Origin of the sequence: Serratia sp. Ser99 (assembly GCF_024519545.1) — a bacterium.
GTDB classification, from domain to species: Bacteria; Pseudomonadota; Gammaproteobacteria; order Enterobacterales; family Enterobacteriaceae; genus Serratia; species Serratia liquefaciens.
Genome location: NZ_JALJRT010000001.1, coordinates 224,580 through 281,773 on the forward strand (window position 1 = coordinate 224,580; position 57,194 = coordinate 281,773).

A 57,194-nucleotide genomic window follows, 5' to 3' on the forward strand; every position below is an offset into this window, starting at 1 on the left:
TGCGGTTGCGCCCTGATTTTGGTGCTGGCTGGTGGGCAGAGCAGTGTTCTTTTGCCCGCCGCTACCGCCGCCGACGCGGAAAAACAGTGGGGTAACGACGGTAATGTCGGCGTCCTGCATGTCCGCGGTGCATTGACGGAGAGTGCCTGCCGGTTAGATATGACGTCAGCGTGGCAGGATATTTCGCTGGGTGAGGTAGGAACCGGTCGATTCCAGCATATTGGCGCACGTGGTACGCCGGTGACGGTAACGTTCAAACTGTTGGACTGTCTGTCCAGTGGGTCTCGCAATGTAGATGAACGAACAGCGACGCGAAAATGGAGCGCCGAGCAACCCTCGGCGACGGTGTACTTTGTGGCACCGGCGGACGACGATAATCCCCAACTGGTGCAGGTCAGCGGCGCTGAAGGGGTAGGGCTGCGACTGCTGGACAGTACCGGTCGGGAAGTGGTTTTAGGGCAGCGCGGAACGCCCTTGCTGCTGACGCCGGGCCAGGACCAACTGGTCTATCAGATCATGCTGGAACGAACCCGTGCTGCCCTGAGTGCTGGGGCCTTTTGGTCGCAGATCAACTTTAAACTGAACTACGACTGATGCGAGATTTACGTGTTTTTAATGCCTGTCTGTTATTGATATCGAGTACTGGCTGGAGCCTAGGGGACTTTGACCACCTAAAGGGTGACGTGCCGGCAAAGAGGGGATGAACATGAAACGAGCGCGATTTTGTCGTCTAGGGAAAGGGGGATTATGGGGACTGTCGCTGATGTTCAGCCTACCGATACAGGCCGCTGACAATTTGAAGTTGCACGGCACTCTGGTAGCTGAACCTTGCGTGATATTACCTGCGGACGCCGACATTCAGTTGGATTTTGGAACGGTAATCGATAAATATCTGTATCTGAACGGACGTACCCGTGGTCAACAATTTGAGTTACGTCTCAGTGACTGTGACCTTAGCCTGGGTAATACGGTGAGGATGACGTTCAGCGGTACCGAGAACCCAAAACTGCCAGGCTTATTGGCCCTGGATTCGGGGAGTATGGCCTCTGGCGTGGGGATCGGTATTGAGACGGACGAAGGCGTCCCGGTGCTTTTATCCCACGAGACCAAGAAGTACCCGATACTGGCAGGTAATAATGTGATTACGCTTAAGGCTTATGTCAAAGCGGAGCAAGCCGCGATCGCGACGAAAAGTATTGGTCGCGGTTCTTTTAGCGCGTCGGCAACCTTTAATCTGGAATACGAATAGCATTCAGCTTATTTAAAACATCCTATTGCGGTAACGCACTGATGCCCCGCACGCTGACCCTGGCAAACAGGGTTGGCGTTTTTGCCGTTCTGTCACTCCCTGAATTGTTGACCTTCCGTTTAAGTGCATCGGCTTGACATCCGTTGGGCCAGGCTAGAATATGAATGAACGTTCGTTCATTTTATTCAGCGGCGACAGCCGCCTCCTTATGCCGGGGCTATTAATGGGTAATCGCGACAAAATCGTTGAAGCTGCGTTGCATAGCTTTACTCACAAAGGGTTCCACCAGACCAGTATGCGGGATATTGCGCTTGCGGCAGGGGTCAGCGTGGGAAACCTTTACAACCACTTTGCCGGTAAGGAAGCGCTGATCGACGAAATTGCGTTTTTGGAGCATCGGGTTTTTGCCGATTTTGCTACCCCGTTGATCGCTGAGCATGAACGGCCTAAGCAGGCGTTATCCGATTTTATCAGCGCCTATTATGATTTCGTCTCGTCCCCGGGCAATGTACAACTGTCGGCGGAAATAGTGGCTGAAGTCGCGCGAAATCCAGTACTGGCTGAGAAATTCAGCGTCAATCAGCAACAACTGGTGGCGGCGTTAAAGCAGACTGTGGTACTGGCCCAGCAAAGTGGCGACATCGAAGCGTCGTTAAACCCTCACGAACTTGCTCAATTAATCCTGGATGTTGTTGAAAGCCAAGCCTGGCGGCAGACGATTTTCCCGTCCCGGGAACCGACAAGGGTACCGCCAAACCAACTGCTGGAGCAGTTGATCTTTGGCCAGTAATAGCGGAGGTCGGGGATGTTTGAGGTAGAGCCATATCGTGAATCTTGTCGTTTGCAAACCGCTGCACTGATCTTTTCCGCCTTTAGCGACAAATTTCAACGCCCATGCGGCTTAAGCGAACGTCAGCAATGGCGGCTATTTTACCGGTTGTGGGTCTGGAAACAGAGCGATAGCCAGGAGCACAGTTTTGTCGTTAGGCATGCAGGCCAGGTGGTGGCCGCATTCGGGTTGAAATCTGTCAGCCAGTTGGGAAATGTGATTTTGCGGGAACGGGCGCTACCGGTAATGCGTTTGTGCCGCTGCTATGGCGTGCTGAATTTCTGGCGTATGTATCTGCAAATTGCGCTGCTGCAACATCAGCCTGCGTCCGATGAACTGTATCTTTCTTATCTGGCGGTGGATGAAAAACAGCGTGGCAGGGGCTTGGGGAAAAAATTACTGGAATGGATAACGCGCTACGCCGTGACCTACCGACCGAACCTATGGCTGCGTCTGCATGTAAGCCAGCAAAATGTCGGTGCTTTGCGGCTGTATCAGCAGTGCGGTTTCAGGCGCAAGGCCGTCAGGAAATATCTCTTGCTGTGGTTGCTGTTCCGCCAGCCCCATTGGTTGTTCTTGGAAAAACCTATCGGGGATAAGCGATGAAAAAAACAGCGGTTTGCTTGTTGGCCCTGATCCTGATGATGCTGGGGTGGATCATCTACGCCAACGATTATCAATTTGTCGCCAAACCTATTGCGTTGAATGCGGGCGGCAATCGGCTTACTGGCACGTTGGTATTGCCGAAAGAAACCGTGGATAAACCGGGCGTCGTTGTGCTTATTCATGGTGACGGCCCGGCCAATGCAGACCGGGATGAAGGTTACTACAGCCTCTGGGAAACCCTGGCTGAACAAGGATACGCCGTTTTGGCCTTCGACAAAGCGGGGGTTGGCGGCTCATCCGGCAACTGGCTGCATCAAACCATGAGCGACCGGGCTAAGGAAACGGTCGATATTATCGACTGGGCAAGAAAAGACGGACGTTTTAATTCGCAATGCATCGGGTTGTGGGGGGCCAGTCAGGCGGGATGGGTCATGCCGAGTGTTGCCGCTCAACGGCCGGATATCGCCTTCACGTTGGCAGTGGCGCCGGCGATTAACTGGCTTCGTCAAGGGGACTATAACACCCGGGCGGAAATGATGGCTGCGGGAAAAACGCAAGCGCAGATTAAGGCTCGTGAGCGGCAGGACCAGCGTTTGTTGTCACTGCTCCGTCAGCCTGACGGCTATACACAGTACCGTAAAGAGTATGGTGATTCAGCGACAATCAGCGTCGATCGCTGGCAGTTTATTCGCGCCAATATGATCAGCGACGCGACGGAGGGGTTACGCAGCTTCAAAACGCCGGTGCATCTGATCGTCGGTGGGCGCGATCTTAATGTCGACGTCGATGAAACCGAGCGTATTTACAGACACAATATTCCTGCGGATCTGTTGACGGTAACCCGTATTGAAGATGCCGATCATATGATGTTAAAACCGCTGTTTACACGCCACCCACTACTGATAAATGTGATTGGCCTGTTCGCTCCTCGTTCCGTGCAGGACGAAGCCTATCTGCAAGACGTTGCGGCCTTCCTTGGCGCTCAGCCTTGTAGCCATGGGCAATAATCGTTATTGGGCTGCGGGTGGTTCACCATTGTCCGGCGCATAAGAAAGTTGAATGGCCTGTTGCGGCATGGCGATACCGGCTTGATCAAAGTGTATTTTGACCAGACGGTCGAGGGCATACTGCACCACCCACTGCTTTAACGCTTGGGTGCGTACGGTCACTCGGGTGGTGAAGGAGCGATCGCCCAGCGCCACTACGCCGTTGAACACCGGTTCGCCCACCAAAAAGCTCTTCACCTGTTCGTCTTGTTTCAACGCGGCGACGGCCTGATGCAGCACCTCATGGACATGATCGATATCTTCGTCACGGCTAACGCTGTAGTTGGCGCGGTACACGCCAAATTCACGGGCGTAATTCGCCAGCGTCGTGATCGAAGAAAAGGGGACGATATGATACACGCCGTAATCGTCCCGCAGGCCAATCGACCGGATGGTCATGCGCTCAACCGTACCGGTAATGCCGCTGACGGTGACGTACTCGCCGGTATTCATGCCGTTCTCAAACTGAATGAAAACGCCGGTGATCACGTCCTTTACCAGCGTTTGCGCGCCAAAACTGATGGCCAGCCCCAACGCCCCGGCCCCGGCCAGCAGCGGGGCAATGTTAATCCCCACCTGTGACAGCACAATCATAATGGTAATGGTGCTGATAACGATGGCCAGCACGTTACGAAACAGCGTCAGCAGCGTGCGTTCGCGGGCGCTGGGACGGATGCCGTTGCTCAACTCCAGCGCCAGTCGATGTTCGATAACGCTGGCCATCAGCGTCCAGCTGATAACCGCAATCACCAGAATCAGCAGGATATGTACCAGTCCGCCGACGATTTTTTCCCCGTTTTCGCTGCTTGCCCACTGGTAAAGGTTGATCAGATGCCAGGCGTCAAACAGCAGCAGCGTGACCGTCAGTACCACCATCACCCGCAATATTTTCAACCCATTGGGAATATAGGAATTAATACGACGTTCCAGCATCGGATAGCGTCGGTTGACATCATCCGGCAGCGAAATACGGCGGAAAATCCAGCGGGTCAGTTGACCGGAGATCAACGCCCCGACGCCGATAACCACCAGGCTTTTTACCGTTGCGGTCATCATAAAGTTCAGGCTGTTGCCAATATCAAATTGCGACAGGACAAACAGCACCAGGAAATAAGCGATCGCCAGCAGGTGCCAGACATGGCCCAAACCGCGCAGAATGATGCTGAAGAACGCCATCGATCGTTCGGCCAACAGGTTAATCTGGAGTTGTATCGGCTTGCGGTTACGCAGGATCAACGCCAGTGCGTATAGCGTCAGTGCCAGCATGATGACCAGATTGGCTGCGGCGGCTGCGGGGTAACTGATCTGTGTCGCCACCACCGGCACCACCACCATCAGGCCGTAGCCGATCAGGCCACTAAGCCAGGCAAGGCGCGTATTCCAGTAATGGGCGACGGCATCGGAGAACGCAAAAGGACGCAGGTAATCGAAATTGGGTGCAAAAATCAGCCGCAGCACCGCCTTGAAGAATTCGATCACCGCGAAGGCGCTAAGAAACAGGGTTTGCAGCCGCAATATGGTGGCGTTGTCAGCGTGGACATGACGGGCAAACAGATTACCTGCAGTCAGTGCCAGCAACAACACCAGCAAATCGATAGCGAAGGCGCCGAGGATCGCCGTTGGCAGTTTGTACCACGAATCATGCTGAAGTTTGGCGTTGTGTCCCCAGTTGCCGATGCGTTTGTATAGCGGGCGGATTATCCGGCGGATCAGATGGAAGAGGGCAAAGGTCAGCGCAACCGTCAGCAGAAAATAGCCCAAAGCCCGAAAAAAAACGTCCGGATGGAAAGTGCGTTTGGGTCCAGAGTCGATCAGTTTTTGCCTCGAGTTTAACTTCTTGTCGAGGGTGCTAAGGCTGTCTTGCGCCAAACTGGTCAGGCTTTCGCTCAGCGAGTCTGACGGCTCGGGCGTTGCTGACTTGGGCTGCGCTGCGGCTGGTTGATCCGCCGCCTGTCTCAGATGGTTAATCAGTTCGGCACGGGCTTTGTCGTCTTGCAGAATATCTGCGAGCGCCGCGTAGGAGGCTTTTTGCTGTTCGGTTTGGCCACTGGGCGCGGGATCCTGTGTGGGCTGCGCCGTTGCCAGTGGAGAAACTGCATAAGTGATCAGCAGCAGCAACAGGGGAAACAGCTGTTCTCGCAGATGAGAACCGAATCGGGAGTATGCGGTTGCGGGCATGTATCCTCTCTTGGGGCTCTGTAAATCGGCGGATTAATTACAAATGTTAAGAAAAACAAAGAATATAGTAGAAAATGAAGAGGCGCAGGGAGTGATAACGCGTGCTATTGCCATATAGAAACGGCGGGCCCGGAACAGGCCCACCGCTGGGTAGGGTAAATCAGGATACGTGCTGCAAGAACTCCTGCAAGCGCGGGCTTGGCGGGTGGTTGATCAGGTCATGCGGGTTGCCGTCTTCTGCAATCCGGCCTTTATCAATAAAGATCAGTCGCGAAGCCACTTTTTCGGCAAAGCCGACTTCGTGGGTGACGATCACCATGGTCATGCCTTCTTCCGCCAGATCCTGCATAACCTTCAGCACTTCATGGCGCAGTTCCGGATCAAGTGCGGAGGTCGGTTCATCAAACAGCATCATTTTCGGTTTTACCGCCAGCGCTCGGGCGATGGCCACGCGCTGCTGTTGGCCGCCGGAAAGCTCGGAAGGGTAGTGATGTGCACGCTCCGCCAGGCCGACTTTGGCCAGCAGTTCGCGCGCCAGTTTCTCCGCGTCCGACTTTTTCAAACCGCGTACGCGGATCGGGCCGAAGGCAACGTTTTCCAGTGCGGTCAGGTGTGGGAACAGGTAAAACTGTTGGAATACCATGCCGGCTTCCTGACGGATCAGACGATCGTCAACCTTGGGGTCGTTGGCTTTCAGACCGTCGACGATCAGATCGCCACTGGTAATCTCTTCCAATTTGTTGATGCAGCGCAGCAGCGTGGATTTGCCGGAGCCGGAAGGCCCGATAATCACCACCACTTCACCCTGATTAATTTTCAGGTCGATATTGTGCAGCACCTGGGTTTGCCCAAAGTGTTTGGAGACGTTTTTAAATTCAATCACAGGATTTTCATCCTTCTTTCCAGACGACGCAGCACGAAGCTCAGCACCAGGGTAATAATCAGATAAATAACCGCCACGGCGCTCCAGATTTCCAGCGCGCGGAAGTTGCCGGCAATAATTTCCTGGCCCTGACGGGTCAGTTCCGCCACGCCGATCACGATAAACAGCGAGGTGTCTTTAATGCTGATGATCCACTGGTTACCCAGCGGCGGCAGCATGCGGCGCAGCGCCAGCGGCATAATGACATAGCGGATGGTCTCGCGGCGCGACAGACCCAACGCCAGACCTGCTTCACGGAAGCCGCTGTGGATCGACAATACGGCGCCGCGAGTGATTTCCGCAATGTAGGCGCCGGAGTTGATCATGATGGTGACCACCGCCGCGCTAAAGGGATCGATGCGCAAATCGCTGAACGCCATCGGCAGGGCGAAGTAGATAAACATCACCTGCACCACGATAGGTGTGCCGCGAATAACTTCGATGAATACCAGGGCGATGTGGTTGGCAATCCAACCGCCGTAGGTACGGGCAAAACCGGCAACGAGGCCGATGATGAGGCCGCCAATCAGACCGAGGACCGAAATCCACAGGGTCATTTTGGCGCCTTCTAACAGGATAGGGATGGCGGGCCAGATGGCGCTCCAGTCGAACTGCATGGTGTTTTCTCCCGGTGATCCCAAACGTGGGAATCAGATACAACAAAGCGCAGGGGCTAAGGCACCACCCCTGTGCTTAAGTGAATCAGTGACTGACTTCATCCGTTATTTAGGTTCGGTACCGAACCATTTTTTGTAGATTTCGTTGTAGGTGCCGTTGTCGCGCAGCGTTTTCAGCGCGCCATTCACCTTGACGCGCAGTTCGTCACTGCCTTTAGGGAAGGCGATGCCGTATTGCTGTGCTTCCAGCGAGTCGCCAACGGTTTTGAACTTGCCGGCGCCGGCGGTTTTAATGAAGTAAAGAATATTTGGCGTGTCGTGCAGCACCGCGTCAGCGCGTTTGGTGCCCAGTTCCATATAGGCGTTATCGATGTTCGGGAACTGACGCAGGTCTTTGGTTTTGATGTGCTGCTTGGCGTAATCCACGGAGCCGGTGCCACTCTTCACCGCCACCACTTTGCCGTTCAGATCGTCAATGCCCTTGATGCTGTTATCGTTGGCGTTAACCATCACCAGCAGGCCGCTTTTGTAGTAGCCGTCAGAGAATTCGATGGCTTTTTTACGTTCTTCGGTAATGGTGATGCCAGCCAGCGCCAGGTCGATATTTTTGGTTTGCAGTGCCGGGATGATGCCGCTGAAATCCATAGGCTTCAGGGTGTAATCCAGTTTCAGTTCTTTGGCGATAGCGGCCCACAGGTCGATATCGAAACCAACGTATTTATCGCCTTGTTTGAATTCAAAAGGAACGAAGGCGGTATCGGTGGCGACGACCAGTTTGTCTGCTGCGTGGGAGCTTACGGCAAAGGCCAGCGAAAGTGCGGCCAGGGAGACTTTAAAAATTGACTTCATGAGAGGAATTTCCTGTACAGGTTGCGGATTACCCATTTTTTATATTGCAGTTGGTGCCATGAAAAAATCGTGCCATGTTTACAACTACTATAAAAACAAAGAGTTGCGGTGTGATGTTGGCTCTGAAGGTCGAATTATTATTTTTATGCACCAAATTGAGGCCCCAAAATGGTGCTTTTGGCGACCTGTTGGTGCATGCGTCTATCATTAACCAAATAATGGGGTTGAAACAACCGATAGTTAACGGTTTCGCTTCAATATTGATAACTAACTCTAACTTTTATGCCGCAAGCTTGTTGCATTTGGTGCAGGAATGTTCTGTCAGAGAGGTCCGGGGGGGTATTTTGCGTCGATAAGCTCAACGCAGCTGGCTGTCTTTGCTGCCGCGACGATTATATAAACTGCTTGCCGCCTGCTTTTTATCCAACTCGGTTTGGCAGGCCAGGCAATAACGCACGCCTTTCAGCGCCTGCCGACGCGCCAGAGGGATTTCCTCTCCGCATTCCTGACAGTAATGTTCGCTTTCGCCCTGTCCCAGCGCCTGTCTGGCACGCTGTACGGCATCATCGACGGTAGAGTCGATTTGATCTTGTACGGCGCCGTCTGCCGCCCATCCGCTTGCCATGATCACCTCGCTTGTGCTGAGTCTTCATCAGTTCGTTTTATCTACTATGGGCTGTTTTTTGAGCAATTCAAGCGGCGTAAAAGAAAAACAGGCCGGGGCAAAGCCCGCAGCCTGTTCAATCCCGCAATGCGGAACGCTTTGATTGTTTGTCGCGCAGATTTATTCGATGTTGGACTCGATAAACCACAGGAACTTGTCCAGATCGCGTGACGCAGCGGTAAACATATCCGCGGTATCTTCATCAGCGACTTCTGTGATGGCCTTGCGAATGTCGTTCGCGGCCACACCGTAGCGATCGGCCAGCGCTTTCAGGTGTTCCTGCACGCTGTGGATGTTGGTCGGATAGCTTTTCAGCGGGGTCTTGTCATTCACGACCTGCACGGTACCCAACGCCACGCCGCCCAACTGCACCACGCGCTCGGCAAAAGTGTCCAGGTGATCGATGATGGCGGTACGGAACCCGTCCAGCATTTCATGCACGGCAATGAAGTTGGCGCCACGCATGTTCCAGTGCGCCTGCTTGGTGATCAACGACAGGTCGGTAAACTGCACCACCTGATGGTTCAACGCCTTGATGGCTTCCAGTTTGGTTTTTTCGTCCATGTCATTACGAGTGTAAAGCAGCTCAGAAGATTTCGTTTTCACCAGTTTAGCGGTACTCATATCAGATATCCTCTCGTTAGTTCGTTGTCCTATTTTTGTCACGGGAGTAATTATAGCAGCGATATAGCATTTTGCAGGTCGAAAATGGCTATTGGATAAATAGGCTCTAACGAATTGAAAATTAACTCCAGTAAGGGTAAGGTTATAGGGATATATTTATTTTTTTACTAATGGTTTGAATTATAATGATATTGTTTCGTCTTCTCTCGTGAGGGTGGTTCCGCAGGGTAATAATTTCAGGAAGGCGTTTAATAACCATTTTCATTTATATTTTCATCAAAATTCGTCATTCTAAATCATTTTTATTTCATTTTATTAATTGCCTGTTAATTCATATTGATAGACGAATAACATCCCGCTAAGCTATTTTCCCCCATCTCAGAATTCGCTCCCATGAAAATTAACGTCGTTGGAACCAGTGGCAGTGGCAAAAGCACGGTGGCGCGCCAGCTAGCGGAAAAGTTTGCGCTGCCTCATATCGAGCTGGACAAGCTGTTTTGGCGTCCGCAATGGCAGGGTACACCCGATGACGAGTTTTTGGCGCAGGTCGCGCAGGCGCTGGCCAAGGCGGAGTCCGGCTGGGTGCTTGACGGCAATTACAGCCGGACCAAAACGATTAAATGGGAAAGCGTTGATTGGGTGGTATGGGTAGATTATGGCTTTTGTCGTACGCTGTTTCAGGCGGTGCGTCGTGCCGCTACACGTGCATGGCAAGGTACCGAGTTGTGGCCCGGCACCGGTAACCGCGAGAGCTTCCGCCGTTCCTTTTTCAGCCGTGATTCCATCGTTTTATGGACCATCAAAACCTACCGTAAAAACCGGGCCGGCTACCTTGCGGATATGAACGATGCCCGGTATCGCCATATCCGCTTTATCCAACTGCGCTCTCCGGCTCAGACGGCGAGGTTTATACGCGCTTTGCCCCGGCAGTAGCTATGAGACGTTCATATTAAATGGCGGACAAGCCGGTCACTCAGACCGGCAGGCCGGCTACAGCAACAGGGTGTAATGCACTCTCACTAACGCTTTTTTGATCGACATAGGTACGTTCAGTTGGCAGCCGGTTTTATGTGGCTCATGGGGGAAAAAGATGGCGTACATACCGGGGAACATCGCCAGCGTTTGGCTGTGGCGCTTGATATCCAGCAGTTGTATGTCCCGCACTTCGTCATAGGGCAATTCGTTTTGCCAATCTCCCGCCACACTATAATCAATGCGTTCTTCGCCGCTGAGCAGCAGATGGATAACGGCATATTCCTGATGCAGTGCTGCATGCTGGGCCTCTGCTAACCCAGTGGTTAACGTCATCACGTCCATAACGATCTTTTCCCCCTTTATTTCATATCGCCCCTGTGCCAGTTCGGGCAGATCGTATTGGCGTAACCTGGTGAGGGTCTCGATCAAAATCGGTGACAGCCCACGGCCATAGCGTGGGTTAAACAGCGTGTTATAAATCACTTTAACTCTCCATGTGGTTAACCCTGCCGGGTTTATTTCCATAACAACGTGGGGGGACTGCGGGGAAAAGTATGCCTATTTGCCAGCGTGAAAACAGTTAACCCGCCTGCATTCTGCTTGGGGTAAATGCAGGCGCGGTCGATCCTCAGGACAAGTTTTCGATTTGTGGTTTGGGTTTGATGGTCAGGGTCGCCCCCATAGAGGCGGTAATGATCGCCGCCAGCGCCAGCCATTGCACCGTCGTCAGGTGTTCATTCAGGAACAACATGCCCGAAAGCGCAGCCAGTGCCGGTTCCAAACTCATCAATGTGCCGAAAGTCCGCGCCGGTATTTTTGGCAACGCAATAATTTCCAGCGAATAGGGCAGCGCGGTAGAGAGGATAGCTACGGCCAGGGCGACCGGCAGGATATCAACGTTCAGCAGTGCGCTGCCGGCTTGCCAGGCACCAATCGGGCAAAACACCACGGCGGCAATCAGTGAGCCCACCGCAACGGTTCCCGGCCCGTGGTCGCCACCGGCTTTCTGGCCGCAGATAATGTAGACCGCCCAACAGGCACCGGCACCCAGCGCACAGGCAGCGCCGAAGGGATCGATGCTGCCCATGTCATGGCCCAACGGCAGCAGGAACCAGAGTCCGGCGATCGCCAGTGCCACCCACAAAAAGTCAATCGCACGGCGTGAAGAGAACATGGCGACCGCCAGCGGGCCGGTGAACTCCAATGCCACGGCGATACCGAGCGGCAGAGTGCGCAGGGAAAGATAGAACAGGTAATTCATCGCGCCCAGCGCCAGACCGTAAATGAACAACGGTAGTCGGCTGCCGGCGGCAAATCGCATGCGCCACGGGCGGAAGATAATAAAGAGGATCAGCGTGCCGATACTCAAACGCAGCGTGGTGATGCCTTCTGCGCCGACCAGCGGGAACAGGCTTTTGGCCAGAGAGGCACCGCTTTGGATGGAGACCATAGCGATGACCAACAGGCAGATTGGCAGCAGCGTAGAAGACGCTTTTGCGGTTGCAGACGAAGACATCCTTTAGAGCCTTTTATGCATTTCCCACGATCTGGGAAGAGGTCGATGTTTGGATGACGGCAGTGTAAATGAATTGCGGTAAATGTGTCTGAGAAAAGCATTTTCAACGAAAAAAAGCGCTGGCTCCCGGTGCCAGAACAGCTTTTATGGTCAAAAAGTGCTCTTTTTTTAAGAATTGTCTGGATATTAAATAGGTGATTCTTATCACAGAAACGCGTAGAATGCGGCTCGAAAATAGAGCGAAATGAAGTAGATACACTGTTCTTGAAATCTAATGTTACACGATATAAAGCATTAGACACTCATTTTAAGGCAGAGTTTCACGCTAATTTTTGTTATATTTTCAATGCATGAACAAATGGATTTACTTAAAAATATAACGCGTTTGAGGTGGTTATGAAAAAAATTGCATGTCTTTCCGCAGTAGCAGCCTGTGTATTAGCAGTAACCGCAGGTACCGCATTCGCTGGTCAGAGCACCGTATCCGCTGGCTATGCGCAGGGTGATCTCCAAGGCGTTGCTAACAAAGCCGACGGTTTCAACCTGAAATACCGTTACGAGTTCGACAACAACCCACTGGGTGTTATCGGTTCCTTTACCCACGTAGAGAAGAACGGTTCTGAGAACGGTTACTACGGTAAAGCTCAGTACAACTCTATCACTGCCGGTCCAGCTTACCGCTTCAACGACTGGGCAAGCATCTACGGTGTAGTGGGTGTTGGTTACGGTAAAAACATCGACAACGCTCAAAACGGTACTGACCGTAACGGCAGCAGCGACTACGGCTTCACCTACGGTGCTGGCCTGCAGTTCAACCCAATCCAGGACGTAGCACTGGACGTTGGTTACGAGCAGAGCCGTATCCGCAGTGTTGACGTTGGTATCTGGAGCGTTGGCGTAGGCTACCGTTTCTAAGATTTCTCCATGCCTGCGGGCATGAGCATGTGGCGCAGTTGGCCGCATCAGATAAAAATCCGCCTTCGGGCGGATTTTTTTTGCCTGTCATTCGGCGTCGGTCACTTGCCCAGTTTTTGCGCCGGCTCCGTTGAAAACCGCGCGCTGCGGGCATCTCGCTCATAGCCTTGCGGCTGCGTAAGAATGTCGTACAGTGCCGGTCGACGACCGTGGATCCAGCGGCGGCCCGTGCTGAGTGGGATCAGCGACAGATCAAGGTTAGCCGTGACCATCTGATCTTCTGCCGCCCAGGTTTCCGCCAGAATGCGGCCATAGGGGTCGAGGATCATCGCATTACCGGTACGCACTTCGTCATCGTCACGTCCCACCCCGTTGCTGAATAACACAAACAAACCGTTGTCATGGGCACGTGCCGGGAGCCAGCGCATCAGCCAGCCACGCCCGTGTTCGCCACGAAACGCCGCCTCTATCGCCGCCGGATCCTCCTGCCGCCGTTGCCAAATTTCCAGCGGGATCGGCTTCATGCCGTGCGGGCTACGCGAATGAGTGCCGCCGGTCTGATGCGGTGCCAACAGCACCTCTGCCCCCAGCAATGCGGTCGCGCGGACATTCTCAACCAGGTTATTGTCCCAACAGATCAGCACCCCCATTCGGATACCCCATGGGGTGTCGAACACGGTGAAACTGTCGCCGCTGGCGATTGCCGGGTGTTCAAAGGCATGCAGTTTACGGTGAACGTGAAGCTTGCCGTCGGGCAGGCAGACGGCGTAGGCATTGTAATATTTGCCGTCCTCTCCCAATTCGATCAGCCCGACGCCGATCGCCATGTTATAGCGTTCGGCCAGCGGGCGAATGCGCGCCAGCGAAGGGCTGTCGGCGATAGGCTCCGCCAGTGCACCAATTTCACCGGCGCTGAGGTGGCGTACGTGCCAATAGCCGGTGATGCACATTTCCGGGAAGGTCAGCAGTTGGATCTGTTCGGCGGCGGCGCGGGTGATAAAGCCCTCGATCACCGACAGGTTGTAGTTTTTATCATTGGCACGATGCTGAAACTGCACCGTCGCGGCGCGTAAAGAGTTTGTCATAGGATTACCTTTTGGCTGTTATCTGGCGTTGATTACAGCAAAGCCATTGATTACTGTATAATCAATTAAATTCCTTTTTTGATAACCTAACGGAATGGATATACGACAACTCCGCGCCTTCGTGGTGCTGGCCGAACAGGGCAATTATCGCTTGGCGGCAGAGCGGCTGTGCATCACCCAGCCGGCGCTGAGCAAACAGATCCAGGCGTTGGAAACGCTGCTGGGCGCCCGCTTGTTTAACCGTGGCCGTCAGGGGGCGCAACTGACCGCCAGCGGCCAACGGCTCTATCCTGAAGCTCAAACGTTAGTTGCTCAGCATCTGCAGTTTCAGCAGCGAGCCGTGCAGGTGGTACGGGGGGAGGCGGGGCGTTTGGCAATCGGCTTTGGCCTGTCCAGCTTTCATCTGGCGCCGCAGTTGGTGGCCGCTTTCCGTCATCGCTTTCCCGAGGTTGCCGTGGGGTTGGAAGACTTGCCTTCAGAACGGCAATATCAGTTGCTATTGCAGGGGGAGCTGCAGGTGGGATTTGTGCGATTACCTGTCAGTACGCCGTTGCGCGCCAGTGCGTTGTTGAGTGACCGGTTGGTGCTGGCGGCGCCTTCGGCGCTGGCGCTGCGGGCGGACACCCTGATGGAACAATTCAACACCTTACCGTTGTTACAGTTGACGCCCAAGCGTGGGCGCGGGCTGAGCGACCAGTCGCTGCGTTTTATTGCCGCCCATCAACTGGCACCTAACGTGGTACAGCAGGCCGGTGATATTCAAACCTTGCTGGCACTGGTTGCCGCCGGCATTGGCGTTGCTCTGCTGCCGCATAGCGTCACGCATATTGCGCCGGCGGGCATCGATATTCTGCCGCTGAGCGGCGAACAGACCCAATGGCAAGTCGGTATCGCCTGGAACCCGCAGCAGCCTGATGCGCTACGGGATAACTTTGTCGAGGTGGCTTTGGCTACCGCGTCGGGTCAGGTTGCCGGCTTATAGCGGGCAGTGCATCACCAGAATTGGGCTTTGGTGGTACTCGCTGCGATGACTTTCGCTGAAACCGACCTTCTTCGCCAATGCCAATGAGGGCTGATTTTCCGGGGAGATAATGCATACCGCCTTATCGCCCGGTAAATGGTCTTTTCCCCAGGCCAAAGCCGCGCGCAGCGCTTCGGTGGCATAGCCTTTACCCTGTGCCGAGGTCACCAGCGTCCAGCCCATTTCGGGGGCATCAAGCGCCGGATGGATATTGCGCTGGAAGTCGGAAAAACCGATGCCGCCAAGGTAGGCACCGCTGACTTTATCGCGCACGGCCCAGTAGCCATAACCCAGCAACGCCCAATGGCCGACGTAACGCATCAGGCGGCCCCAGGAATCTTCACGATCCCTCGGCGTGCCGCCGATATAACGAACCACTTCAGGATCGGCCCACATGGCGGCCAATGAGTCAAAATCGTCCAGCGTATGTGCATCAAGGCGTAAACGTTCGGTAAGCAACAGCGGTGCGGTAGTGATAAGAGGCATTATTTTTTTCCTGCACAGAGCCAGAGGCGGTCTGTGCAGTATGCCAGAGAAATTACACCGCCAGCCACAGTAACCAGGTGAACAGGAAACCGCTCAGGCCAAGGATCGTCGTCAGTACCGTCCAGGTTTTCAGGCCATCGGCGACCGAAAGTCCGAGGTATTTGGTGACGATCCAAAAGCCGGAGTCATTTACGTGCGACAAGCCCAGCCCGCCGAAGCAGGTGGCGAGAGTGACCAGTACCAATTGCAGCTGATTAAGCCCGCTAACCGCTTCCGATAACAGGCCACCGGTCGTGAGTATCGCTACAGTAGCGGACCCCTGAGAGGCGCGCAGCGCCAGCGAAATGATAAAAGCTGCCGGGATCAACGGCAGGCCGATGGTGGTCAGCACGTCTGCCAATGCCTTGCCCACGCCTGACTCCACCAGGACTTTGCCGAATACGCCACCGGCACCGGTGACCAGGATCACCACCGCGGCGGTCGGCAGAGCGCCCCCCATGACGTCGCTGGTGTGTTGCAGGCTCCAGCCGCGACGAATGGCCAGGAAGTAGAATGCCAGCAAGAGGGCAATCATCAGCGCTACTGCCGGTGAGCCGAGCAACGAAAGCGTGTCACGCAGTGCTGAACCCGGCTCGAGCAGCGTGGCCGAAACGGTGCCCAGCATGATAATCGCGATAGGAATGACGATCAGCGCGGCCACCAACCCGGCGCCAGGCGGATTGATGCGGTCGCTCAATGGTGCTTTGCCTTCCGGCGCCGGTTCGGGCGCCGCCAGCTGCAGCTGTTCCAGTACCTCAATCGACAGTGGATAAGTTTTACGATTCAAATGCTTGGCTGTGAAATAACCGATCACACCTACCGGAATACAAATCGCGAGACCGATAATGGTCAGCCAGCCAATATCGGCGTTCAGCAGCCCGGCTGCGGCGACCGGGCCTGGGTGTGGCGGCAGGGCGACGTGCACCGCCAGCATTACGCCGGCCATCGGCAGGCCGAACTTCAGCGGCGAAACTTTAGCGACCTTGGCAAAACCGTAGATGATCGGCGCCAGGATGATAAAGCCGACGTCGAAAAAGACCGGAATGCCGAGAATAAATGCGGCGATGGTCAGGGCGGCCACGGTATGTTTCGGCCCCAAAGCTTTGCTGAAGCGCTGGGCCAGCGATTCGGCACCGCCAGAATGTTCGATCATCCGGCCGAGCATCGCGCCCAGGCCGATGATAATGGTCACCGAACCCAGTACGCCGCCCATACCTGCGGTCATCACTTTCATCACTTCGCCGGTAGGAATGCCGCTGGCCAACGCCACCAACAGACTGACCACCAGCAAGGCGACAAAGGGCTGGATCTTGGCCTTGATGACCATCAGCAAGAGCAGGACCACACCTAATACGGCAATCAACAAAAGCATAGAGGTAGACATGAAATAGCCTTTAATCGGGTAAGAGTCAGGCACCGCGATCGCCGGCTGGCGATACGGGTGCGTTTAATTTTTATGTTTTGGAAATCCCTGGGTTGGCGCAGTGCCTTATTGGTAAGGTCTTAGCCAATCAAGCCCGACGGTGGTATCGCCACGCGGCCGGTATTCACAACCGATCCAACCTTGATAGCCGATGGCGTCCAGTTGATCGAACAGCCATGGGTAATTCAGTTCGCCGTCGTCCGGTTCATGACGATCCGGCACCGAGGCAATCTGAATATGGGCGTAGCGGCCGGCCAGCGAATGCATCAGCCCGCTGATGTTGCCGTCCACCAACTGAGCATGGAAAAAGTCGAACTGTACGAAGACGTTCGAGCGATCGATGGCCTCGACCAGTTCGGCTGCCTGGTGCTGGCTGGAAAACAGATAATGCGGCTTAACCTGTGGGCTGAGCGCTTCAATCAGCACCTTGATGCCGTGCTGGGCGAAGCGGTCTGCGGCATAGCGAATATTGTCGATAAAGGTATCGCGATAGCGCTGCCAGTCCGCTCCAGGGGGAACGACGCCGGCCATCACGTGCACGTTGGGGCAGTTCAGCGCAATGGCGTAAGCCAGGGCGCGATCGATATCCGCACGCGCATCTTGCTCGCGGCCCGGCACCGCCGCCAGCCCCCATTCGCCGGCTTCGGCATTGCCCGGCGCGGTATTAAACAGCACCTGCTGCAAACCGTTGCTGTGCAGTTGTTCCGCCAGCAATTCGGCCGGATAGTCATAGGGAAACAGGAACTCGACTGCCGCGAAGCCTTCGGCTGCGGCAGCCTCGAACCTTTCCAGGAATGGCAGTTCGTTAAACATCATCGATAAATTGGCGGCAAACTTAGGCATGGTTCAGCTCCGTAGCTCGGTAATTTCATCATCGGTCAAATAGCGTATTGGACGGTCGCCGAGGGTGAAAATCAGCCTGGCGGCATCTTCCATCTCTTCGGTATTATCCGCTGCCGCCCGCAGATCCTTGCCCGTAACCACCGGGCCGTGATTGGCCAGCAAAAAGGCGCGGTGGGTCGGTGCCAGTTTGGCCAGGTCTTCCGCCAGCCGTAAATCACCCGGGCGGTAGTACGGCACCACCGGCACCTTGCCGACCCGCATCACCACATAAGGGGTGAAGGGTTTTATGGCATTCTCCACGTCCAACCCTTTCAGGCACGATAACGCGGTGAGGTAGGTACAGTGCAGGTGCACCACCGCTTTGCACTCTGGGTTATTCAGATACAGCGCACGATGAAAGCTGATCTCTTTCGAGGGTTTGTCGCCGGACAGCCATTCGCCGTTCAGGCTGACTTTCGACAGCCGCTCGGCCTGCAGTTCGCCCAGGCAGGATCCGGTCGGGGTTGCCAGCAGCGTGCCGTCCGCCAGCAACAGCGAAAGGTTACCGGCAGAGCCCGTGGCGTAGCCGCGTTGGAAGAACGAAGCTCCGAGGCGCACCATCTCTTCGCGTGCCTGTTGTTCGGTCGTCATTGTCATAATGGGAATTCCGTTTGTGCCCGGGCGAAAAAGTTATCATCGCCAAAATTGCCCGATTTAAGGGCCAGTGAAACCGGTTGTTCGATGGCGCGAACCCAGGGTACGCCGGGAGAGATGCAGGGGCCTATGTGGAAGCCGCGAATGCCCAACGCCTGCGTCACTACGCCAGAGGTTTCGCCGCCGGCAACGATAAAGCGACGGTACCCTGATTGTTGGAGCTGTTTAACCACCCCGGCAAACAGTGACTCCACTGCCTGACTGGCTGCAGCCATGCCATATTGTTGCTGAACCTGCTGCAGTTTCTCCGGTTCGGCGGTGGCATACAGCAGCGGGGCCAGCGGGGCATTTTCCTGCCGCTGTATCCAGTCGGCCAGTTCTGTGACATAGGCCGCGCGGTCAGATTCGCTAAGGCAACGCGCCACGTCGATAGCCATGGCCGGGGCCTGTTGACGATATCGGGCGACCTGTCGATTGGTCATGACGGAGCAGGAGCCGGACAGGACCACCGCTTTCTCCCCCTGTGGGGCTCCCGCGGCCTGCGGACGACCTTGTCCCGGCTGAGCCCATTGCCGTGCGAGGCCGATGGCCAGTCCCGATCCGCCGGTCACCAGCTTCATATTTTTCAGCGCTTCGCCCTGGGTCAGCAAGTGCTGCTCATTGAGCGTATCCAGCACCGCATATCGCACGCCTTGCTGCGCCAGCTGTTGCAGCTTTTCCACCACCGCGCCGGCACCGCAATCCATCTCTGCGGCCGTTACCAGTCCGCAGCGTCCCTGAGCCTGTGCTTCCATTAACCGCAGCAGGTTACTGTCGGTCATCGGCGTCACCGGGTGGTGGCGCATGCCGGACTCCGACAGCAGTTGATCCAACACAAACAGATAGCCCTGATACACCGTCCGGCCGTTGACCGGCAGCGCCGGGGAAATCACCGTTTGGCTTTCGCCCAGCGCATCAAGCAGCGCATCGGTCACCGGGCCGATGTTACCCTGCGCAGTGCTGTCGAAGGTTGAGCAATATTTGAAGTAAAATTGCCGACAGCCCTGGCGCTGCAGCCAGGCCAGCGCCTGCAAAGATTGTTCAACTGCCTGCGAAGCTGGGCAGGATCTTGATTTCAGGCTGATAACGACCGCTTGCGCTTCAATCGGCATTTCATCATGCGGTACGCCATTTAACTGCACCGTCGACAGGCCGTTTTCCACCAGAAAGCTGGCAATGTCGGTCGCGCCGGTAAAATCATCTGCAATTACGCCGAGCAGCATTATGCGTTCTCCTTCTTTTGCGGCAGGTCGATACCGGAGAAGATTTTGATCACTGCGCTGTCGTCCTCTTTGCCGAAACCGGCATTGCTGGCGGCGGTAAACATATTAAAAGCGGTAGATGCCAGCGGCAGCGGGAAATGCAGTGCTTTGGCGGTATCCGCCACCAGCCCCAGATCCTTCACGAAGATATCCACCGCCGATTTGGGCGCATAGTCGCCGTCAACCACGTGACGCATACGGTTCTCGAACATCCAGGAATTGCCGGCAGCGTGGGTGACAACGTCGTACATGACATCCAGAGGAATACCGGCGCGGGCAGCCAGTGCCATGGCCTCGGCTCCGGCGGCGATGTGCACCCCGGCCAGCAATTGGTGGATGATTTTCACCGTGGCACCCAGGCCAATCTCTTCACCAATGCGATAGACCTTGCCGGCAATGGCGTCCAGCACCGGCTGCAATTGTTGGAATGTAGATTCTGCGCCGGATGCCATCACCGTCATTTGACCTTCAGCCGCCTTGGCTGCGCCACCGGAAACCGGAGCGTCAAGCATGGTCAGGCCAAGCGCCAGCAGTTGTTGTTCTATCTGCCTGGCATCGGCAGCGGAGATGGTGGAAGAGACCATGACTGGCGTATTGGGCTTCAGCTTCGCCGCCAGGCCGTTTTCGCCGAACAGGATCTGCTTGACCTGAGCAGCGTTAACCACCAGCAGCAATAACGCATCCAACTCAGAGGCGAATCCATCTGCGCTGGTGGCAGCCTGTTTGGCCCCGGCCTGCTGCAATGTGGCCAGCGCCTGTGGGTTAAGATCGACACCATAAGTCGTCAGCCCGGCATTAATGCACGACTTCGCCGCCCCCATTCCCATGGAACCTAACCCTACGATGCAAACTGCAAAATCCCTTGGCTGTGTCATTTGGCACCTCGTGTTAATTTTAGTGATAATTTGTTTTGTTGTGTTAAATGTAAGCGCATTGATGCGCTGAGTCAGCGATCGATATCACAATTATTAACATTAAGTGGAGCCTTAATTGATGCGTTTAAAAAGGTAGATGTCGAGTTATCTCACTGTTTTAAAAATATTTAAAAATAAGTCATCGATACCATGAGCGATCTCACGACCTGCAAAATGGCTGCTTTCATCGAACGAAAATTGACGTAAAATCACAATTATTATCACTGCGGTAAAAAGAGAGGGAACCGTGATACCTGTAGAACGCCATCAGCAAATTTTAGCGCTGGTATCAGAACGCGGGGTGGTCAGTATTGCCGAATTGACCGAGCGGCTGGGAGTGTCGCATATGACGATTCGCCGCGATCTGCAAAAACTGGAGGAGCAGGGCGCGGTACTGGCAGTGTCAGGCGGGGTGCAATCTGCTGAACGGGTGGCGATTGAACCTTCTCATCAGGATAAGGAAGGGATGTACAGCCAACAGAAAGCGGCCATTGGTCAGTTGGCTGCCCGGCAGGTCCCGCCCAACAGCTGCATTTATCTGGATGCGGGCACCACTACGCTGGCATTGGCAAAGCACCTCAGTGAGCGCGAGGATCTGACGGTGGTCACCAATGATTTTGTGATTGCGGGCTACCTGATAGAACACAGCCAGTGCAAGATCATTCACACCGGCGGCACCGTCTGCCGCGAGAACCGTTCCTGCGTTGGTGAAGCGGCGGCTCAGGCGCTACGTGGGTTGTTTATCGACCTGGCGTTTATTTCCGCTTCATCCTGGAGCATGCGCGGCCTGTCGACGCCCAATGAAGATAAGGTGATGGTGAAGAAAGCCATCGTTGACGCCAGTCGCCGCTGTATCCTGCTCAGCGATACCTCAAAATACGGTAAAATAGCCACCTATCTGGCGTTGCCGATTGCGGTATTTGACGCGATTATTACCGATGATAATCTGCCCGCCGCAGCGCGAGAGGCGATCATGCAGGCGGATATCACGCTGATGACGACCGGGGAGAAAAGCTGAACATAGCCTCGTAATAACAGCGTCGGAATAAATGCACCAGCGGGGGTGAGCTCTCTGCGCAGCGCTACGCAGAAATTAAATGCCGCTGAACCAGTTATAGCCCTGATCTTCCCAGTAACCGCCGGGATTGGTATCGCTGACGAAAATGGCGGCGATATGTTTGGCGTTCTTGAAGCCCAGCTTGGTCGGCACCCGCAGCCGCAGCGGGTAACCGTAATCGGCCGGCAGCGCCTTGCCGCCGAAATCCAGCGCCAGAATGGTTTGTGGATGCAGTGCGGTGGCCATATCGATGCTGGAATAGTAACGATCCGCGCATTTGAATCCGACGTAACGGGCGTTCAGATCCGCCCCGATGTGCTGCAGGAAATTGCGCAGCGGCACGCCACCCCATTGGCCAATGGCGCTCCAGCCCTCGATGCAGATTAACCGGGTTATCTGGTTTTGCTGCGGCAGGCGTTGCAGTTGCTCCAGCGTCCAGGGGGCCTTTTTTTCTACTTTACCGGAGACTTCCAGCCGGTAGCTGGCGAGATCCACTTCCGGAACGTTGTATTCCGGGTAATACGCGTTGAACGGGAACGGATGGGTAATCTGATCCGAACGGTAGGTCTGCGCCAGCTTTTGGCCGTTGAACAGCCAGGCTTGCACCCGATCGTTCCAGCGAGACATTGCCCACAGCACTTTATCCACCTGGTCACCGTCCTGCAGGTTACAGCCGGTCAGCATGGCGACGCCACCCAGCGTCAGGCCGGAGCGAAGCATCAGGCGGCGCTGCAAATTAACCAGCTGTTTCTTTTGTGCCGGCTCCAGCCCCGGTGCCATGGGGCGCTGTTTTTTATCCGTCATGTTTGCCACCTGTTATCATTGCCCACAGCGTGCGCGGCACGATAATCACCATCAGCAGGTGAATCACCACAAAAAAGCCAATGCCTGCCATGGCGAAAAAATGTACGTAACGCGCAATGTCAAAGCCGCCGAACAGGCTAACTAAACCTTGTAACTGCACCGGTTTCCAAATGGCTAGCCCGGAGAGCACCAGCAGCAGCCCCAGAAACAGTACGCCGAGGTACATCAGTTTTTGAATGGCGTTGTAATGACCATGCTGATGTTTGAGCCGCAGCGTCACGGCTTGCCAGATATCGCGCCGCAGCGCGCCGAGGCCAAGCGGCAGCAGATCGCGCCGCAAGTGGCCGCTGAACAGGCTCCACAAGACATAACACAGCGCGTTGCAGGCCAGCAGCCACATCACCGCCAGATGCCAGCCGATCGCGCCGCCCAGCCAGCCGCCGAGCGTGACTTGCGGCGGAAAGCGGAAGCCGAACAGCGGCGAAGCGTTATAGATTTCCCAGCCGCTCATGAACATGCAGACCATGGCGAACAGGTTAATCCAATGGGTCAGGCGGACCGGCCAGCGATGCACCGGCCGCGGCGCGTTGCTTTTCATCATGCACTCCTGAATTACATCGGTGGAACGGTACCGTCTTTGCCGGCAGATATGCGGGTAGCGACGCGTTCGCCCTTATCGTCCGTGGCGGAGAACAACACGATATGCGCACCCGGTTTCAACAGGCTGCGGTCACCGGGATCCAGAGTGACGATCGGCACATCTTCCGGCACGTTAACGGTTTTCTGCTGGTTGCCGTAGGTCACGGTCAGGGTGCGGCCGTTGGACTTCACCAGTTTGCCCACGGTGCCGTTGGTCATGGTGTCGACCTTACCGTCGGCGGATTCCCAGGCCGAGTGGCCTTCGCCGGTGCCACGCAGGCTGGCTGCGAACACGTGCACTTCCAACGCTTTCAAAGAGCCGTCCGGCTGCGGTACGGCAGCGGTGCCGATAAAGCTGTCCGGCTTGATATCATCCAGCGTGCCCTTCGACACGCTCAGCACTCGGGTCTGGTCATTGAGCTTGACGCTGACCTTTTCCCCTTTGCGATCGGTGACCTGCAGGCTGGTGTCGCTCACCTGATCGATAACGCCACGCAGCGGGGCAATCACCTTGCCTGGGGTTTGCACTGCGGCGGCCGCACCGCTGCACAGCATGAGAGTGGAAAGCAGTAAACCGGCAAAACGATGACGGGTAATCATAAGGTTCTCCTTTGTTTAGGTTGCCGGTTAAGCATGGTTGAACACCGGGGACAGCACCATGTCCGTTTGATGACATTAATGTCATCAAGAATGTCCGCCAGAACTGCTAGTATTTCCGCAAGAGTCATGAGGTGGCGATAATGCGAATACTGGTGGTTGAAGACGACATCAGCACGGGTGATTACCTGAAAAAGGGGCTGGGAGAGGCGGGGTACAGCGTCGATTTGGCACGTAACGGCACCGACGGCCTGTTTCGGGCACTGGAACACGGCTATGACGCTATCGTGCTGGACGTAATGTTGCCGGGGCTGGACGGCTGGCAGATTATCGAGGTACTGCGCAAGAAAAGTGATGTGCCCATTCTATTTCTGACCGCGCGAGATGGGGTGCAGGATCGCATTCATGGCCTCGAACTGGGTGCCGATGATTACCTGATTAAGCCCTTCTCCTTTACGGAACTGGTGTTGCGTCTGCGCACTTTGCTGCGGCGTGGCACGGTACGTGAAGCCGATCACTATGTAATAGCCGACCTGCAGCTCGACGTGCTGCGCCGTAAAGCGGTGCGGCAGGAGCAGGTGATCGCGCTGACCAATAAAGAATTTATGTTGTTGCATCTTCTGGTACGACGTGAGGGGGAGGTGTTGTCACGCACCATGATCGCCTCCCAGGTTTGGGACATGAACTTTGACAGCGATACCAACGTGGTGGATGTCGCCATCAAGCGGCTGCGTGCCAAGATTGACCGGCCGTTCGAGGTCAAGCTGATCCACAGCGTGCGTGGTATCGGCTACGTTTGCGAACCGCGTTCATGAAGGCCGTGATCCAGCGTTGGCGCGTCTTGTCACTGACGTTGCGCAGCGCCATGCTGTTTGCGCTGGTGGCGGCTCTGGTGGTTAGCGGCGCGGGGGGGTACCTGTACGGTGCAATGCGTCAGGAGATGACTACCCGTAGCGATTTGCAGGTTACCGGCCGAGTGGAGTATTACCGCAATTTGCTGAGTCAGCGTTTTCCGTTGGAGCGTCTGACGGCGAATACCGGCCTGTTCGAAAATATGCTGGGTAACGAACAGGACGTGCTGATTTTTCAGCAGCCGGGGAAAAAACCGTTAATCAACGTGAATCCGGCGAGGTTGATCCTGCCACCGGTGATCCCGACGCCGGTCGGCACGCCGCAGCGCTTGAGCGCGGTTCAAGGCGGAATGACCGCTCAAGGAGTGCCATTGCGTGCCGCATCGGCACTGGTCAGGCTGGAGGACGGTAACCTGCTGCAAATCTCGGCTGCCCATGTGATGGTCAATGAGCAGAAGATGCTGGCGCGTTATCTCTGGCGGATCGTCGCCGCCGTCGCGGTGGCATTTATTCTGATTGCATTGCTGGGATACTGGGTGATGCGCCGCGGACTGCAGCCACTGTGGCGAATGGCGGCGCAGGCGGCGGTGATCACCCCGAACACGCTGTCGACTCGCCTGAGCGAGCACGGGGTACCGAAGGAATTGCAGCAACTGACCCGTTCGTTCAACGCCATGTTGGATCGCCTGAATGAAGGTTATCTGCGCCTGACGCAATTCTCCGCCGATTTGGCCCATGAAATCCGCACGCCGGTAGGGGCACTGATGGGGCACTGTCAGGTAGCGCTGTATCAGGCGCGCAGTGTGGAAGAGTATGAAACCTTGTTGTCGAACAACATGGAGGAGCTGGAGCGTATTTCCCGTATGGTGGAAAATATTCTATTTCTGGCGCGCGCCGGCGAAGGGCAAGCGGTGTTGAACCCTAAGCGGCTTGATGTGGCGCAAGAGCTGCAACGGGTGGCTGACTACTTCGAAGGTTTGGCGGAAGAACGCGGCATTACGTTGGTCTGCCAGGGAGAAGGGCAATGGATGGCGGATGCTATGCTGTTTCAGCGCGCATTGAGTAACCTGGTCTCCAACGCGGTACGCTATGCCGATGAAAACAGTCAGGTACAGCTGCAGGCTGTCAGTCAGGCCGATGGTGGGCTGGCGATACTGGTTATCAATCAGGGCCCGCCGATCTCCCCGGCGCATCTGAACAAATTGTTCGACCGCTTCTATCGTGCCGATGCCGCCCGCAGTTCCGGCAGCCATGCCAGCGGACTGGGGCTGGCGATCGTCCGTGCGATAATGACACTGCATGGCGGCACAGCGCACGCCCATTGTGTTGTCGAAGAAAATACTGCTCGCATCACCTTCAGCCTGATATTCCCCGCGCAAGAATAGCCTATTTCCCACGCCGGATTTGATTGGCTGGGGCGGCCAAATCCGTTTATCCGGCCTGGTCGAAACTATTTACTTTCATTTACCGCTGGGCTAACCCAATCACCTCCGGATCAAAAGATTAATTCTGACCAGAATTAGGGCAATGTTGCGGCCTAGGCCCGGTTTTTTGGCGGCGACCCCTTTTGGCAAAATTCACTCATCATTATGTTGTTATTAAAATTGCTTGCATTAAAGGAATGACGAGAATTTTCAGCTTAAAGGCGGTAATTTACAAAACAAAAAACTAACTTTAAGATCTTTTACATATAAATATATCAATGATGTGGATGTTTGTATAATCTTTGGTTATGGCATATGAGAAAATTCTTATATCAAAAATGATAAGGTGAGAAATATTTACTTTGTGGCGTTAATTGATTTTCAGAAGGGTCAGTGGCTAAGGTTGGCTAATTAACCTGATTAAATATTGCTTAATATTCTATTAACATTTAACGCCGGCGATAAATAATCCTAGAGTGAAACCTGTGAAAAATGAAATATAGAATTAATGACCACATCATTTTTGACGTGGATACGGGAACCATGAGCCTGACAGATTTTCCTGACGATCCCATCTCTATTTCCAATCCGTCGAAGCGGTTACTGCTGCTATTGATTACGCATCATGGCGAGCCAGTGGGGCGGGAGGCAATATTCAAGAAGGTTTGGGATGATTATGGCATGGTGTCAGGCAACAATAATCTTAACCAATGTGTGAGTAAATTACGTCGGGTTATTAAAAATCTGGGCATTGAGGACGAGGTGATTGTCACCGTCCCCAAGGTCGGTTTTATGCTGCGATATGAAATTAGGGTGGAGTCTTGCGAAGGGCCGGAAGATCGTTTCGTAAATGGAGATATAAATTCCCCTCCACCGGCGCCGGTTCAAGCGGAAATCGCGCCTTCGTCAGGCTCTTCAGCCGCAGCCGAAGCGGTTTATACCGGGTATTCCCGGCGCTGGTGGGCGATAGTCAGCGTAGTGGCATTGGGGGTAATTATGCTGGCGGTTGGCATTACCACCTATCTCACCGGCTCGGTTTCCCGGCAAGAAATCTATCTGGGCAAAGTCAGCAGTTGTAAGGTGTTTATGTCGATGCCGGGCGCCTCAGCTGCCGTCAGTGCTGCTCTAAGTCGCGACATTCTGGCCTATGCGGGCCCGCAAACGGCAGAGTGCAGCGGTGACGAATTCCTGTTGGTAGTACGCAGCAATCAGGTACGTTCTTACATTTCGGGCATTTCTCGACTGTTTTTTCTGCGCTGTCGCATTTTACGCGAACATCGGGTAGAGATTTGCTCTGGGCTCGAAAGCGACAACGCCGCAATTCTTAATTAATCATCAATCGGTGTCAGGATGAACGCCACCCCGGGGGAAAGGAATATGCCACCAATCTTTATTGTCTTGATATTAAATACTTAATTTTCACCACCTGGTTAATAATGCAGCATTTGTTTGATGCAAGCCTTATATTTTGCTAGCCGGCGCTGCCTTGCATTTCCGCGCCAACCGCTTTTGTGATACCTAATTATGGTAATAGATTATGAAAAATATCTCTTTCAGGGAGGACATTCTCTTTTTCGAACCCAACCCCTGGGTGAGAAAAGGATTACGGGCACTTATTGGAACCGAACCCATACACTACCAATTTGTGCACAGCATCAGGGCAGTGGAGGCAGGGTTAAAGGAGAATGAGAAACAAATCCTCATAATGGAGCTGTATAATGAAAGTGAGAGTTTGTATGATGTATTACATTTCATCCTGACGATAAAGGATATTTGGCCCAAGACGCCACTGATCATATTTACTGAAGTGACCAATGCCAGCATATTGACCATTCTGGCTGCTCAAACGCATTTATCCCTGGTGGCAAAAGACGATCCATTGGTTTGCCTGTATCAGGCCATTGACGCTGTCGGCACGGGGGTAAGTTACCGTAGTCCGGCGATTCAGAAAGCGTTGATATCCGCGGTAGAGCCCTTGTCCCGTAGCGAATGGCAAATATTGGCGATGATGATCGCCGGCGCCAATCCGCGACATATCGCCAGTATTACCCATCGCAGTTGTAAAACGGTCAGTAGCCATAAGCTGAATATCATGCGTAAGCTGAGGCTTAATCAAGCAGGGTTTATGCGCCTGATTTTGGCCTTCAGGACTCAACACCCGGCCTAAAAATTCGCCGTCGGTTGTAATGGCACACGCCGCGCCGGCGGTTTAATACTTTCTCGTTCCAAGCGCTTATCCCTTTATTTCCTGCCAGTCATCCAGATGAATTGATCTGCATCAAATTAAACATCCTACAAAAATAAACTTGTCACCCTTATTTATGCGCTGACGCAATAGTGCGTTTTATATACCGTTAACGTGGTTTAAGAGGGGATGAAAACAATAGGTATTTTGTTCCCTGCAGCATCATTACATGGCCCTTTTAACTTACTGGAAGCAAAATAAACATTAAAGTAAGAATAAAAATCTAAATATTTGACAATTGGTAGTTAATGGTTCTTTTTTGATTTGATGCGGTTACTCTTTTCTCCGTCAAGCAGACTGGCTAAAAGCACTCATGCAAGTGACTGATTAAGGCACGTCAGGCTAATGGACGCACAATCATATTTAAAGTTGAAGGGAGTTTTACCATGAAGAAAATTACACTGGCTCTGGCAATCATTTCCGCCTTCGCTGCGGTCAGCACTGCTCAAGCCGCCGACGTTACCGCTCAGGCGCTGGCTACCTGGTCTGCTACCGCGAAGAAAGACACCACCAGCAAACTGGTTGTTACCCCAATCGGCAGCCTGTCTTTCAACTATGCGGAAGGCATCAAGGGTTTCAACAGCCAGAAAGGTCTGTTTGACGTGACCGTAGAAGGGGATGCCACTGCAACTGCCTTCAAACTGACTTCTAAACTGGTTTCAAACACCCTGACTCAGCTGGATACCTCTGGCTCAACCCTGAATGTCGGCGTGAACTACAACGGCGCAGCGGTAGAGAAAACGGCGGAAACCACCATGATCGACACCTCTGCCGGCATTTTGGGCGGCAACCTGAGCGCGTTATCCAACGCTTACAATCAGGCTGTCCGCACCAGCGCACAAGATCAGTTCACTTTCACCATTATTGGCGCCACCTCTGACGGTACCACTGCGGTCACCGACTTCAGCACCCTGCCGGAAGGTATCTGGAGCGGTGATGTGAGCGTGGAATTCAACGCCACCTGGACTGCGTAATCCCCGAGTTGCTGGTTTAGAGCAGGGGGCAATCCCCTGCTTATTCCACCCCGCTGAAGAACGTCACTGGAATACCGTTATGAAACGACTCTCTCTCGCCGCCTGCCTGTTGCTATCGCTGTCTCAACCTGTTTTCGCGCTTGACGTCGGTGAGATCAGCTCGTTCATGCACAGCGATAGCGCGCGTCTGAGTAAAGAAATCAAGAACACCACCGACAGCGGTCGTCTGGTGAATATCAAGATCGAGCGAATTTCCAGCCCGCTGGAGTCCGGCACGGTGCTCCCGATGGGCAGTAAAGATGAAATGTTGCTGTCGCCGGCCAGCCTGATATTACCGGCCAATGCCAGCGACGTGATCCGTTTCTATTACAAAGGCCCCAGCGACAACCAGGAACGGTATTACCGCATTGTCTGGTTCGATCAGGCGTTGAGCGATGTGGGGAAAAACTCGGCTAAACGCAACGCGGTTGCCACCACATCGGCACGTATCGGCACCATTTTGGTGGTGGCGCCACGGCAGGATCAATTCGACTATCAGTTTGCCGACGGCCAGATCAAAAACACCGGCAACGCCACCTTTAAGGTGGTGGCCTACGGTAATTGCCGCGACAAGAAAGAGGGGAGTGACTGCAAGGAAAACTATTTCGTCATGCCAGGCAAGGCTCGAGCTTTCAGCAAGGTGGACGTCAGCGACAAGAAGGGTCGCGTTGCGCTGTGGCATGGCGACCAGTTTATCCCGGTGAAATAACGGACTGCGTAACCCACGGCAAAGCCTATGCGGAATGGAACTCATAACAAGAATTCAAGGAGTGGATGTGAAAGGTGCGCTGGATGATGTGTTGTTAAAAACCCTGCTTGCCGCCGGCGCGCTTGTGCTTCCTGCCGTGCTGTTGCCGGGTCAGACGACGATGGCTGCCGGACTGACCCAGATTGATGGCGTCTTGATCCCCCAGACCTTCAGCCTGGCGTTGCGCGAAGGCATGAGCATCCCCCTGCTATTGCACTTTGAAAAAAACAGCGGTGTAAAAGACGACCGCCGTATTGGCCATGCCTTTTTGTACCTCGAAAACGACCAACTAAAAATTCGCCAAATTACCCTGGAAGAGGGCGACGAGGGGACACCGCTGACTGCGGAAACCATCAAACAGCTGCAGGCGCTGCAGGAGACCGCATTTGATCGGCAGCAGCGTATTGCGCTGACGCCCGACGCCTGGCTGGCGCTGGATTTCCGCCAGCTCAATTTACAGCTGGTGGTGAAAGCGTCCGCGATGGGAACCCTGCTCCGCGCGCGCTCCAGCGACATTGGCGCGTCGAGCGTCAATGCCGTCAGCAGCACGCTGGACTATAACCTTGGTATTTACGATAACCGCACCCGTGCCAGCGAGGGCAACACTTCCAGTTACCTGTCACTCAACAGCGTTACCGCTTTGCGCGAGCACCACGTGGAAGTGAACGGTTCGATTTACGGCATCGGCAGCGGCGACGAAAACGCTACGCTGTATAAGGCGATGTACGAGCGCGATTTTGCCGGCCGCCGCTTTGCCGCCGGCATGCTCGACAGCTGGAACCTGCAGTCGCTGGGGCCGGTCACCACCATCAACTCCAGCAAGATCTACGGCCTGTCCTACGGTAACCGTGCCAACTCTACCGTTTTTGATAACAGCCAGTCGCTGACGCCGATCGTGGCATTTTTTCCATCGGCGGGGGAAGTGCACTTGTCGCGTGAAGGGCGGCTGCTCAGCGTACAAAATTTTGCCATGGGTAACCATGAAGTGGATACCGGTAACTTGCCTTACGGCATTTATGACGTCGAAGTCGAAGTGGTGGTCAACGGCAAGGTGGTAGATAAGCGCATGCAGCGGGTGAACAAACTGTTCAGCCCCAATCGTGGTGCCAATGCGCCGCTGGCCTGGCAGTTTTGGGGCGGAATGATCCGTATGGACGACTGGCGCGGTGATAACCAACGTCAGCGACCGGCGAAAGATTCTTATCTGCTGGGTGCCTCTGCTACCGGCAACGTAAACAGGCTCAACTGGGCGCTGTCCGGCTATTCGTTTGACAGCAACGCGGTCGGTGAAAGCCGCATCAGCGTACCGCTCACCGAGTCGATTCAGTTCAACCTGCAGAACATGGCGGCCTCCGACAGCTCATGGAGCATGGTTAACAGCGTCAGCGCAGCTCTGCCTGGCGGTTTCAGCAGTGTGTGGATCAATCAGGAAAAAACCTCGATTGGCGACAAACTGCTGCAAAACGATGCATATAACCGTGCCATCGGCGGCACGATGAATTTTGGTGCGCTATGGTCGCCGTTGGGTAGCCTGAGTCTCAGCTACAACGACGATAAGAAGAACAACAGTCATTACTATAACGCCGATTATTATCAAAATGTGTTTACCGGCCGCTTTGGTACGCTGGGCGTACGCGCTGGCATACAGCGCTATAACAACGGTGGCTACAGCGCAAATACCGGTAAATATATTGCGCTGGACTTCTCTTTGCCGATGGGCAATTGGCTTAGCGCAGGAGTTTCCAATCAAAACGGCTATACCACGGCTAACCTGGCGGCGCGCAAGGATATTCAAAACGGGCCGATCCGCACCCTCGGCGCCAACCTGTCGCGGGCGATATCCGGCGACACCAACGGCGATAACAGCCTTAACGGCGGTGCATACGCGCGCTTTGATACCAAATATTCCGCCGGTACGGTCAACGTCAGCAGCTCCGCCGACGGTTACGTCAACTCAAGCCTGTCCGCCAGCGGCAGCGTGGGTTGGCAGGGGCGTGATATTGCGGTCAGCGGCAGAAGCGAAGGCAATGCAGGCATCATCTTTAATACCGGTATTGAAAACGACGGCATGCTGACCGCCCGGGTCGACGGACGGACGGTCAAGCTGACTGGCAATAAAAACTATGTGCCGTTGTCGCCGTACGGTCAGTACGAAGTGGAGTTGATGAACAATAAAAACTCGGCGGAAAGCTTCGATATCGTCACCAAACGCAAGAGCAAGCTGACGCTGTATCCGGGTAACGTGGCGGTGATCACGCCAGAAATTAAACAGATGGTGACGGTGTTCGGTCGCATCAAGGCTGAAGACGGCACGCTGCTGGCCAACGCCTATATCAAAAACCATATCGGGCGCACCCGCACCGATGACAAAGGCGAATTCATTATGGATGTCGATAAGAAATTCCCGGTTATCGACTTTACGCATAGCGGTAACCAGAGCTGCGAAGTGGATCTGGATCTGAGCAAGGCTCAGGGTGCCGTGTGGGTCGGTGACGTGGTCTGTACCGGGCTGAAAACCTATGCCGGCAACAATATGCAGGCAGGAGAAACGATCAATGAAGGCTAAAATTGCGCTGCTGCTTATGCTGTGGGTGGCCCTGCCGTTGCGTGCGGCGGTTACCGTTACCAACTGGCCAAACGCCGCGACCGTGAAGTTCGTGTTCGTTGAAAACAACGCCGACGACAACTTTTTCGTTACGCCGTCCGGGGTGCTGGATCCGCGCATGACCGGTGCGAATAAATGGACCGGCCTGAAATACGGCGGCTCCGGGACTATTTATCAGCAGAGCCTGGGCTATGTGGACAATGGTTATAACACCGGCCTGTCAGCGAACAACCGCTTTGACATGTGGCTGGAAAATGCCCCGATAAAAAATCCGTTCCTCGGCCTGCGCTGCATTAACTGGTATGCGGGCTGTAATATGGACACCAGCCTGATCCTGCCGCAAAGCACCGATGAAAAAGGGTTTTATGGTGCGGTGGTGACGCCGGGCGGCGCAAAATGGATGCACGGCATGATGTCGCCGAGTTTCTACCAATATTTGCAGCAGATGGCCCCCGGCGATGCATTCAGCATGCAGATTAACAGCTGCCAGACCTCGGCCACTTATGATGCCGGCGCTGGGGGACGGTGCCAGAACCAGGCCAGCGGTAATTGGTATAAACGCACCGTGACCCACAGCAAGGCCGCGCATCTGCGCTTTATCAACACCAACGCGGTATCGGAAGTGTTTGTTAACAGCGACGGCGTGCCGATCATCGGTGAGGGAAATGCCGACTGTAAAAACCAGACTATCGGTGCGCGCGCCGGCATCATGTGCAAAATGGTCAGCTACGATCTGCAGACCGATGGCAGCGTCAGCAATACCTCGATTCACGTGTTCCCGGCCATTAACCATGCGGCGCTGTCCTCGGCGGTTAACGCCGCCGACCTGCAGTTCAGTCTGAACGGCAACACCTGGAAAAACACTTCCGGTACCGGCAGCTATTACACCTTTAACGAGCTGAAAAGCAGCAATGCCATCTACGTCTTTTTCGCCAGCAACTTCTTTAAGCAGATGGTGAAGCTGGGGATCTCCGACAGTGGCACTCGCGACCTGATTAACTTCCGCTTCCAGAACACCACGTCGCCGGAGTCCGGCTGGTATGAGTTTTCCACCTCAAACCAGCTGATTATTAAACCGCGCGATTTCAGCATTAGCATTATTTCTGACGACTATGACAATACCCCTCATCGTGAAGGTTACGTTGGACCGGGTGAGCCACCGCTGGAGTTTACTTATATTGTTACCACCAGTGGTAAAACCGCTGCCGATGAGGTGAGAGTCATGGCCACCGGCCCGACACAGGCCCTCAGCGGCAGAAGCTACTGCATTTTTTCCTCGGCGGATAACAGCACCAAAGTACCGTTCCCGGCGACGCTGAGCATCACTACCAGCACCAACGGGCAGCAGGATTATGACGCCGGCTGCGATGGGCAGTGGCATGACATGACGAATGCGTTATGGAGCAGTACGCCGTGGAATGACATTTCCGGCGAGGTAGGGGTGTTAAACAAAACACGGGTGAAATTCAGTATTCCGATGAATAACCCGATTTCACTGAGGACGATTGAAGGTAATGGTTGGTACGGCGACGTTAGCGCCGCCGGTGAGATCCATGTTGAAGCCACCTGGCGCAACATTAACTAGGGGAAAGGCTGTGAGAAGCTTGCTGCTCGGGCTATTGTGCCTGCCATTTTATGCCAGCGCGATTAACGTTGGCACCCTGACGTTCGCCATGGATCAGGACCAATCCTTCACCGCCAAGCGGGTGCTGAACAATAACCGCAGCGCGCGTATTTATCAGGTGACGCTGCGGGCCATTGATCGGCCGGGTGATAGCGAAACGCGGAGCAAACCGGCCGATGGCGAACTGCTGTTTGCCCCTCGTCAACTCCAGCTGCAGGCGGGACAGAGCGAATATTACAAGTTCTTTTACCGCGGGCCGCAGGATAACCGCGAACGCTATTACCGGGTATCGTTCCGAGAAATTCCGACCCGCTTATTCGATCCCGCAGGGCAAAAGGCAACTGGCGTGACGCTGGAGCCAATCGTGGTAATGGACACCATTTTGGTGGTGCGGCCACGTCAGACCAATTTTGCCTATCGGCTCGATTCACAGCGCGGTACCGTCACCAATACCGGCAACACCTACTTCAAGCTGTTGATCAAGCCCGGTTGCGACAGTACCGATGAAGAAGGGGTAACCGAATACCTTCGTCCTGGCGATACTTTGACTCATGCCGGTATTCGCCAGAAAGGGCAGAAATTTATTATCTATAACGACAAATTTATCAGCATCGATAAAAGCTGCCTCAACGAATAATAACGCGCTAACGCAGCGGGATTGAGAAGCGGAAGCAGGCACCGCGTTGCGGTTGTTCGATCAGTTGGATATCGCTGTCGTGCAGCAACAAAATGCGCCGCACGATCATCAATCCCAGCCCGCTGGCGTGGCGACGCGCGCTGCTCAGAATAGAAGGGCGAACGAACAGATCGGCGCGCAGCTCCTGTGGGATACCGGGGCCACTGTCGTTAAGTTGAACCAGCACCTTGCCTGCCTGCTGCCAGAGCCGCACTTCAATCTCGCCCCCCTGTGGCGTGTGGCGAATAGCGTTGTCCAGCAGGTTGGTCAACACGCGTTCAATCATGCTGACATCGGCGAACACCAATGGAATGCCCGGGGCGATATCAGCCAGCAACCGTTGCTGGCGAGCCTCGGCCGCCAGCTCGAACTTCTGGAACACATCCTGCACCAGCTCGCTGAGTGAGAACGGCTCTTTCTGCGGTTTCACCACGCCATACTCCAGCCGTGCCAGCTCGAACAGCTCCTGCGCCAGCCGACCAACCTTGCGGCTCTGCGCCAGCGCGATCTCCAGATAGCGTTGGCGATCGTTTTCACTCAGGCTGGCGGATTTTACCGACAGCGTTTCCAGGTAGCCGTGCAGCGAAGTCAGCGGGGTACGCAGGTCGTGCGAGATATTGGCGATAAACTCGCGGCGCTGTTGGTCCTGCTGTGAAAGCGACTGCCACTGTAAGGCGATGCGTTGCGCCATGCTGTTGAAGGCTTGCTGCAGTCGGCTGACCTCGTCGCGTCCGGCGGCGTCGACCGGCAGCGCGGCATAGGCCTGTACCGCAGCGATGCCGCCGCTGTCCAGCTCGCTGACCTGACGCGTAAGACGACGGATTGGCCGGGTGACCCAATAGAACGCGAATCCGCCGGCCAACAGGCTGAACAGCACCATCAGGCCCGATGACCACAGCGCCATGGAAACCGCAGAGCTAAACAGCGCGTTGCTGGCCAGCGCGTCGTAATCTTCGCCCAGCAGCACCACGTACAAATAGCCTTCAACCTGACCATTGACCTTCAGCGGTGCGGCGCTGAACACTTTTCTGGCATTCGGGTTGCGCGGGTCATCGCCGTAAACCGGCATGCTGGCGCCATCGAACAAGGCCTGCAACGGCAGCAAATCCACTTTCTGGCGTTTCAGGTGGCCGGCCGGCGCGGCGTTGCCAATGATATTGCCCTGTTTGTCGAGCAGGTAGACCTCAACGCTGGGGTTTACCGCCATCAGCTGATCGAACAGGCTGTGAACCGAGGGGGCGTTCAGCCCGTTTTGCCCCAACAGCGGGTTACTGTCGGCAATGTGCTGCGCCAGATTACCGGACAACCGCTGGATCACCGCCTGGCTGTACTGGGTACTGCTGCGCACCTGCATCCAGCCGGATATGGCGCAGCTGACCACCATCAGCAGTGCGAAGATCAGGGTCAGACGTTGCGTTAACGTAAGGTTTTTCATGATTCACTCTTGCGGCGCTGCCGCGAATTTGTAGCCCATACCCCACACGGTGAGGATGCGCTCGGGTTCCGCCGGGTTGCTTTCAATCTTGATGCGCAGCCGGTTGATGTGGGTATTCACGGTGTGCTCATAGCCTTCGTGCTGATATCCCCACACCTGGTTGAGCAGGCTCAAGCGGGAAAAGACCTTGCCGGGGTGTTTGGCAAAAAAATACAGCAGGTCGAATTCACGCGGCGTCAGGTCGATGGCTTGATGATTCAACAGTACTTCACGCGCAATCGGATCGATGGTCAGGCCGTCAAAGCTCAAGGTGCCGGCGTCCATTTTCAGGTTGCGGCTCATGGCTTCCTGACGACGAAACAGTGCCTTAACCCTGGCCACCAGTTCCAGCATCGAAAAGGGTTTGGCGAGGTAGTCGTCGGCACCGAGTTCCAACCCCAGCACGCGATGTACCTCGCTGGATCGCGCGCTGGTGATGATGATCGGCGTGTAGCGCGTCATGTTGCGCGCGCGGCGGCAGATCTCCAGCCCATCGATCCCCGGTAGCATCAAATCGAGGATCAATGCGTCCCAGCCGCCCTGTTCCAGCATCGCCATCCCCAGATTGCCATCGGCGGCATGGCTGATGTCATAACCCTCGTCGCGCAGATGTAACTGCAGCAGCTCCGCGATATTGCCGTCATCCTCGACGATTAAAATTTTCTTTGGCTTTTCCATTCTCTCACCGCTGATTGCCAGGCCTTAGTGAAGTCTACACAACCACCGGAGCCTGAGTTATCACATTTTATTTAACTTTGCGTGAGGTCTTGGGGAACAAATCGGACGGATACTCAGCCCATTGAAACCGCCACCGTCAGGAGAGACGTCATGGCCATGTCCATTACGCCGGAGAAACCCGTACTGATCCACCCGCTGTGGCTGCGCCTGACGCATTGGCTGAATGCGTTGGCGATGCTGATCATGGTCACCAGCGGGTGGCGCATCTACAACGCTTCCCCGCTGTTCAACTTCAGTTTTATCAATGAGCTGACGCTAGGCGGTTGGTTGGGTGGGGCGCTCCAATGGCACTTCGCCGGCATGTGGCTGTTTGGGATCAACGGGTTGTGTTATCTGCTGATCAATTTGTTCAGCGGCCGTTTGAAACGCAAATTTTGGCCGCTCAGCCCAAAAGCCTTGTTGAGCGATCTGCTGGCGGCGCTGCGGGGCAAACTCGGTCATAGCGATTTGCGTCATTACAACATGGTACAGCGAGCTGCTTATCTGTTTGTGATGGTGGCAGGCGTAGTGATGGTGATGTCTGGCCTGGTGTTGTGGAAGTCGGTGCAATTTCCGCTGCTGCGCGAATTGCTCGGCGGCTATGAAGCGGCACGTTATATCCACTTTTACGCCATGTCGGCGCTGGTGGGGTTTGTAGTAGTGCACCTGGTCATGGTGGCGCTGGTACCACGCACGCTGTTGGCCATGCTGCGTGGACGTTAAGGAGAACCCGATGAAAACAGATAAACCCCTTATCAGCCTGAGTGAAGGCCGGGAGATTGTCAGGGAAGCACAGCAGTTGTTGGCGCGCCAGTTGACCTCCTCTTCACGCCGCCGTTTTCTGCGTAACGGGTTGACGCTGGGTGGCATTGCGATGCTCACCGGCTGTGACCTTAGCGACAACACCCATGTGGAACAGGCGTTGAGCCGTATCTCGCGCTTTAACGATCGGGTGCAGGGGTGGCTGTTTAACGCCGACCATTTGGCACCGGTGTATGCCGAGTCGCAGATTACTCGTCCGTTCCCGTTCAACGCGTTTTACGCCGAAGAAGAGGCGCCGGATATCAATGGCGAGGATTATCGGCTGGAGGTCAGTGGGTTAGTGCTGAATAAGCAGCCGTGGACCTTGCCGCAATTGCACAGCATGACGCAAATCAGCCAGGTGACGCGCCATATCTGCGTTGAGGGTTGGAGCGCCATCGGTAAGTGGGGGGGCGTACCCTTTGCGCAATTTCTGCAGGCGATCGGCGCGGACCTGAGCGCCAACTATGTCAGCTTCAAATGTGCCGACGACTACTACACCAGCATCGACATGGCCACGGCGCTGCATCCGCAAACCATTATGGCGCTGACTTACGATGGCCAGATCCTGCCACGTAAATACGGCTATCCGATGAAGCTGCGCATGCCGACCAAACTCGGCTACAAGAACCCGAAACATATTCAGGTCATAGAGATCACCAACCGCTTTCCCGGCGGCTACTGGGAAGATCAAGGTTACAACTGGTTTGGCGGCAGCTAACGACGGCCCCAACTATCCCCGGCACACAGGTGCTTTTTAAATGAGAAAAGGAAATACCATGAAAAAGTTATTCGCAGTAATGATGTGTAGCGCGTTGATGTTAGGTTCCCTCGGTGCCAATGCCGCCGACAGCATGGGCAAAGACGCGATGAAAAAAGACGGCATGAGCCAGATGTCGCACGAGGGTATGGCCAAAGACGGCATGAAAAAAGAGTGTATTGGCAAGGATTGCATGAAGAAAGACGGCATGGGCAAAGATGCCATGAAACATGATGGCATGAAGAAAGACAGCATGGATAAAGACGCCATGAAGCATGACGGCATGAAGAAAGAAAGTATGAGCAAAGACGCTATGCAAAAAGACGCTATGGGGCAGTAAGCCGCCGCGTCCCGCAGCCGGATGGACGCTGGTTTAATCCCGGCTGCGGGCAAGTACAACGGGAGGGACGATGGTTCAGACTATGTGGCTGCAGCGCTTTAAGCGCTCGAACTGGGACGTGGCCTTTATGCGGCTGGCGCTGGTGGTGATCTTCGCCGCTTTCGGCTATGCCAAGTGGTTTGATTATGAAGCGCAGGGGCTGGTGCCTCTGATTGGTAATAGCCCGCTGCTGGCCTGGATGCACGATGTGTTTGGCATTCGCGGTGCCAGTTATGCGTTAGGGGTTGCCGAGTGGAGCTTTGGTCTTTTGCTGCTGGCCGGTTTTTGGTCGCGACGTTTGGGGTTATTGGGGGCGGTGGGATCGACACTGACTTATCTGACGACCCTGACTCTGATCTTCTCCACACCGGGTGCCTGGGAAGCTTCGGCCGGTGGCTTTCCGGCGATGGGGGGGGCCACCAGCTTTCTGCTAAAGGATCTGGTGTTATTGGCGGGTTCGATACTGCTGCTAAAAGCCGACTTGCCTGACGATATACCGTAAAAAAAGGCGCAGTTTTTAAACTGCGCCTTTTGGCCGTGATGAACGGATCACATATCCGGGAAGGTCAGGGTATTGCCAGGTGCCTCACGGTGGATATGCACAAAGTTCAGGTGTTTCTCATACTGATCGAGAATATCGCCGATCACCTGCTCTTTGCTGTAATCCATCAGGTCATTGCCCTGGGTGCCTTCCATCAGGAAGGTTTCCAACCGGTAGTAGTGCGACTTGCCGGAGCGGGCGCGATAGGTAAAGCCCGGCACCGAATAACGCTGTGGCCAGATCTGGTAGATGAAGTTCTGTTCTTCGCCCAGATGCACCAGCAGCTCCAGATGGCTCAAACGTTCATCTTCGGTCGGCGGTACCTCACTGAATTCCACTTTGGCACCGCGCAGTTCCAGCTCACGCGCCACTTCTTGCATTGCCGGTCGGCAACGGGTATCCAGCATTTTCTGCGTGTACTGCGTGCCAGGATAATTCATTACGCGCGACAGGCGCTGTTTCCAGTTGAGCACGTCATTGCTGGACACCGGCATTGGCGCACTGGTGTTCAACGCGCTGGCTTTGCGGTAATCCTCTACCCGCAATGATTTATACAATCCGGCCATCACGAAGAAGATCACAAAGCTGAACGGCAGGCCCATGATCACCGTGGTTTTTTGCAACGCGGGCACGCCGTCGGTCATCAGCATGCCGATGGTCAGCAGGCCAATGGTTATCGACCAAAAAATACGTAGCCAGTTGGGCGCATCGTTGTTGATGTCGCTCAGGCGCGAGGTGAAGTTACCCAAAACCAGTGAACCTGAATCCGCCGAGGTGACGTAGAACAGCAGGCCAGTGATGGTTGCCACCGAGGCGCTGAAGGTGAAGCCCGGATACTGAGCCAGCAGGCTGTAAAAACCGCGTTCCGGATACTGCATTACTTCCTGCGCGAAAGCGGCGTTACCGTAAATGATCTGATACAGCGCGCTGTTGCCGAAAATCGACAGCCACAGCAGGGTGAACACGAAAGGAATAATCAGCGTACCGACTACAAATTGGCGGATGGTGCGCCCACGCGAAATACGCGCCAGGAACAGGCCGACAAACGGCGCCCAGGCTACCCACCAGGCCCAGAAGAACAGGGTCCAGTTGTTCATCCATTCTACCGGACGATCGAAGGCAAAGCTGTTAAGGGTCATCCCCATAAAGCGGTTAACGTAGTCGCCAACGTTGAGCACCAGCGCATTGAGCAGGAATTCGGTATCCCCGAAGAACAGCACGAACATGATCAGTCCCAACGCCAACAGCACGTTGAGTTCGGACAGAATGCGGATGCCCTTGTTAACACCTGAGGTCACCGAAATGGTCGCCATGATCACCGAAAGCAGGATCAGTGCGGCCTGAACCGTCAGGTTTTCCGGAATGTGGAACAGAACTTTCAGGCCGTAGTTCAACTGCACTACGCCAATACCCAGCGTGGTGGCGATGCCGAAGATAGTGCCCAGCACGGCCGCAATGTCTACGCTGTGGCCGATCGGGCCGTTGATGCGTTTACCGAAAATCGGGTAGAGCGCCGAACGGATGGTCAACGGCAGGTTATAGCGGTAGCTGAAGTAGCCGAGGGCGATGCCCATCAGCGCATACATCGACCAGCCGGTCAGCCCGTAGTGGAACAGTGTCCACACCATGGCCTGGCGGGCGGCTTCCATCGTCTGGCCCTGGCCTTCCGGTGGCATCATATATTGCGTCACCGGTTCGGCGACCGAGAAGAACATCAGATCGATGCCGATGCCGGCGGCGAACAGCATCGCTGCCCAACTCATCAGGCTGAATTCGGGTTTCGACTGTTCTGGCCCGAGCTTGATCGAACCGAAGCGCGACGCGGCGATAAACACCACAAATACGATGTACAGAGTAGCGGCCAGCAGGTAATACCAGCCGAAGGTGGTTGAAACCCAATTCAGGGTGCGGGTGATCCATCGCCCGGAGAAATCGGTAAAAAAGATGGTCATCAGCGAGAAGGCCAGAATCAGCCCCGCCGAGGTAAAGAAAACCACCGGATTAAGGCCATCCTTTTGTGGTTTTGAGGAGGTTTCGCGTGTTGTCATCGTCTTCCTCTGTTTTTTAACAACTGAGTAAAATCGTGCCCACACACCAGCCTGAACGGACGCATCGGCGCCGTCCGGAAAAGTGCGGATATAAAGCCGCGGCAATCGCTATTCTGCTTGCCAAAGATTGCCGCTTTGCTTGTTAACGAAACAGAAAATCGTTTCGTGGTGGGAACCGCTTACAGACACTGATTTTGGTCAGATTCGTTAAATACCTCACAAAAATCAGCCAGTTCCACAACCGAAAAGTACATATTTGTAACCAAGCGGTAATAAAATATATGCAATTTTTATTGAACGTTCAATCAAAAAAAAGTTTAATAGTGAGCATGAAGACCAAGTTCAGCAGGTGAAAAGGGCGTGAAATCCCGCCGCTGAGACGAGGCCGAAGTCGGTTTTGTGAGAGTCGAATTATGCCAAAGGTAGGAATGCAGCCAATCAGAAGGCAGCAGTTGATAGATGCCACGCTGGCCGCGGTGAACGAAGTGGGAATGCATGACGCCACCATCGCGCAAATAGCGCGGCGGGCCGGAGTTTCCAACGGCATCATCAGCCATTATTTCAAGGATAAGAACGGCCTGCTGGAAGCCACTATGCGCTATTTGATTAGCCATTTGGGCGAGGCGGTGAAGCTGCGGCTACAGGCGTTAAGCGACCAGAGCCCGGCATCACGGCTGCAGGCGATCGTCGCCGGTAACTTCGACGACAGCCAGATCAACAGTGCGGCGATGAAAACCTGGCTGGCGTTTTGGGCCAGCAGCTTGCACCAGCCGCAGCTTAATCGGCTGCAACAGGTGAACGGCCGTCGGCTGTATTCCAACCTGTGTGCCGAATTTAGTCGCCAACTGCCCAAGGCGCAGGCGCGACTGGCAGCCAAAGGATTGGCAGCACTGATTGACGGCCTGTGGCTGCGCAGTGCGTTGCGCGGCGCGGCGTTCAACCAGACGCAGGCGATCGCGCTCACGACCGAATACATTACGTTTCAACTCCGGGGGCAAACGCCACCCTGAGGATAACCCAAGGAGAACCTATGTCCCGTTTTGGCTTACAGAAGCTCTATATTAATGGTGCCTATGTAGACAGTACCGATGGAAAAACTTTCAACGCGGTTAATCCGGCGAACGGTGAAGTGCTTGCCGAGATCCAGTCCGCCAGCGCTGAAGACGTCAACCGTGCGGTGGCCAGTGCAGCCAGCGGACAGAAAGTGTGGGCAGCGATGACGGCGATGGAACGTTCTCGTATTCTGCGCCGAGCGGTGGATATTCTGCGCGAACGCAACGACGAACTGGCCGCGCTGGAAACGTTGGATACCGGCAAGGCCATGTCGGAAACCACGGCGGTGGATATCGTTACCGGTGCCGACGTATTGGAATATTATGCGGGTCTGATCCCGGCGATCGAAGGCCAGCAGATCCCGCTGCGTGACAGCGCCTTTGTTTATACCCGTCGTGAGCCCCTGGGCGTGGTGGCCGGTATTGGCGCCTGGAACTACCCGATCCAGATTGCCCTGTGGAAATCCGCACCGGCACTGGCGGCAGGCAACGCGATGATCTTCAAACCCAGTGAAGTCACCTCCCTGACGGCGCTGAAGCTGGCGGAAATCTATACCGAAGCCGGTTTGCCGGACGGCGTATTCAACGTGGTCACCGGCAGCGGCGCAGAAGTCGGCCAGTACCTGACCGATCATCCCGGCATTGCCAAGGTGTCCTTCACCGGCGGTGTCAAAACCGGTAAGAAAGTGATGGCTAACGCCTCAGGTTCGACGCTGAAAGAAGTCACCATGGAGCTGGGTGGCAAATCCCCGCTGATTATTTTTGACGATGCCTGCCTGGATCGCGCTGCCGATATCGCCATGATGGCTAACTTCTACAGCTCCGGCCAGGTGTGCACCAACGGGACTCGAGTATTTATCCCCGCAGCGTTGCAGGCCGAGTTCGAAGCCAAAATCCTCGAGCGCGTTAAGCGCATCCGCCTGGGGGATCCTACCGATCCACAAACCAACTTCGGCCCGCTGGTCAGCTTCGCGCATATGGAGTCGGTATTACGCTTCATTGAAAGCGGCAAGAAAAGCGGCGCTCGCCTGTTGTGCGGCGGCGAACGTGTGACTGAGGGGGAATACGCCAAAGGGGCTTATGTGGCGCCGACGGTATTTACCGACTGCGGTGACGAGATGGAGATCGTGCGCGAAGAGATCTTTGGGCCGGTAATGAGCATTCTCACTTACCACAGCGAAGAAGAAGTGGTACGCCGTGCGAACGACACCACCTTCGGCCTGGCTGCCGGTTTGGTGACGAACGATCTGACCCGGGCGCATCGGGTGATCCACCAGTTGGAGGCCGGCATTTGCTGGATCAACACCTGGGGTGAATCGGCGCCGGAAATGCCGGTCGGCGGGTACAAGCAGTCTGGCGTCGGCCGTGAAAATGGCCTCAGTACGCTGGAACATTACACCCAGGTCAAATCGATACAAGTCGAGCTGGGCGAATATATTTCCATCTTTTAAATATCCCCGTCGTCTTTCAAGCTACAGCGTTGTTGGCTGCGAACGCGGACCCCAGTCACTTACTTGACCCCTGGGGTTCCACGCCCTTGCCGCCTAGCTGTAACGCGAAATCCATAGGGGATAATCCTTTCTTGCATCCAAAACTGCCTGGATATATTCAGCATGCGATATTCAAGTCATTCGCATCATTCAGGCATACGAATATTTAGGAGATAATGTATGGAATACGATTACATCATTATCGGTGCCGGTTCAGCCGGTAACGTTTTAGCCACCCGTTTAACCGAAGACGCTGATGTTAGCGTATTGCTGCTGGAAGCCGGCGGCCCGGATTATCGGATGGATTTTCGCACCCAGATGCCGGCCGCGCTGGCATTCCCGCTGCAGGGCCGTCGTTACAACTGGGCGTATGAAACCGATCCTGAGCCGCACATGAACAACCGCCGCATGGAGTGTGGCCGGGGTAAAGGGCTGGGCGGCTCATCACTGATTAACGGCATGTGCTACATCCGCGGCAACGCGATGGACTTCGACAACTGGGCAAAAGCACCGGGGTTGGAGGACTGGAGTTATCTGGACTGCCTGCCATATTTCCGCAAGGCGGAAACCCGCGATATCGGGCCTAATGATTATCACGGTGGCGACGGTCCGGTCAGCGTGACCACGCCGAAAGCCGGTAATAACGAATTGTTCCACGCAATGGTGGAGGCCGGTGTGCAGGCGGGTTATCCGCGTACTGATGACCTGAACGGCTACCAGCAGGAAGGCTTTGGCCCGATGGATCGCACGGTCACGCCGAAAGGCCGTCGCGCCAGCACCGCTCGGGGTTATCTGGATCAGGCTCGTTCCCGTTCAAACCTGAAGATTGTCACTCACGCGTTGACCGACCGCATCCGCTTCGAGGGTAAGCGTGCGGTGGGCGTTGACTACTTGCAGGGTGAAAGTAACCAAATCACCAGTGCCCGTGCGCGTCGCGAAGTGTTGCTGTGTGCCGGTGCGATTGCCTCGCCGCAGATTTTGCAGCGTTCCGGCGTTGGTCCAGCGGCGCTGCTGAACCGCCTGGACATCGATCTGGTGCACGATCTGCCCGGCGTGGGCGAGAACTTGCAGGACCATCTGGAAATGTACCTGCAATACGCCTGTAAAAAGCCGGTGTCGTTGTACCCGGCATTGCAATGGTTCAACCAGCCGAAGATCGGCGCAGAGTGGCTGTTCAACGGCACCGGCGTGGGCGCCAGCAACCAGTTTGAAGCCGGTGGCTTTATCCGCAGCCGCGAAGAGTTCGCCTGGCCGAACATTCAGTACCATTTCTTGCCGGTGGCGATTAACTACAACGGCAGCAACGCGGTGAAAGAGCACGGTTTCCAGGCGCACGTCGGTTCAATGCGCTCCCCGAGCCGTGGCCGGGTGCAGGTGAAATCGAAGGATCCGCGCCAACATCCGAGCATCTTGTTCAACTATATGGCGACCGAACAGGACTGGCAGGAGTTCCGCGATGCCATTCGCATCACGCGCGAAATCATGGCGCAGCCTGCACTGGACGAATACCGCGGCCGCGAGATAAGCCCGGGGCCAGAAGTGCAGACCGACGAACAGCTGGACGCTTTTGTGCGTGAGCATGCCGAAACCGCCTTCCATCCTTCCTGCTCATGCAAAATGGGCGAAGACGAGATGGCGGTGGTGGATGGGCAAGGGCGAGTGCACGGTATGGAAGGCCTGCGGGTGGTGGATGCGTCCATTATGCCGCTGATCATCACCGGTAACCTGAACGCTACCACCATCATGATCGCCGAGAAGATTGCCGATCGTATTCGCCAGCGCACGCCGTTGCCGCGTAGCACTGCCGACTATTACGTGGCCGGCGACGCCCCGGCGCGTAAGCCATAACCCACATGCCCTCTCGCCGTTGAGGGGGAGGGCCGCTGTAGCAAGCAACCCCCTCTCCAATGTCCTTCCCCGAGGCGAGGGGGCAATTCATTCCCGTTATCTTTCACCTCAGCAGGTACAAACGTACCCCTTAAGCCGGCAGGGCGATCGCCTGATCGAAACTGTTTGGCGTCGCCATGCGCCACATGCGCGCATAAAAATCGCTTTCGATCTCTTTTTGCAGCAGTGCACCAGGCTCCAGGTAGTAATAGATGTCGGCGTAGACCTTGATTTCGGTTGAGGTAATACGGCGCAGCATATGATGCGAAGTCAACTGCTCAGGGCGGCTGACGCCCGCCGCCGCAAGCATTTCTGCCAGCGCTTTCACCGTATTCTGGTGGAAGTGATAAACGCGTTCGGCCTTGTCTGGCACCACCAGGGCTTTCTGTCGCAGTGGATCCTGGGTGGCGACCCCGGTAGGGCAGTGATTGGTATGGCAGCTTTGCGACTGAATGCAGCCGACGGCGAACATAAAACCACGGGCTGAGTTCACCCAGTCGGCGCCCAACACCAGCACGCTGGCGATATCGAAGGCGCTGATGATTTTACCGCTGGCGCCAATCTTGATTTTGTCGCGCAGTCCGCAGCCCACCAGGGTGTTATGGACGAATAACAACCCTTCGCGCAGCGGCATGCCCATATAGTTGGACAGTTCGAGCGGTGCTGCGCCGGTTCCACCTTCTTTGCCGTCCACCACGATAAAGTCCGGCAAGATCTGGGTTTGCAGCATGGCTTTGGCGATGGCGACAAATTCCCACGGGTGGCCGATACAGAGTTTGAAGCCCACGGGTTTGCCACCGGACAATTCACGTAGCTGCTGGATGAAATGCATCATTTCAATTGGCGTGCTGAAGGCGCTGTGCGAAGCCGGAGAAATACAGTCGACCCCTTCAGGTACGCCGCGCGTTGCGGCGATTTCCGCATCCACTTTTTTCGCCGGTAGTATGCCGCCATGTCCGGGTTTAGCACCCTGGCTGAGCTTGATTTCAATCATTCTCACCTGCGGTTTTTTAGCCTGCTCGGCGAAGCGTTGCGGATCAAAATGGCCGTCGGCGGTGCGGCAACCGAAGTAACCGCTGCCCAATTCCCAGACCAGGTCGCCGCCATTTTCGCGGTGATAACGGCTGATACTGCCTTCGCCGGTGTCGTGGTAGAAATTGCCCTTTGCCGCGCCGAGGTTGAGGGCGCGAATGGCGTTGGCCGACAGGGCGCCGAAGCTCATGGCGGAGATGTTAAAGATCGACGCGGAGTAGGGTTGGCTGCAATCTGGACCGCCGATCGTCACGCGGAAGCTGGTGGGGTCAGATACCTCGACCGGACGCATGGAGTGCCCGATACATTCGTAGCCGGTTTGATAAACGTCCAACTGGGTACCGAACGGCTTGTCGCCCATTTCATTTTTGGCGCGTCGGTAAACCAGCGTGCGTTGGGTACGTGAAAACGGGATCTGCGCGTTATCTTCTTCCAGTAAGTACTGGCGTATTTCCGGGCGAATAAACTCGAAGAAAAAGCGCAGTCGGCCGATGATCGGATAGTTTCGGCAGATGGCGTGGCGTTGTTGGGTCAGATCATAAATGCCCAACGCGCTCAGACCACCAAAAATGATCGTCGGTAGCCAAAACCAGGGGCTATGGGACAACAGCGCCAAAGACGCCAACGTCAGCAAAAGACTCAAGACAAGGCAGGTATAACGGCTGAATAATGATGACTTCATAACATCTCCTGATGTTTTTATTAGTCCAGACGACATGGCTCACAGAAAGTTTGCTGAGCGGATCCTAACCAATAGACAGGAGTGTTATGTGGCTGTTACTGCTTTATCGTTGATTGTTACATTAATTTAACGATGAGTCCGCCCTTCAGGCCGCCGGTGGCAGCCTGAAGGGGAGGAGGGAGTTACTTGCTGGCAACGAAAATACTGCTCATGCTGCGCAGACGCAGCTTTTTCATCGCACTGTATTTCTGAGAGAAAATCGTTTTGGGGTGGGTGCCGCGCTTTTGGGCAATATGCAGCAGGCTGTCACCGCGCAACAGGTTGAAGATAACGTCGCTTTCCGCCGGGCTAAGCTCGCGGGTTTTCTGCATTTTTATCCCCCCGGGCTCTTTACTTTCCAGCAGGTTCTGTATTTTTTCCTGCAGCGAATAAAGTGGAATGCGTGTAGACACCAATTCAACGGAGATGCCCAGGATCGACAATAGTTTCACCACGCGTTCATCGTCATAAAACACCAACAGACGCGTTTTGGAGTTGTATTGCTGATGCAAAGACACCAGGCTTTCAATGACGTTAACGCTTTGCTCCAGATTTTGTGAGGTGAAGATCAGGGCGATGTCGTGCTTAATTATTTTCTCCGCCTTGGCGCCACCGTGCATAAAATCTGAAAACAGTCTGATATCGTACTTGCCGTAATGTTTTTTCAGTAACACCGAAAGGCCGACATAGCTGTACTTACACTCACTAATAACAAGGACATTGTTTTTAGACATAATGGCAAACACCCATAATGAGTTAAAAGTATTCAGCTGTAAGAAGCGAGTTCAAATCCTTGATGTCGGATTCCTTCCACAGCTTTCCCTGCAGTGCGTAATATGGCATTTCGTCCAGCCATTTTTTATGCTCGGGGGTTTCAACCCCTTCAATAATTACCTTGTAATGATTAAGGTAAAAAAAGCGCAATAAAGCGCGCATTAAACCGTCGCCGCCGGACTTTTTCATAAAGTCCCATAACAAAAAGCGGTCGAGTTTAACGAAGCGGAACTGGCTGTTATACAGCGCGGAAAAACCCGCATAGCCAGAACCAAAATCATCGAGCCAAAATGAATAGCTCTTTAGTGAAGGATCGCCATGAACGCGATCTTTAACCAAACGGGTTGAGTTCTCACTGATTTCGAAATGTATACAGCGAGTGGCGTTAATTCTTTCTGCAAAATGGCTATTGGCCAACGACCGTAGAGAATGGTCATCTACATTCAGCGTGGCTATAACCTGATTTTCACGAAACCAGTGATTATATTTCTCTATCAGACTGACCTGGTCTAACAGAATCTCAATTCGGGTCTCGCTATCGGCAGTACGAAAGAACTGTTCAGGAGAGAAATGCGCATATTCACTATTAAAAGTGAATCGAGATAGGCACTCAACGGCCAGCAATTGTCCGGATTTTGCGAACATTGGCTGGAAAACATAATTAATTCCGTTATTTTTCTCTCTAAAAGAACTGCGCATTCCTCAATCCCTTGATTGATATGTAACTACCTGTTTTTTAACTAAAATTAATTCAATATCAGGCTGTTTATAGGTAAATGTCTTATTTGGTGCGACGTGATTGTGAAATGTCGCTTGCAGACCATTTAACGCGCATTTAGTCGTGAAGTCCAAAGGGCTCTAAAGGTAACAAAATGTAAATATACGGAATAATATGCTGTTAATCAGGCCTTAAAGAAAAATGTCTGACTGCATGACTTTCCAAAACACAGATTATTCCTATTCGATTGAATCGTCAACATCGATCGATAGGTATTTGTTGATAGTTTATTCCTATCAAGAGGGGGGTTATGAATGTTTTAAACGATTTAACAATAAGAATGCGCTTAGTCTATATTTCGTCCGGCAATGGGTTCATCGAGGCAACACTCCTTTTAAGCAAGGAGTGCTATCGCTGAGTGTATGCTCAGTGCCGGGGAACTATATATTCGTCTGTCACTGAATCGATTATTTTATTGTTTTTCTATGGAGCTGGAAATGAAAAAAGTATTATTGCCTTTGGCCGCGCTGGTATTGTCTGCTACTGCTTATAACGCTACTGCTGCAAGCGGCAACGTTAAATTCACCGGTGAAATCGTACAGTCCACCTGTAAAGTTGTTGATAAAGACCAGAATAAAGAAGTTTACCTGGGTAAATACCCTACTACCGCATTCCCAACTTCTGGTTCTACCAGCGGTGCTAAAGCTTTCGATATTAGCCTGGAGAAATGTGAAGCGGGTAACTACACCCTGCGTTTCGACGGTAACACCCCAGCTGGCCACCCAGAGCTGTTGGCTGTAACTGGCGGCGCTAACGGCGTTGGCGTTGAAATCCTGGATAACAACGGCGCAACTCTGCCAATCTCTCAGGAAGTTGCTACCCCAGCGACCGTTTCTGTTGCTGCTGATGGCGACAACCCAGGTTCTGCGACTTTCAACCTGCGCGCTCGTTATAAATCTTACCAGGATCTGGTAACTGCGGGTCAGGCAAACTCTAACGCTACCTTCACCATCGAATACAAGTAATTTAATTCGCTGGCAGGATAGATAGAGCTATTGGCCACGGACGGCTAAATTCTGAGAGTTGAGATATTCCGATGAAAAAAGTGCTTTCTTGTATTTTATTCGCGTTTTCCGTAAATGCTTTTGCCGGAATTCAGGTTGATTCGACGCGCGTAATTTATAACAGCGGAAGTAAATCCGCATCGCTCTCAATCAGCAATGACAGCGACGACACCTATATGGTGCAAACCTGGTTGGATACTGGCGATTCAAGCCAGATGCCGAAGAATTTACCGATCGTGGTCACTCCACCTATTTTAAAACTGGCTGCCAAAAAAGACGCAATTCTGCGCTTTATTTATTCCGGCAGCGGGTTACCGCAGGACAGAGAAAGTCTGCTCTGGGTAAACGTACAGGAAATTCCGCCAACGCCTAAGCAAGACAACGTGCTGCAGGTGGCGATCCGTACCCGTATCAAACTGTTCTACCGCCCAGAAGCCTTGAAGGCCAACCTGCAACAGCAGGCAGAGGCACTGAAATGGCAGCGTCAGGGCAGCAATCTGGTGGTGACCAACAATGGTCCACTGTTTGTGACGCTGGGTGTACTGACGCTGAAAAGCGGTGGCAAAAGCTGGAAAGTGAATGCCGACATGGTGAAACCGCAAGATAGCCTGCGGATTGCTCTGCCACAGGGCGCGCAGTCGGCCAACAGTATGTCGTTCACCTATATCAACGATTACGGCGGCCACACCGAGATTAAGAACGTTGCATTAAATTGATTTAAGCCCTTCAAGGAATGAACAAAAAATGGCACATAAAAGAATAACAACCCTCACGCCAAAACGTTTGGTCAGGCTGATTAATGGTGTAATTTATTTTTCTGCGGTGCCATTTTCATTCTCTCATATGGCCATGGCGGAGGAGCAGTTCAACACCTCCTTCATCCATGGCGATGACAACATTGCCCAGGTGGCAGCGTTGTCCAGCGGCGATGATATCCTGCCAGGTAAATATCCGTTCGATATTTACCTGAACGGACAGCGTATCGATCACCGTGACATCGAATTCAAAAAAGACGCCAAAGACACGCCGGTAACGCCTTGCCTGACTGCGCAGGATTACCAGGACTACGGTGTAAAACTGCCGGGCGATATGAAAACCGAAGGTGCCGCGCAGTGCTACGCTCTGTCACAGCAAATTTCGGGTGCCAAGCTGAGCTACGACGCAGCCATACAGCGTATGGATTTGGAAGTGCCGCAGATATTCCTGGAGCCGCGTCCACAGGGTGCCATCTCGCCGAAGGTTTACGATCGCGGGATTAACGCCGGTTTCGTTAACTATAACTTCAGCGGCAACCATAATAATTACCGTAATAACGCCAACGATAAAACATCCGACTACTACTTCCTGAGCCTGAACAACGGCATCAATGTCGGTAATTGGCGCCTGCGTAACAACTCGACGCTGAATCAGCAGTCGGGTGCCGGCACGCACTGGAATACCGTTTCAAGCTGGGCGGAAACCGACATCGTTTCCCTGCGCAGCCGTCTGGTGATTGGCCAGACCAACACCAATAACAATGTATTCGACAGCATTCAGTTCCGCGGTGTGCAGATTTCCAGCGCCAACGATATGCTGCCGGAAAGCCAGCGCGGTTACGCGCCCGTGGTCCGTGGCGTGGCGTCGACCAACGCCCGCGTTGAGATCCGCCAAAACGGCTACACCATTTACAGCACCAACGTGCCGCCGGGTCCGTTTGCGCTGACCGACATCTTCCCAAGCACCTTGAGCGGTAACCTGAACGTCACGGTCATTGAGGCCAACGGTTCAAGAACCTCTTTCGTGGTGCCGTTCTCTTCCGTGCCGAACATGCTGCGCGAAGGGATCTGGGACTACCAGATGACCGCCGGTAAATACCATGACGGCACCACCAAATACCAGCCGAAGTTTGTGCAAGGCACCTTGTCCCACGGCATGGCGTATGACATCACGCCTTATGGTGGGGTGCTGGTCGCGGAAAATTACCGTTCGGCGGTAGTGGGTATGGGTAAAAACATGGGTGTCTGGGGGGCAGTTTCCTTCGATATGTCCTATTCCGACACCAACCTGGTCAACGGTGACGACAAACAGGGGGAGAGCTTCCGCTTCCTGTACTCCAAATCGCTCAACGACTGGGGCACCGAATTCCAGATCGCCGGTTACCGTTACTCGACCTCTGGTTACTATGATTTCTCTGATGCAGTTGCGGAACGCGATCGCTATGAAAACGGCGTCTACCGTAACGATTACTACGATGAGAATGACCGCAATCTGGGCGTGCCGGATTGGGCAGAATCACGTCGTCGTACCTATTACACCAGCCGTTTCAATAACAAACGCCAGCGTGTAGAGTTGTCGATCAACCAGCGTATTGCCGGTAACTCAACGCTGTATACCAATATCAGCAACCAGTCATATTGGGGCGGCTCCGGCCAGGATCGTACGGTTCAAACCGGCTTTAACAGCAGCTACAAAAATATCAGCTACGGCGTGTTCTATCAGGACAGCCGCAGCAACTACGGTTATAAAGATCGCAGCATCAACATGAGCGTCTCTATTCCGTTCAGCTTCTTCAGCCGCGATTCGTCTGATATGACGGCCAGCTTCAACGCCGGTCACAGCAAGCAGAGCGGTAATACATACAGCGCTGGCCTGAGTGGTACCGCGCTGGACGATAACCGTCTGAACTACGCGGTGCAAAGTGGTCACGATCGTTACTCCGGCCAAACCAGCTCGGCTAACGTCGGCTACCAGGGCAGCATGGGTACCGTCAATGCCGGTTACAGCTACAGTAATGATTACCAGCAGTCTACCCTGGGCGTGTCGGGCGGTATTGTGGCGCACTCCGGCGGCGTGACGCTGACCCAGCCGCTGCAAAATACCTTTGTGCTGGTTGAGGCCAAAGATGCCAAGGGCGTCCGTCTGGAAAACCAGCCGGGTGTGGCTATTGACCGCTTCGGTTACGCGGTAATGACCTCGGCCTCACCTTATCGTCATAACCGCGTGGCGTTGCGCACTGAGGATATCGGCAACGGCCTGGATATCCCGATGGCGGCCCGCGACGTGGTACCGACATATGGCGCCATTACCCGCGTGAAATTTGAAACGCATACCGGCCAAAGCCTGCTGGTACACAGTAAACTGTTGGACGGCAGCGTACCGCCAATCGGCGCCAACGTGTTTAGCTCCGACGGCAAGAACAACGGTACCGTGGGTACCAATGGGGATATTTATATCTCCGGCGCATCCGCAGGGGATCGCCTGTTGGTTAAATGGGGCAGCGATGCCGGCGACAGTTGTTCACTGGTGGTGCCGGAACTGAAATCGGCGACCGAACAGCTGATGGGCTATCAGGAACTTTCGCTGACCTGCGGAAAACCGTAAAAGGAATGAATATGTCTTCTTTGTTGTTAAAACATAAAAACCTCGGGCTGGCGGCAGGGCTGCTGGTCACGCTGGGGACGTTCTCGCAGAGCAGCTTTGCGCTGTCTTGTAAGCAGAATGGCAGCGTCAGTCAGATTATTACGCTGGATAAGCCAATTAAAGTGTCAACCGCTAATACGGCGGCGGGGGCTCTGCTGTGGCGCTCGCAAACCTTCACATCGACTTTCCAATGTGTCGATGACCGTGATTATCCCAAAGGCGAAAATGCCTATCTTTACTGGGATCCGAAGAAGGACATGCGCAATATCGACAAGTCTATCGAGGTTGGTGTCAACTACAACAGCGTGGATTATAAGCTGACCAATGGCGCAAGACAGGATGTTGGTCCGGGTACACAATGTCGTCCAAATGGTCGCGGTGGTTGTGCCAAACCAGCCCAATCCTTGAGTGTGACGGTGACCTACTCGCTTTATATCAAGGCGACAGGGGCACCTCCGCCTGCAGGTGGGAAAATCACCAACAATGGCACTTATTCCGTATTTCAGGTTGATGGGGTCGGCGGTCTCAACAACGTGGTCGGCAGCAACTTCAATGCCTATATTAACGGTCTGGGAAATATTCAGTTTATTTCCTGTAATCCGAAAATCACCGTAGTGGCTAACAATGGCTCAACCGTGAATTTTGGCACCATTCCGCGTCAGAATGCGGTAGCTGGCAAGATAGAAAAACAAGTACCGTTCTCGGTCAGCGCCAATATGTCTGATCCGGCTACCGGTCAGGATTGCAAGGGCGAGACACTGCAGGCCAGTTTCAGCTCCACTTATCCAGTGCAGGACGCTACGACGATCTTGCCAACCAGCGACAGCGGATTTGGTATCTTGATTTCGCAGGCGGCGACACCAAACACGCCAATCAAGATGAACTCCCCGGTTGATCTGGGCCTGGTCAATGGTAGCACCGTTGAAAAGAACTTCATGGCTAGCCTGAAATGGCTGAATACCAACCCGAAGGTGGGGCCATTCACCGCGTCGGCCAATATCGACGTCACCTTTAAGTAAGATTTCTCAATAAAAAAAGGGGTTCAGCGCAGGCTGAACCCCTTTTTTAATGCAATTTCTCTCAGTGTTGACCAACCCAGTTGGTACAGACACTGTCCAGGCATTTACCGGCATACCACAGATGCACGCCAGGGGACTCGTAGCGATGCCCGTTCAGCGGTTCTATCGGCTGCGGGTGCATCTCTGCGACGTCCCAGCGGGTTGTACGACGATAAACCGCCGGCGTTTTGCCGAACTGTTTTTTAAATGCGCGTGAAAAAGACGGCTGAGAATCAAAGTGGAACTGCAGGGCAATGTCGAGAATAGGGCGCGGTGTCGAACGCAGTGCTTGCGCGGCTTGCGACAGTCGACGCTCGCGGATGTAACTGCCTAAAGCATGCCCGGTAGTGCTGCGGAACATCCTTTGCAGGTGCCACTTGGAGTAGCCTGACTTCGCCGCTACGTTGTCTAACAGTAACGGCTGATCCAGATGGGTTTCAATCCAGTCCAGCAAATCGTGAATGATATTAACGCGATCCATTGTTTTAGTTCTCCTGCGGGTACGACATTCAGGTCACAGTAGGTAACAGTAATTATCCAAGTTGATGCTTTGATAATAGGCCGCGGAGACGGGTTACGCAAGTGTTAACCCGGGGGAAAAAGGTGGCTAAACGTGCTCTTTGGGTCGCAGGGAAATGAAAAAGGCCGCACGTGGCGGCCTTGAGCAAAGAGGGGAAAGGCGGGGATCAGTTAGTTTCCGGCTTCACTTCGATATAGTCCAACTGCAAGACGCTGCTGGTGTAGCCGCGGATCTTGTTGGTCATTTCAATATCGCCGTTCAGCTTGTGGCCGTAAGACGGAATGATCTCTTTCAGTTTGCTCTGCCATTCCGGCGTAGCCACTTTATCTTTGAACACTTTTTCCATCAGGTGCAGCATGATCGGTGCGGCAGTTGATGCGCCCGGTGATGCACCCAGCAGAGCGGCAATGCTGCCATCTTCGGAGCTGACCACTTCGGTACCGAACTGCAGTACGCCACCTTTATCTGCATCTTTTTTGATGATCTGCACGCGTTGGCCGGCGGTCCACAGTTTCCAGTCTGCCTGTTTGGCTTCAGGGAAGTACTCTTTCAGCGCAGCGAAACGATCGTCGTCGTTCATCATCAACTGACCTACCAGGTATTTCACCAGGTCGAAGTTGTCCAGCCCGACGTGGGTCATTGGCATCAGGTTCGAAGTGCTCAGGGAGTGCAGCAGGTCGAACAGTGAACCGTTTTTCAGGAACTTGCCGGAGAAGGTGGCGAACGGTCCGAACAGCAAGACACGCTTGCCGTCCAGCATGCGGGTATCCAGGTGCGGAACCGACATCGGCGGTGAACCTACGCTGGCCAGGCCATAAACCTTGGCCAGGTGTTGGTCAGCGATTTCCGGGTTGGTGGTGACCAGGAACTGACCGCCGACAGGGAAGGCACCGTAGCCTTCGGCTTCGGGAATGCCGGTTTTCTGCAGCAGCGTCAGAGAAGCACCGCCTGCACCGATAAACACGAATTTGGCATTCACGGTGGTTTCTTTGCCGTCACGGTTCAGATCGGCCACGGTGACGCGCCAGGTGTTGTCGGCATTGCGCTTGATGTCGCGGACTTCATGGCTCAGGTTCAGCTTGAAGTTCGGGTTTTTGGTCAGCGTATCCACCAGTTGGTGGGTGATCACGCCAAAGTTAACGTCGGTACCCAGCGGCATGCGGGTCGCAGCAATTTTCTGCGCCGGATCGCGGCCGTTCATCACCAGCGGAGCCCACTGTTTAATCTGGTTAGGGTCTTCTGAGTACTCCATACCACGGAACAGGGTGCTGTGTTGCAGTGCGGCATAGCGTTTGCGCAGGAAGTTGACGTTGTCGTCACCCCAGACAAAGCTCATGTGCGGCACGCTGTTAATAAAGGATTTTGGATCTTTCAGGACGTTATTTTTCACCTGATAAGACCAGAATTGACGCGAGATTTCAAAAGACTCGTTAACCACCACGGCTTTGCTGATGTCGATGGTGCCGTCTTTTTTTTCCGGGGTATAGTTCATTTCAGCGAAGGCGGAGTGACCGGTACCGGCGTTGTTCCAGCCGTTGGAGCTTTCTTCAGCCACGCCGTTCATGCGCTCATACATGTCGATGGACCAGTTTGGCTCCAGCTCATGCAGGTAGGTCCCCAGCGTGGCGCTCATGATGCCACCGCCGATCAGTACCACATCAACGGACTTATTCTCTTCCGCCGTCGCCTGTTGCGTAACGCCAAACAGGTTCAGACAGAAGATCAGGACGAGTAATTTTCT

Annotated in this window: 55 protein-coding genes (1 of these 55 only partly in view); 29 read left to right on the plus strand and 26 right to left on the minus strand. The window is 54.4% G+C overall.

The window, feature by feature from the left end; all coding sequences use genetic code 11:
• The first annotated feature begins 51 nt into the window (after nt 1-51).
• From NR114_RS01130 to NR114_RS01150, 5 genes are all read left to right on the plus strand, one after another.
• Complete coding sequence (locus NR114_RS01130; protein ID WP_158499685.1) at nt 52-594, plus strand: fimbrial protein; 543 nt, start codon at nt 52-54, stop codon at nt 592-594.
• A gap of 112 nt (nt 595-706) precedes the next feature.
• Entirely contained in the window at nt 707-1,249 is a 543-nt protein-coding gene (locus tag NR114_RS01135) for a fimbrial protein (RefSeq protein WP_372907090.1), read from the plus strand.
• A gap of 160 nt (nt 1,250-1,409) precedes the next feature.
• Entirely contained in the window at nt 1,410-2,039 is a 630-nt protein-coding gene (locus NR114_RS01140; RefSeq protein WP_234529079.1) for a TetR/AcrR family transcriptional regulator, read from the plus strand.
• Nucleotides 2,040-2,054: 15 nt separating this feature from the next.
• Nucleotides 2,055-2,684 (plus strand): N-acetyltransferase, encoded by a 630-nt coding sequence (locus NR114_RS01145; RefSeq protein WP_020825910.1) that lies wholly within the window; start codon nt 2,055-2,057, stop codon nt 2,682-2,684.
• Nucleotides 2,681-3,691, plus strand: coding sequence for a S9 family peptidase (locus NR114_RS01150; RefSeq protein ID WP_256813888.1), 1,011 nt, complete (start codon nt 2,681-2,683; stop codon nt 3,689-3,691). The genes NR114_RS01145 and NR114_RS01150 overlap by 4 nt, the downstream gene beginning before the upstream one ends.
• A gap of 3 nt (nt 3,692-3,694) precedes the next feature.
• Here the strand turns inward: NR114_RS01150 and ybiO are convergent, their stop codons facing one another.
• The 6 genes from ybiO to dps all read right to left on the minus strand — a co-directional run bounded on the left by ybiO (nt 3,695) and on the right by dps (nt 9,584).
• On the minus strand, nt 3,695-5,908 hold the full coding sequence (gene ybiO / locus NR114_RS01155) for a mechanosensitive channel protein (protein WP_256813889.1): 2,214 nt from the start codon (nt 5,906-5,908) through the stop codon (nt 3,695-3,697).
• Nucleotides 5,909-6,068: 160 nt separating this feature from the next.
• Complete coding sequence (gene glnQ / locus NR114_RS01160; protein ID WP_020825913.1) at nt 6,069-6,791, minus strand: glutamine ABC transporter ATP-binding protein GlnQ; 723 nt, start codon at nt 6,789-6,791, stop codon at nt 6,069-6,071.
• The gene (gene glnP, locus NR114_RS01165) at nt 6,788-7,447 is read right to left on the minus strand and encodes a glutamine ABC transporter permease GlnP (protein WP_020825914.1); all 660 of its coding nucleotides are present in this window, start codon (nt 7,445-7,447) and stop codon (nt 6,788-6,790) included. Before glnP ends, glnQ begins: the two co-directional genes overlap by 4 nt.
• Before the next feature lie 105 nt (nt 7,448-7,552).
• Nucleotides 7,553-8,296, minus strand: a complete 744-nt coding sequence (gene glnH, locus NR114_RS01170; protein WP_046374121.1) for a glutamine ABC transporter substrate-binding protein GlnH — start codon at nt 8,294-8,296, stop codon at nt 7,553-7,555.
• 358 nt (nt 8,297-8,654) lie between these two features.
• Nucleotides 8,655-8,921, minus strand: coding sequence for a DksA/TraR family C4-type zinc finger protein (locus tag NR114_RS01175; RefSeq protein ID WP_020825917.1), 267 nt, complete (start codon nt 8,919-8,921; stop codon nt 8,655-8,657).
• 159 nt (nt 8,922-9,080) lie between these two features.
• Nucleotides 9,081-9,584 (minus strand): DNA starvation/stationary phase protection protein Dps, encoded by a 504-nt coding sequence (dps, locus tag NR114_RS01180; RefSeq protein ID WP_020825918.1) that lies wholly within the window; start codon nt 9,582-9,584, stop codon nt 9,081-9,083.
• A 393-nt stretch (nt 9,585-9,977) separates the two neighbouring features.
• Here dps and NR114_RS01185 point away from each other — a divergent pair, with 393 nt between their 5' ends.
• Nucleotides 9,978-10,517, plus strand: coding sequence for an adenylate kinase (locus NR114_RS01185; protein WP_048761553.1), 540 nt, complete (start codon nt 9,978-9,980; stop codon nt 10,515-10,517).
• 57 nt (nt 10,518-10,574) lie between these two features.
• On the opposite strand, the gene NR114_RS01190 is transcribed toward NR114_RS01185, so the two are convergent.
• Together NR114_RS01190 and rhtA are read right to left on the minus strand one after the other, a co-directional pair.
• Entirely contained in the window at nt 10,575-11,042 is a 468-nt protein-coding gene (locus NR114_RS01190) for a YhcH/YjgK/YiaL family protein (protein WP_048761556.1), read from the minus strand.
• Nucleotides 11,043-11,187: 145 nt separating this feature from the next.
• A complete protein-coding gene (rhtA, locus tag NR114_RS01195; RefSeq protein WP_048761558.1) occupies nt 11,188-12,075 on the minus strand; it encodes a threonine/homoserine exporter RhtA in 888 nt (295 codons plus the stop codon).
• 396 nt (nt 12,076-12,471) lie between these two features.
• Here rhtA and ompX point away from each other — a divergent pair, with 396 nt between their 5' ends.
• Nucleotides 12,472-12,990, plus strand: coding sequence for an outer membrane protein OmpX (gene ompX, locus NR114_RS01200; protein WP_020825922.1), 519 nt, complete (start codon nt 12,472-12,474; stop codon nt 12,988-12,990).
• Between the two features lie 101 nt (nt 12,991-13,091).
• On the opposite strand, the gene NR114_RS01205 is transcribed toward ompX, so the two are convergent.
• The gene (locus NR114_RS01205) at nt 13,092-14,075 is read right to left on the minus strand and encodes a nitrilase family protein (protein ID WP_048761562.1); all 984 of its coding nucleotides are present in this window, start codon (nt 14,073-14,075) and stop codon (nt 13,092-13,094) included.
• A 94-nt stretch (nt 14,076-14,169) separates the two neighbouring features.
• Here NR114_RS01205 and NR114_RS01210 point away from each other — a divergent pair, with 94 nt between their 5' ends.
• Nucleotides 14,170-15,057 (plus strand): LysR family transcriptional regulator, encoded by an 888-nt coding sequence (locus NR114_RS01210; RefSeq protein WP_048761565.1) that lies wholly within the window; start codon nt 14,170-14,172, stop codon nt 15,055-15,057.
• Here the strand turns inward: NR114_RS01210 and NR114_RS01215 are convergent.
• From NR114_RS01215 to ltnD, 6 genes are all read right to left on the minus strand, one after another.
• Nucleotides 15,052-15,582 carry a GNAT family N-acetyltransferase gene (locus NR114_RS01215; protein ID WP_020825925.1) on the minus strand — a complete coding sequence of 177 codons (531 nt, stop codon included), beginning with the start codon at nt 15,580-15,582 and terminating at the stop codon, nt 15,052-15,054. The two genes, NR114_RS01210 and NR114_RS01215, sit on opposite strands and share 6 nt — an antisense overlap.
• Nucleotides 15,583-15,634: 52 nt before the next feature.
• Entirely contained in the window at nt 15,635-17,005 is a 1,371-nt protein-coding gene (locus NR114_RS01220; RefSeq protein WP_256813891.1) for a GntP family transporter, read from the minus strand.
• 105 nt (nt 17,006-17,110) lie between these two features.
• Nucleotides 17,111-17,887: an HPr family phosphocarrier protein gene (locus NR114_RS01225; RefSeq protein ID WP_256813892.1), complete on the minus strand. Its 777-nt coding sequence runs from the start codon at nt 17,885-17,887 to the stop codon at nt 17,111-17,113.
• A 3-nt stretch (nt 17,888-17,890) separates the two neighbouring features.
• Nucleotides 17,891-18,523, minus strand: coding sequence for an aldolase (locus NR114_RS01230; RefSeq protein WP_256813893.1), 633 nt, complete (start codon nt 18,521-18,523; stop codon nt 17,891-17,893).
• Complete coding sequence (gene otnK, locus NR114_RS01235) at nt 18,520-19,782, minus strand: 3-oxo-tetronate kinase (RefSeq protein ID WP_306217640.1); 1,263 nt, start codon at nt 19,780-19,782, stop codon at nt 18,520-18,522. Before otnK ends, NR114_RS01230 begins: the two co-directional genes overlap by 4 nt.
• Nucleotides 19,782-20,696, minus strand: coding sequence for an L-threonate dehydrogenase (gene ltnD, locus NR114_RS01240; RefSeq protein WP_256813894.1), 915 nt, complete (start codon nt 20,694-20,696; stop codon nt 19,782-19,784). The genes otnK and ltnD overlap by 1 nt, the downstream gene beginning before the upstream one ends.
• A gap of 286 nt (nt 20,697-20,982) precedes the next feature.
• Here ltnD and ygbI point away from each other — a divergent pair, with 286 nt between their 5' ends.
• Nucleotides 20,983-21,753 carry a DNA-binding transcriptional repressor YgbI gene (ygbI, locus tag NR114_RS01245; protein ID WP_256813895.1) on the plus strand — a complete coding sequence of 257 codons (771 nt, stop codon included), beginning with the start codon at nt 20,983-20,985 and terminating at the stop codon, nt 21,751-21,753.
• 75 nt (nt 21,754-21,828) lie between these two features.
• Here the strand turns inward: ygbI and NR114_RS01250 are convergent, their stop codons facing one another.
• The 3 genes from NR114_RS01250 to NR114_RS01260 are packed head-to-tail and all read right to left on the minus strand — an operon-like array spanning nt 21,829 to nt 23,835.
• On the minus strand, nt 21,829-22,596 hold the full coding sequence (locus tag NR114_RS01250; protein WP_129983556.1) for a molybdopterin-dependent oxidoreductase: 768 nt from the start codon (nt 22,594-22,596) through the stop codon (nt 21,829-21,831).
• Entirely contained in the window at nt 22,586-23,194 is a 609-nt protein-coding gene (locus tag NR114_RS01255; RefSeq protein WP_256813896.1) for a cytochrome b/b6 domain-containing protein, read from the minus strand. The genes NR114_RS01250 and NR114_RS01255 overlap by 11 nt, the downstream gene beginning before the upstream one ends.
• Nucleotides 23,195-23,208: 14 nt before the next feature.
• Entirely contained in the window at nt 23,209-23,835 is a 627-nt protein-coding gene (locus NR114_RS01260) for a hypothetical protein (protein ID WP_256813897.1), read from the minus strand.
• 140 nt (nt 23,836-23,975) lie between these two features.
• On the opposite strand from NR114_RS01260, the gene NR114_RS01265 reads away from it, so the two are divergent.
• The 9 genes from NR114_RS01265 to NR114_RS01305 all read left to right on the plus strand — a co-directional run bounded on the left by NR114_RS01265 (nt 23,976) and on the right by NR114_RS01305 (nt 34,979).
• Nucleotides 23,976-24,647, plus strand: a complete 672-nt coding sequence (locus NR114_RS01265) for a heavy metal response regulator transcription factor (RefSeq protein WP_020825935.1) — start codon at nt 23,976-23,978, stop codon at nt 24,645-24,647.
• Nucleotides 24,644-26,068, plus strand: coding sequence for a heavy metal sensor histidine kinase (locus NR114_RS01270; protein ID WP_256813898.1), 1,425 nt, complete (start codon nt 24,644-24,646; stop codon nt 26,066-26,068). The genes NR114_RS01265 and NR114_RS01270 overlap by 4 nt, the downstream gene beginning before the upstream one ends.
• 582 nt (nt 26,069-26,650) lie before the next feature.
• Nucleotides 26,651-27,439 carry a winged helix-turn-helix domain-containing protein gene (locus NR114_RS01275; protein ID WP_256813899.1) on the plus strand — a complete coding sequence of 263 codons (789 nt, stop codon included), beginning with the start codon at nt 26,651-26,653 and terminating at the stop codon, nt 27,437-27,439.
• 205 nt (nt 27,440-27,644) lie between these two features.
• Complete coding sequence (locus NR114_RS01280) at nt 27,645-28,274, plus strand: LuxR C-terminal-related transcriptional regulator (protein ID WP_020825938.1); 630 nt, start codon at nt 27,645-27,647, stop codon at nt 28,272-28,274.
• A gap of 464 nt (nt 28,275-28,738) precedes the next feature.
• Nucleotides 28,739-29,326, plus strand: a complete 588-nt coding sequence (locus NR114_RS01285) for a common pilus major fimbrillin subunit EcpA (protein ID WP_020825939.1) — start codon at nt 28,739-28,741, stop codon at nt 29,324-29,326.
• 79 nt (nt 29,327-29,405) lie between these two features.
• On the plus strand, nt 29,406-30,074 hold the full coding sequence (locus tag NR114_RS01290; protein WP_116690885.1) for a hypothetical protein: 669 nt from the start codon (nt 29,406-29,408) through the stop codon (nt 30,072-30,074).
• A gap of 79 nt (nt 30,075-30,153) precedes the next feature.
• The gene (locus NR114_RS01295; protein ID WP_306217647.1) at nt 30,154-32,679 is read left to right on the plus strand and encodes a CS1-pili formation C-terminal domain-containing protein; all 2,526 of its coding nucleotides are present in this window, start codon (nt 30,154-30,156) and stop codon (nt 32,677-32,679) included.
• Nucleotides 32,669-34,303 (plus strand): hypothetical protein, encoded by a 1,635-nt coding sequence (locus NR114_RS01300; protein ID WP_115059434.1) that lies wholly within the window; start codon nt 32,669-32,671, stop codon nt 34,301-34,303. The genes NR114_RS01295 and NR114_RS01300 overlap by 11 nt, the downstream gene beginning before the upstream one ends.
• The gene (locus tag NR114_RS01305) at nt 34,272-34,979 is read left to right on the plus strand and encodes a fimbria/pilus periplasmic chaperone (RefSeq protein ID WP_048761595.1); all 708 of its coding nucleotides are present in this window, start codon (nt 34,272-34,274) and stop codon (nt 34,977-34,979) included. The genes NR114_RS01300 and NR114_RS01305 overlap by 32 nt, the downstream gene beginning before the upstream one ends.
• A 7-nt stretch (nt 34,980-34,986) precedes the next feature.
• Here the strand turns inward: NR114_RS01305 and NR114_RS01310 are convergent, their stop codons facing one another.
• Together NR114_RS01310 and NR114_RS01315 are read right to left on the minus strand one after the other, a co-directional pair.
• Complete coding sequence (locus NR114_RS01310) at nt 34,987-36,453, minus strand: HAMP domain-containing sensor histidine kinase (protein ID WP_020825944.1); 1,467 nt, start codon at nt 36,451-36,453, stop codon at nt 34,987-34,989.
• Between the two features lie 3 nt (nt 36,454-36,456).
• Nucleotides 36,457-37,170, minus strand: coding sequence for a response regulator transcription factor (locus NR114_RS01315; RefSeq protein ID WP_020825945.1), 714 nt, complete (start codon nt 37,168-37,170; stop codon nt 36,457-36,459).
• A 150-nt stretch (nt 37,171-37,320) separates the two neighbouring features.
• Here NR114_RS01315 and NR114_RS01320 point away from each other — a divergent pair, with 150 nt between their 5' ends.
• The 4 genes from NR114_RS01320 (at nt 37,321) to NR114_RS01335 (ending at nt 39,651) form a co-directional block, all read left to right on the plus strand.
• On the plus strand, nt 37,321-37,932 hold the full coding sequence (locus tag NR114_RS01320) for a cytochrome b/b6 domain-containing protein (protein WP_142815642.1): 612 nt from the start codon (nt 37,321-37,323) through the stop codon (nt 37,930-37,932).
• 10 nt (nt 37,933-37,942) lie between these two features.
• Nucleotides 37,943-38,731 carry a molybdopterin-dependent oxidoreductase gene (locus NR114_RS01325; protein WP_020825947.1) on the plus strand — a complete coding sequence of 263 codons (789 nt, stop codon included), beginning with the start codon at nt 37,943-37,945 and terminating at the stop codon, nt 38,729-38,731.
• 58 nt (nt 38,732-38,789) lie between these two features.
• Complete coding sequence (locus NR114_RS01330; RefSeq protein ID WP_234529087.1) at nt 38,790-39,110, plus strand: pentapeptide MXKDX repeat protein; 321 nt, start codon at nt 38,790-38,792, stop codon at nt 39,108-39,110.
• 70 nt (nt 39,111-39,180) lie between these two features.
• On the plus strand, nt 39,181-39,651 hold the full coding sequence (locus tag NR114_RS01335) for a YkgB family protein (RefSeq protein ID WP_046374100.1): 471 nt from the start codon (nt 39,181-39,183) through the stop codon (nt 39,649-39,651).
• 47 nt (nt 39,652-39,698) lie between these two features.
• On the opposite strand, the gene NR114_RS01340 is transcribed toward NR114_RS01335, so the two are convergent.
• On the minus strand, nt 39,699-41,738 hold the full coding sequence (locus NR114_RS01340) for a choline transporter (RefSeq protein ID WP_256813900.1): 2,040 nt from the start codon (nt 41,736-41,738) through the stop codon (nt 39,699-39,701).
• 413 nt (nt 41,739-42,151) lie between these two features.
• Here NR114_RS01340 and betI point away from each other — a divergent pair, with 413 nt between their 5' ends.
• The 3 genes from betI (at nt 42,152) to betA (ending at nt 46,128) form a co-directional block, all read left to right on the plus strand.
• Entirely contained in the window at nt 42,152-42,748 is a 597-nt protein-coding gene (gene betI, locus NR114_RS01345) for a transcriptional regulator BetI (protein WP_046374098.1), read from the plus strand.
• A gap of 20 nt (nt 42,749-42,768) precedes the next feature.
• Nucleotides 42,769-44,241: a betaine-aldehyde dehydrogenase gene (gene betB / locus NR114_RS01350; RefSeq protein ID WP_234529088.1), complete on the plus strand. Its 1,473-nt coding sequence runs from the start codon at nt 42,769-42,771 to the stop codon at nt 44,239-44,241.
• Between the two features lie 219 nt (nt 44,242-44,460).
• On the plus strand, nt 44,461-46,128 hold the full coding sequence (gene betA, locus NR114_RS01355) for a choline dehydrogenase (RefSeq protein ID WP_046374096.1): 1,668 nt from the start codon (nt 44,461-44,463) through the stop codon (nt 46,126-46,128).
• Nucleotides 46,129-46,258: 130 nt separating this feature from the next.
• On the opposite strand, the gene NR114_RS01360 is transcribed toward betA, so the two are convergent.
• The 3 genes from NR114_RS01360 to NR114_RS01370 all read right to left on the minus strand — a co-directional run bounded on the left by NR114_RS01360 (nt 46,259) and on the right by NR114_RS01370 (nt 49,393).
• Nucleotides 46,259-47,881 (minus strand): FMN-binding glutamate synthase family protein, encoded by a 1,623-nt coding sequence (locus tag NR114_RS01360; protein ID WP_256813901.1) that lies wholly within the window; start codon nt 47,879-47,881, stop codon nt 46,259-46,261.
• Nucleotides 47,882-48,063: 182 nt separating this feature from the next.
• Nucleotides 48,064-48,654 (minus strand): LuxR family transcriptional regulator, encoded by a 591-nt coding sequence (locus tag NR114_RS01365; RefSeq protein ID WP_020825955.1) that lies wholly within the window; start codon nt 48,652-48,654, stop codon nt 48,064-48,066.
• 22 nt (nt 48,655-48,676) lie between these two features.
• Nucleotides 48,677-49,393, minus strand: coding sequence for an EAL domain-containing protein (locus NR114_RS01370; RefSeq protein WP_020825956.1), 717 nt, complete (start codon nt 49,391-49,393; stop codon nt 48,677-48,679).
• A 516-nt stretch (nt 49,394-49,909) separates the two neighbouring features.
• Between NR114_RS01370 and NR114_RS01375 the strand changes: the two genes are divergently transcribed.
• The 4 genes from NR114_RS01375 (at nt 49,910) to NR114_RS01390 (ending at nt 54,894) form a co-directional block, all read left to right on the plus strand.
• The gene (locus NR114_RS01375; RefSeq protein ID WP_012005952.1) at nt 49,910-50,437 is read left to right on the plus strand and encodes a fimbrial protein; all 528 of its coding nucleotides are present in this window, start codon (nt 49,910-49,912) and stop codon (nt 50,435-50,437) included.
• Nucleotides 50,438-50,508: 71 nt separating this feature from the next.
• The gene (locus NR114_RS01380) at nt 50,509-51,192 is read left to right on the plus strand and encodes a molecular chaperone (RefSeq protein ID WP_020825958.1); all 684 of its coding nucleotides are present in this window, start codon (nt 50,509-50,511) and stop codon (nt 51,190-51,192) included.
• 28 nt (nt 51,193-51,220) lie between these two features.
• Nucleotides 51,221-53,836, plus strand: coding sequence for a fimbria/pilus outer membrane usher protein (locus NR114_RS01385; RefSeq protein ID WP_046374095.1), 2,616 nt, complete (start codon nt 51,221-51,223; stop codon nt 53,834-53,836).
• An 11-nt stretch (nt 53,837-53,847) separates the two neighbouring features.
• Nucleotides 53,848-54,894: a fimbrial protein gene (locus NR114_RS01390; RefSeq protein ID WP_020825960.1), complete on the plus strand. Its 1,047-nt coding sequence runs from the start codon at nt 53,848-53,850 to the stop codon at nt 54,892-54,894.
• A 61-nt stretch (nt 54,895-54,955) separates the two neighbouring features.
• Here the strand turns inward: NR114_RS01390 and NR114_RS01395 are convergent, their stop codons facing one another.
• On the minus strand, nt 54,956-55,414 hold the full coding sequence (locus tag NR114_RS01395) for a helix-turn-helix domain-containing protein (RefSeq protein ID WP_256813902.1): 459 nt from the start codon (nt 55,412-55,414) through the stop codon (nt 54,956-54,958).
• Nucleotides 55,415-55,619: 205 nt separating this feature from the next.
• Nucleotides 55,620-57,194, minus strand: partial view of a malate:quinone oxidoreductase gene (locus tag NR114_RS01400; protein WP_020825962.1) — the 3' portion only. 3 nt of this gene lie beyond the right edge of the window; only the last 1,575 of its 1,578 coding nucleotides appear in the window; its start codon lies beyond the right edge, outside the window; the stop codon is at nt 55,620-55,622.

Excerpts from the sequence above, each read along its gene's own strand:
- NR114_RS01135 (WP_372907090.1), top strand. The coding sequence starts at position 707 with ATGAAACGAGCGCGATTTTGTCGTCTAGGGAAAGGGGGATTATGGGGA.
- NR114_RS01140 (WP_234529079.1), top strand. The coding sequence starts at position 1,410 with ATGAATGAACGTTCGTTCATTTTATTCAGCGGCGACAGCCGCCTCCTT.
- NR114_RS01145 (WP_020825910.1), top strand. The coding sequence starts at position 2,055 with ATGTTTGAGGTAGAGCCATATCGTGAATCTTGTCGTTTGCAAACCGCT.
- NR114_RS01150 (WP_256813888.1), top strand. The coding sequence starts at position 2,681 with ATGAAAAAAACAGCGGTTTGCTTGTTGGCCCTGATCCTGATGATGCTG.
- ybiO (WP_256813889.1), bottom strand. The coding sequence starts at position 5,908 with ATGCCCGCAACCGCATACTCCCGATTCGGTTCTCATCTGCGAGAACAG.
- glnP (WP_020825914.1), bottom strand. The coding sequence starts at position 7,447 with ATGCAGTTCGACTGGAGCGCCATCTGGCCCGCCATCCCTATCCTGTTA.
- glnH (WP_046374121.1), bottom strand. The coding sequence starts at position 8,296 with ATGAAGTCAATTTTTAAAGTCTCCCTGGCCGCACTTTCGCTGGCCTTT.
- NR114_RS01175 (WP_020825917.1), bottom strand. The coding sequence starts at position 8,921 with ATGGCAAGCGGATGGGCGGCAGACGGCGCCGTACAAGATCAAATCGAC.
- dps (WP_020825918.1), bottom strand. The coding sequence starts at position 9,584 with ATGAGTACCGCTAAACTGGTGAAAACGAAATCTTCTGAGCTGCTTTAC.
- NR114_RS01185 (WP_048761553.1), top strand. The coding sequence starts at position 9,978 with ATGAAAATTAACGTCGTTGGAACCAGTGGCAGTGGCAAAAGCACGGTG.
- rhtA (WP_048761558.1), bottom strand. The coding sequence starts at position 12,075 with ATGTCTTCGTCTGCAACCGCAAAAGCGTCTTCTACGCTGCTGCCAATC.
- ompX (WP_020825922.1), top strand. The coding sequence starts at position 12,472 with ATGAAAAAAATTGCATGTCTTTCCGCAGTAGCAGCCTGTGTATTAGCA.
- NR114_RS01205 (WP_048761562.1), bottom strand. The coding sequence starts at position 14,075 with ATGACAAACTCTTTACGCGCCGCGACGGTGCAGTTTCAGCATCGTGCC.
- NR114_RS01210 (WP_048761565.1), top strand. The coding sequence starts at position 14,170 with ATGGATATACGACAACTCCGCGCCTTCGTGGTGCTGGCCGAACAGGGC.
- NR114_RS01215 (WP_020825925.1), bottom strand. The coding sequence starts at position 15,582 with ATGCCTCTTATCACTACCGCACCGCTGTTGCTTACCGAACGTTTACGC.
- NR114_RS01220 (WP_256813891.1), bottom strand. The coding sequence starts at position 17,005 with ATGTCTACCTCTATGCTTTTGTTGATTGCCGTATTAGGTGTGGTCCTG.
- NR114_RS01225 (WP_256813892.1), bottom strand. The coding sequence starts at position 17,887 with ATGCCTAAGTTTGCCGCCAATTTATCGATGATGTTTAACGAACTGCCA.
- NR114_RS01230 (WP_256813893.1), bottom strand. The coding sequence starts at position 18,523 with ATGACAATGACGACCGAACAACAGGCACGCGAAGAGATGGTGCGCCTC.
- otnK (WP_306217640.1), bottom strand. The coding sequence starts at position 19,782 with ATGCTGCTCGGCGTAATTGCAGATGATTTTACCGGCGCGACCGACATT.
- ltnD (WP_256813894.1), bottom strand. The coding sequence starts at position 20,696 with ATGACACAGCCAAGGGATTTTGCAGTTTGCATCGTAGGGTTAGGTTCC.
- NR114_RS01250 (WP_129983556.1), bottom strand. The coding sequence starts at position 22,596 with ATGACGGATAAAAAACAGCGCCCCATGGCACCGGGGCTGGAGCCGGCA.
- NR114_RS01255 (WP_256813896.1), bottom strand. The coding sequence starts at position 23,194 with ATGAAAAGCAACGCGCCGCGGCCGGTGCATCGCTGGCCGGTCCGCCTG.
- NR114_RS01260 (WP_256813897.1), bottom strand. The coding sequence starts at position 23,835 with ATGATTACCCGTCATCGTTTTGCCGGTTTACTGCTTTCCACTCTCATG.
- NR114_RS01265 (WP_020825935.1), top strand. The coding sequence starts at position 23,976 with ATGCGAATACTGGTGGTTGAAGACGACATCAGCACGGGTGATTACCTG.
- NR114_RS01270 (WP_256813898.1), top strand. The coding sequence starts at position 24,644 with ATGAAGGCCGTGATCCAGCGTTGGCGCGTCTTGTCACTGACGTTGCGC.
- NR114_RS01275 (WP_256813899.1), top strand. The coding sequence starts at position 26,651 with ATGAGCCTGACAGATTTTCCTGACGATCCCATCTCTATTTCCAATCCG.
- NR114_RS01280 (WP_020825938.1), top strand. The coding sequence starts at position 27,645 with ATGAAAAATATCTCTTTCAGGGAGGACATTCTCTTTTTCGAACCCAAC.
- NR114_RS01285 (WP_020825939.1), top strand. The coding sequence starts at position 28,739 with ATGAAGAAAATTACACTGGCTCTGGCAATCATTTCCGCCTTCGCTGCG.
- NR114_RS01290 (WP_116690885.1), top strand. The coding sequence starts at position 29,406 with ATGAAACGACTCTCTCTCGCCGCCTGCCTGTTGCTATCGCTGTCTCAA.
- NR114_RS01300 (WP_115059434.1), top strand. The coding sequence starts at position 32,669 with ATGAAGGCTAAAATTGCGCTGCTGCTTATGCTGTGGGTGGCCCTGCCG.
- NR114_RS01305 (WP_048761595.1), top strand. The coding sequence starts at position 34,272 with ATGTTGAAGCCACCTGGCGCAACATTAACTAGGGGAAAGGCTGTGAGA.
- NR114_RS01310 (WP_020825944.1), bottom strand. The coding sequence starts at position 36,453 with ATGAAAAACCTTACGTTAACGCAACGTCTGACCCTGATCTTCGCACTG.
- NR114_RS01315 (WP_020825945.1), bottom strand. The coding sequence starts at position 37,170 with ATGGAAAAGCCAAAGAAAATTTTAATCGTCGAGGATGACGGCAATATC.
- NR114_RS01320 (WP_142815642.1), top strand. The coding sequence starts at position 37,321 with ATGGCCATGTCCATTACGCCGGAGAAACCCGTACTGATCCACCCGCTG.
- NR114_RS01325 (WP_020825947.1), top strand. The coding sequence starts at position 37,943 with ATGAAAACAGATAAACCCCTTATCAGCCTGAGTGAAGGCCGGGAGATT.
- NR114_RS01330 (WP_234529087.1), top strand. The coding sequence starts at position 38,790 with ATGAAAAAGTTATTCGCAGTAATGATGTGTAGCGCGTTGATGTTAGGT.
- NR114_RS01335 (WP_046374100.1), top strand. The coding sequence starts at position 39,181 with ATGGTTCAGACTATGTGGCTGCAGCGCTTTAAGCGCTCGAACTGGGAC.
- NR114_RS01340 (WP_256813900.1), bottom strand. The coding sequence starts at position 41,738 with ATGACAACACGCGAAACCTCCTCAAAACCACAAAAGGATGGCCTTAAT.
- betI (WP_046374098.1), top strand. The coding sequence starts at position 42,152 with ATGCCAAAGGTAGGAATGCAGCCAATCAGAAGGCAGCAGTTGATAGAT.
- betB (WP_234529088.1), top strand. The coding sequence starts at position 42,769 with ATGTCCCGTTTTGGCTTACAGAAGCTCTATATTAATGGTGCCTATGTA.
- betA (WP_046374096.1), top strand. The coding sequence starts at position 44,461 with ATGGAATACGATTACATCATTATCGGTGCCGGTTCAGCCGGTAACGTT.
- NR114_RS01360 (WP_256813901.1), bottom strand. The coding sequence starts at position 47,881 with ATGAAGTCATCATTATTCAGCCGTTATACCTGCCTTGTCTTGAGTCTT.
- NR114_RS01365 (WP_020825955.1), bottom strand. The coding sequence starts at position 48,654 with ATGTCTAAAAACAATGTCCTTGTTATTAGTGAGTGTAAGTACAGCTAT.
- NR114_RS01370 (WP_020825956.1), bottom strand. The coding sequence starts at position 49,393 with ATGCGCAGTTCTTTTAGAGAGAAAAATAACGGAATTAATTATGTTTTC.
- NR114_RS01375 (WP_012005952.1), top strand. The coding sequence starts at position 49,910 with ATGAAAAAAGTATTATTGCCTTTGGCCGCGCTGGTATTGTCTGCTACT.
- NR114_RS01380 (WP_020825958.1), top strand. The coding sequence starts at position 50,509 with ATGAAAAAAGTGCTTTCTTGTATTTTATTCGCGTTTTCCGTAAATGCT.
- NR114_RS01385 (WP_046374095.1), top strand. The coding sequence starts at position 51,221 with ATGGCACATAAAAGAATAACAACCCTCACGCCAAAACGTTTGGTCAGG.
- NR114_RS01390 (WP_020825960.1), top strand. The coding sequence starts at position 53,848 with ATGTCTTCTTTGTTGTTAAAACATAAAAACCTCGGGCTGGCGGCAGGG.
- NR114_RS01395 (WP_256813902.1), bottom strand. The coding sequence starts at position 55,414 with ATGGATCGCGTTAATATCATTCACGATTTGCTGGACTGGATTGAAACC.